Origin of the sequence: Hydrotalea flava, assembly GCF_001623405.1 — a bacterium.
GTDB classification, from domain to species: Bacteria; Bacteroidota; Bacteroidia; order Chitinophagales; family Chitinophagaceae; genus Hydrotalea; species Hydrotalea flava.
Genome location: NZ_LUHG01000045.1, coordinates 115,343 through 168,212 on the forward strand (window position 1 = coordinate 115,343; position 52,870 = coordinate 168,212).

Below are 52,870 nucleotides of genomic sequence, written 5' to 3' on the forward strand. Positions count from 1 at the left end.
ACGTGCAATAATGAGTTGTGGTGCTTTACGCATGGCATTAATAACATGGGCAAAACCACTAAAAAATTGCTCTCCGGCTGCTTCAGTTTGAATGGCTGCCAATTCCTCAAAAGAAGCGCCGGAACAAAAAGTTTTTTCGCCGGCAGAACGCAGTATAATCACTTTTATATCTGCATTAATGCCTTCATTGTGTATGGCTTCTGCTAATTCATGCAAAATTTTTCCGGGTAATGAGTTGCTTTGTGGATGAAAAAATTCAATGGTGCTAATACCATGACTTCTGTGCACTGTTACATATCCATGCTCGTTATTCATATAAAATTATTTTATTATTATTGTTTTTTTACCATCGTTAAAATGGTGGCTATACCTATCAATTCATTCGTATCATCTATCATTTCTACCAGCCATTTTACAATGCCCCTTGCAATATCGGTTGGTTCTTTTTTTTCCTGACTAATTTTTTCTTTACAAGTAAATTGAACATGAATGGACGTATCCGGATATACCGGCTTGGTAAATCGCAACTCATCAATGCCATAATTCAATAATACCGGATTTTTTTCATAACTGTCTACAAACAAACCTGCAGAAAGGCTTAATAACAAATACCCATGTGCTACCTGTTGGGTGAACATGGTGCCTTCAAAATTGGTATTTCTTAAATGAGCATAAAAATGATCGCCCGATAAATCAGCAAAAGCATCAATTAAATCGGGTGTAATAGTTACAGAGGGGGTAATCATCTGCTCACCAATCCGTAGTTCTTCAAAATATTTTTTGAAAGGATGAACGGTTGCAGCTATGCCATTTGCGCCTTGTTGGTATTGTTGTAAAACAGCAGTGAGCATATCTGGCGAACCCTGAATGGCTACGCGTTGCATATAATGTTGCAGGCCTCTTAATCCGCCCATTTCCTCACCTCCTCCTGCACGTCCGGGGCCACCATGTACAAGCAGTGGCAATGGCGAACCATGTCCGGTATTTTCTTTGCCACATTGCTGGTTTAAAATCAATATCCTGCCATGATGAGTACCTGCTCCCAATACATAATTTCGGGCAGTTTCTGCAGATGCGGTAACAATGGTAGATACCAATGATCCCTTTCCTAATTTAGTAATGTGAATTGCTTCCTCTAAATTGTGATAGGGCATTAAAGTTGAAACAGGCCCAAACGCTTCAATAGCATGTACTTCGGGTGAATGCAGTGGGTTACTGTTTCGCAATAGTAACGGACTCATAAAGGCGCCTGCTGTAGCATCTGCATCCATTACCTCAACAGTATCTAAATTGCCATACACCAATTCACTGCTTTGTAATAATAATTGTACGTGTTGAAGCACTTCTGCTTTTTGAGTTTTGCCTGCCAGGCTACCCATTCTTACTTTTTCATGCAATGGATTGCCAATGATTGTTTGCGATAGTGCTTTGCTGATATCATGTTGCACTGCTTCAATTTTATTTTCCGGCACCAAAATGCGGCGCACACCTGTACAACGTTGGCCGCATTTTAAAGTCATTTCCTTTCTCACTTCTTTTATAAATAAATCCCATTCCGGCATACCGGGCTCTACATCATGGCCTAAAACAATGGCATTCAATGAATCAGCTTCCATTGTAAATGAAACATTGTTTTGTACAATGGCCGGTGTGGTTTTTAATTTCAATCCGGTATGTGCACTGCCGGTAAAAGTAATCGTATCTTGTGCATCTACTTCATTCAATAAATTACCGGTACTGCCACATAATAATTGCAGTGCACCATCAGGTAATATATTAGAAGCTACCATGTGCTTTACAACTGCCTGTGTTAAATAACAACCAACGGTGGCAGGCTTTACGATAGCAGGAACACCCGCTAAAATATTCACGGCAATTTTTTCTAACATTCCCCAAACAGGAAAGTTATAAGCATTGATATGAATGGCGACCCCTTCTTTGGGTAAAAGCAAATGATGCCCCATAAATGTATGGGCTTTACCCAGCATGTGTGCTTCGCCTTCAGGCCAGTAAGGTAAATCGGGTAATTTTCTTCTTAAAGAGGCATATGAAAACAAGTTACCAATTCCACCTTCAATATCTACCCAACTATCTGCTTTGGTGGCACCGGTTTTGTAACTGAGGGTATACAATTCGGGCAAGAACTGTTGTAAATGCAGTGCTAAGGCTTTTAATAGTAACCCACGTTCCTGAAAAGTCATTTTCCGTAAAGCGGTATTTCCTTTTGTTCTGGCATACTCCATAATTGTAGCCATATCAAACCCTTCTGTACTGGCCGCTGCAATGTATTCGCCGGTTACTGCATTATATAGCGGTTGACCTTCGCCGCTGCCGGCAATCCATTTTCCTAAGATATAACTTTCTAATACCATTTCTTTTGTTAAGATTATTGCTGCAATAATGCGCTTCAAAAATAAGGAAAGCAGTATTTAAATGCTAATGATTGTTAGTTTAAATTGAGGTTGAATAAATAAAAAACCCGCTTCAAGGTTTGTATACTCAAGCGGGTTAGCAGTTGGTTTTGGTAGTATCTTTCTGCTATTAAGACAAGCGTTTGTTAATTTCGCTGCATAAACTGTTAAAAATTTCTTCAACGGCACCTTCGCCTTTTACATCTACTACCTTATTAAATTTTGCGTAATATGCTTTTACGGTTGCTGTTTTAGCATTGTATTCTTCAATTCTGGCCCTGATAACAGCCTCATTGGTATCATCACTACGACCACTGGTTAAGCCTCTGTTCAATAGGCGTTTCACCAATTCTTCTTCACTTACTTCCAGCGCCAGCACTACATTTATCTGGGTATGTTTTAATTTTAAAAGTGCATCCAATGCTTCACATTGTGTTTTGGTTCTGGGAAAACCATCAAACAAAAATCCTTTGGCATCAGGATGTTGCTCCAACGCAGAACTAATCATACCAACTACTACTTCATCGGGAACCAATTGCCCTTTGTCCATTAGGCTTTTGGCTTCCAAACCCAAAGGAGTTTGCGCTGCAATTTCGCTGCGTAATAAATCGCCGGTACTTAAATGTTTCAGGTGATATTTAGCTACTAATTTTTCACTTTGTGTTCCTTTTCCGCTTCCGGGAGGGCCAAACAGAATAATATTAAACATAGCCACACGCTCTTTAAATGAGGAACAAATATAAGCCTTGCGCTTTACATTTCCTTTAACAAATGAACAAACTACTGCGCTATCTGTTAATTATTTGGCTTTAACATTTGCCTCCAAACCATTTTCTGTCTATTTGCGTAGTTTTATTGTCTGTATATAGTATGCAGAAATTTTTTATAAAGCGCTTTGCAATGCATTCATACAATCATTGTTGGCAAGCAAATGGTTAAAACGAAAGTCATGAAATTAAATTTAATTGCAATAACACTATTTTTGCTAATGAGTAGTTGTTATGGTCAAACCCACACAAAAACAGTAGTTATGGAAAACAATTCGAAAAGCAACCTTTCAACCGTAGGAACAGATACAAGCGGCTCTATTGTAAAATCTGATGCGGAGTGGAAAAAATTGCTTTCACCCGAAGTGTATTATGTGGCAAGAGAAAAAGGCACTGAACGTCCATTTACCAGTAAGTTTGAAACTTTTAAAGAAGTAGGTACCTATTATTGCGCTGTTTGTGGTAATGCATTATTTAAAAGCGATACAAAATTTGACAGTGGATGTGGTTGGCCAAGTTTTTATGAACCCATTAGTAAAAATTCAGTAATTTATTTACCGGATAACAGTTATGGCATGAAAAGAACTGAAGTGGAATGTGGACGCTGTAAATCGCATTTAGGCCATGTGTTTGAAGATGGTCCGCCACCAACAGGGTTGCGTTATTGTATTAATGGCGTGGTTTTAGATTTTAAAAAGGCACAGGAAGCAGAAAAAAAATACTACGAGAATCATTAATCGTACACATATGTATCATTAAAAAGCGGCTTCTTTAAAAGGGGTCGTTTTTTTTATGGCCACTCCGCCCGATTACTGTAATTTTGCTAACAATTGTAAGTTTTAATCAATAAAAATTTGGAAATGGTAAAAGTAAGTAATTTGGCTGAGAGCCTGATTGGTAGTGAAATTGTAAAGTTGGGCAATGCCATTACAGAACGCATTAAGAAAGGAGAAAAAATTTATAATTACACCATTGGTGATTTTGATTCTTCTGTATTTCCTATTCCTACTGAGTTGGAGCAATATATTATAGAAGCCTATCAAAAAAAGTTTACCAATTATCCGCCGGCAGATGGTATTGCTTTGTTACGTAAAGCTGTTTCTGCATTTTTGGCACAAAGAGAAGGGTTGGTTTATGCTGAGAATGAAATACAAATTGCATCAGGTGGCAGGCCGTTAATTTATACCTTGTTTGAAACATTGGTAGATGAAGGCGATAAAGTAATTTATGGGGTACCATCCTGGAATAATAATCACTACGTTCATTTAACACAAGGGCAACATTGCACCATTGAGTGTACTGCGGAAAATAATTTTATGCCTACGGCCGAAGCTATTGCACTTCACATTAAGGGGGCTACGTTACTTTGTTTGTGTACACCGCAAAATCCTACCGGAACTACATTAACCAAAACATCATTAGAGCAGATATGTGATATGGTACTGGAAGAAAATAACAACAGGCCGCCCGATGCAAAAAAATTATATGTGATGTTTGATCAAATGTATTGGACACTTACCTATGGCGATATTCAACATTATAATCCGGTTACCTTAAGGCCGGCAATGCGGGAATACACCATCTTTATTGATGGTATTTCGAAAGCTTTTGCAGCAACTGGTGTACGGGTAGGATGGGCAGTTGGTCCTGCTGCTATCATTGCCAAAATGAAGGCAATTTTAAGCCATCTTGGTGCATGGGCGCCAATGGCAGAACAGCATGCAGTTGCAAAATATTTGGGACAAACAGAAGCAATTGATCGGTATTTGAACAGCTATAAACAAGCACTTGAGTTTAGATTGAACAGTATTTACCAGGGTATTAAAGCATTGCAAAAAAAAGGATATTCTGTTGATGCCATTGCACCGCAGGCTGCTATTTATTTAACTGTTCAAATGAATTTAACCGGTAAAAAAACAAAGGAAGGCCAATTGCTTGAAAACCAGGATGCGGTTACAGGTTATATTCTATCTGAAGCTAAAATAGCCATTGTTCCTTTTTATGCTTTTGGCGCCGGCCACAATAGCAGTTGGTATAGATTGAGTGTAGGTACCTGCCGGGAAGAAGATATTGTTCCTATGCTGAATGGATTGGAAAAAGCTTTGGCTGCATTACAATAACTGAAATAAAACGTATAAAAAAGAGGAAGTCTCAAAAGTAAAATGAAGCGTTTGAGAATGGCTTAAATGAAAACTTTCTCCACCACCTTACCGAATAAAAAGAGGCTGCATCGGACTTTTGAGACAGCCTCTCTTTTTAAAATTATTTTTGAATCAATAGGACGTGAAACAGGTGATGAAGGTGGCAATTAGTTTTTATTGCAGATAAAAACAAAAGGTTTGTATAACCGGTCTTTAATAGCTTGTTGCATTAAATGTTGCGAACGGATTATTTTCGATCGGTTCACATCAATTAATTCATTGGCAATACAAAAATTACGGAAACTTTCTGTTCGGTGCAGTAATAGATTTAATTGCGCAACTTCATTGGCAAAATCATCGGGTCCAATTAACTCGCTTTTAGAAAGTACTAAAAGATCTCTGCTGCTATTTTTCATATGTATTTAATTCATTTGGGGGATAAATGAAATTTTTTATACAGGTTTATAAACAGGGCACATACAATGTTTCTTATAATTAGATTTACTCAAAATTCCGCAGGAAGCTAATCCCATCATTAATAATAACAGAACTATTCGTATTTTGTTGCGCTGATGAAACATGATTATTTTCTTCCGTAAAAATAAAAATACGGTATAAATTGATAAAAAAATCATTAACACCAAATATTTCGGTGAAAATTAAGGGCAAAAATGTATTGGTAGCACCATTAGATTGGGGGTTGGGTCATACAACCCGCTGTATTCCTATAATTAATGCCCTGATTATCAATCATTACCATGTAATTCTGGCTGCATCCGGTAAGTCGGCTGCTTTGCTGCAAAAAGAATTTCCTCATTTAACCATTGTTCCCTTAGCCGGATACCATGTTCAATATGCGCAAAGCAGTACATGGTTGCCAGTTAAATTATTGCTGCAGGTGCCTAAAATTATTCGTGCCATTAAAAATGAACATGCAGTACTGCATGAAATGGTACAGCAATATTCCATTGATTGGGTAATCAGTGATAACCGTTTTGGATTATACCATCCTGCTGTTCATTGCACCTTCATTACCCATCAATTAACCATTATGGCTCCTTATCAATGGTTAAGAAATTTGCTGCAACGTATCAACTACCAATACATTAATCGTTTTGATACTTGTTGGGTGCCTGATATGGGCGGTGATGAGGGATTAGCGGGAATACTGTCTCATCCCAAACAATTACCTGCTATTCCTGTGCAATACATGGGAATGTTATCTAGATTTGAAAGCACTACTACATTCCATCCGGAATATGTTTATGATTATTGCTTTCTGTTATCCGGCCCCGAACCGCAGCGTACCCGTCTTGAAAATATAGTCCTTTCTCAAATAGAGCAGATAGATGCAAGTATTATTGTTTTGCGAGGGTTGCCAGAACAGGCAAATGCCATCAAAAGCAAACACAATATTTTATCACATTTACCGGGTAAAGCATTGCAACAGGTGATTGAGCAGAGCAAATTTGTAATTGCAAGAAGTGGTTATACTACGGTAATGGAATTACTATCGTTGCAAAAAAAATGTTTTTTTATACCTACGCCCGGACAAACGGAACAGGAGTATCTGGCAGAACGTTTAGCCGACTTACAATTGTGTTTTATGGTGAAACAAGAGCATTTGAATATAGCAGAACAGTTAACAGCACTTGAACAGTTTCCTTTTAAAACTCTACAGCCCAAAATTTTTACCGCACAACAATTAAAGTTGCTCATACAAAATCTTTAAAACCAAGTAAGCGTGCTGCTATATTTGCAATATGTTCAGTAATACCAAGTGGAATGCACATGCAGCCGTATTAATCACCAATCTGCTTTTTGGCGTAAATTATGCAGCCGTAAAATATATTACCCCTCCATTTATTTTACCTTTTGGATTAAACTTTGCGAGGGTAGTAACAGCACTGATATTATTTTGGACATTGTTTTTATTAAAGCCTGGAAACAGCGCCGGCATTGAACGCAAACATATTCCCTTATTTGTGCGCTGTGGTATTACCGGTGTTACTATTAATCAGTTATTTTTTATTAAAGGCCTGTCACTTACTTCTTCTATACATGCATCGCTGCTTGCTTTGGCAACACCCATATTCATTACATTCATTGCTGCATGGTTGTTAAAAGAACGGTTATCTGTTGTAAAAATATTGGGATTATTAATGGGCGTATCCGGCGCTGTTATTTTAATTGCCATGAAACAAAATAGTGGCAACAGGCAAGACAGTCTTATTGGCGATTTGTATATTTTGGTGAACGCCATCTCTTATGCTTTTTATATGGTTTGGGTTCGCCCTTTAATGCAGGTATATAGCGCATTGCATGTAATGCGCTGGATTTTTACTTTTGGAGCTTTGTTTTTAATTCCCTTTTGCTGGAACGATTTTTTTGTAACCCAATGGCATGCTTTTGGCATATTTGAATGGTTGGTATTGGCTTTGATTTGTGTAGGGGCTACATTTGTTGCCTATCTCTTTAATGTGTATGGTATCTCGGTTATCGGTGCATCTGCAACAGGAAGTTATATTTATACACAACCGGTATTTGCAGCTATTATTGCAGTATGGCTTTTGGGCGAACATTTTACACTCACTAAATTACTGGCAGGCTTATGTATTTTTGCCGGCGTGTTTTTGGTGAATAGTAAAAAAAATGTATTTAAATTTTTTTGGGGGAATAGAAAAACAGAAAATGCTTAGGCGCTGCGCTGAAATCTTTCCAGGAAGCTGCATCTACAGCAATGCCAACTACCCCGCAGGTAGGCATGGGCACTACTTCTTGTTTAAAAGAGGAACATTTGTAGGCAAACTCTGTAATGCCCGGATTGTGTGAAAACAAGGCGGCCGACTGAATGGCATCATCTAATTTTTCAGTAACATGAAAAAAAGTATCTAATTCGGCGGCGTATAATTCGGGTGCTTCAATAATTAGATTGTACAACAATTTTCCCTTTTGTTGAAAGGCTTCTAAAAAATAAGAGGCAGTGCTCATGGCTCTTAAAGCCGGGCTTGAAATAAAAGCATCTACAGTAATATTTTCTGCAATGAGTTTTTGGGCCATTTCAGCAGCCTCCATTTGTCCTCTATTGTTTAAAGGCCGGTCAAAATCAGTAAATGCATCCAAACTACTTTTGGCATGCCGAATAATTAATAATTGCTTCATGATGCATTTAGCGTTTAATTAATAGCCTCTTACATTTTTCCCTTCCATATAATTCATAAAAGCTTTATTGCAAACCTTGTTGCCACCAGGGGTGGGATAGTTGCCAGTAAAATACCAGTCGCCGGTATTGGTAGGGCATGATTCATGCAAATCTTCAATGGTTTGAAAAATCACTTCTACATCTAAATTTAATTCAGAAGGCGTAATTAATTGGGCAATTTCAGCCGATATTTCTTCTGTACTAAAGGGTTTATACACCTGCCGAACCATATTTTCGGTATGTAACTGATTGTTGCGTTCCATTTCTTTGCAGGTTTGGAACAACTGCTCCAGATCGGCTTCCATATCCCGTTTTTTGTGCAATGAAAGGGCTGCTTTAAAAGCAATGAAATCGCCCATTTTGCTCATGTCAATTCCGTAGCAATCTGGGTAACGTATTTGCGGGGCTGAAGAAACTACAATAATTTTTTTAGGCTCTAAACGGGCCAACATTCTTATGATGCTTTCTTTTAAAGTAGTACCTCTTACAATACTATCGTCAATAACCACTAAAGTGTCTTCCTGTTTTTTTACGGTACCGTAAGTAATATCATAGACGTGCTGCACCATTTCATTTCGGCTATTGTCTTCTGTAATAAAAGTGCGCAGCTTCACATCTTTAATCGCTATTTTTTCCTGTCTTATTTTACGGTTAATCATTTCCTGCAGTTTATCTTCCGTAAAATCATTGCCCCAACTTAAAATGCGTTGAATTTTAATTTGGTTCAGGTATTCTTCCATTCCCTTTACTAAGCCATAAAATGCTACTTCTGCGGTATTGGGTATGTATGAAAAAATGGTTTGTTTTAAATTATAATCAATGCTTTCTAATACTGTTTTGCTTAGATGGTGTCCTAAGGCAATTCTTTCGCGGTAAATTTTTTCATCGCTGCCACGTGAAAAATAAATGCGCTCGAAAGAGCAGGCTCTTCTTTCCTTTGGGAGTAAAATTTGTTCAATGGCATATTTCCCATCATCATTTACAATTAAAGCACAACCGGGCATTAATTCTTTTACTTCATTTTCGCCCACATTAAAAGTAGTGCGTATGGCGGCCCTTTCACTGGCTGCCACAATAAATTCATCATGCACAAAATAATAGGCAGGTCTTATGCCATGTGCATCACGCATCACAAAGCTGTAACCGTTACCTGTTAATCCGCCAAAAGTATATCCACCATCAAACAATGGGGTGGCTTTTTTTAGCACTTGTGTTATGGAGGCCTGGTTGGGGTTTGCTTCATCTTCTTTTACCAAAAAATGATGCACCACTTCCATCATGGCAGCCAAATCGCTTTGTTTTTGAAATTCGCCGGGTTCAATATTCAGTAATTGATACAGTTCTTCCGTATTCACCAAATTAAAATTGCCGGCTAAGGCTAAATTCCTTCCCGGTAATAAATCTCTTTTTATAAAAGGGTGGCAAAATTCTGCATTGTTTTTTCCCTGGGTACCATACCGCAAATGGCCTAACATTAGTTCGCCCAGCATGGGTAAATGACCTTTTAATAATTCGGGCTGTTGTGTAATGTCTTTCTGGTATTTTTCCAGTTCCTGTACTTCTAAACCAATTCTATAAAAAATTTCTGCAATAGATTGTGGAACAGCGCTGCGCATTCTGTTTAAAAATGCATAGCCATTGGGTACATTTAATTTTACGGAAGCAATACCGGAGCCATCCTGCCCACGGTTGTGTTGCTTTTCCATTAAAAGGTACAATTTGTTTAAACCGTAAAGGGCCGTTCCGTACTTTTCCAGATAGAATGATAAGGGTTTGCGTAACCGGATGAATGCCAAACCGCATTCGTGTTTTATTTCGTCGCTCATGTATAGTTTATAAAAAGAAGTGGCGAAGTTACAACTCCGCCACTTTATTGAAAGGTTAATTATAGGAAGTTACCGGTTCGGGATGCAAACTTTCTGCAAGCCATAAAAATTCTTTCATGAAATTGTCAATGTTTTTTTGAAAGCTGCTATCCAACAACTTACCCTCGGGGCTAAATTTTTGATCCACAAATGGTGTTACGAGTAAATAGGGTGATGCAATGCCAAATAAGGCCGGTACCAGTAATAATAATTGTTGTGCACTTCGCATGCCACCCAATGCACCGGTTGATGCGGTAACAATGCCAAACGTTTTATGCGGTTGTTTGGGAAAGTGATCCAATAAATTTTGCAAAGCTGCAGAATAGCTGCCATTGTATTCGGGGGTTACCAAAATAAAGGCATCGGCAGCAAAAATTCTCCTGGCCAATGGTTGTAGATGTTCGGGAGCATGCTCTTCTGAAGTATATACCTGCTGTAAAAGCCCTATTTCCCAATCTTTTACATCAATCATTTGTACAGTATGTGCTGAATTTTCTGCCAAATAATTCTTTAAATAAATGGATAGTCTTTGGGTAACACTATCTTTTCTGGGACTGCCTGAAATAATTTCAATATTCATAATCAATATTTGTTGCCTAATTCAACAGCAAATGTGTTGGAAAGTTGCTTTTATGGTTTTTATTTCCGGAAAAAAGCAGGATGAATAGCAAATGTTCATCCTGCCAATATTTTGAAATGGGTATTGTGCATACTATCAGGCTTGTTTCACCAGCTCAAAATTCATGTGTAACTTCACTTCATCACTTACTACTATACCGCCGGTTTCGGTAGTGGCGCTCCAGGTAAGGCCAAAATCTTTACGATTAATTTTTCCTTCTACTTCAAAACCCAATTTGGTTTGTCCCCAAGGGTCCACAATCTGACCGCCGTATGTAACATCTAAAGTCACGGTTTTGGTAATATCTCTGATGGTTAGGTTGCCGGTTAAGCTGTATTTTTCATCATTTACTTTCTTCACATCGGTTGATTGGAAAAGAAGCTTTGGAAATTTGTCGGCTGCAAAAAAATCATCACTTTTTAAATGCCCGTCTCTTTGTTCATTGCCGGTAGTAATGCTGTTTACATCGGCTTCAAAGTTGATTTTTGCATCGGTAAAATCATCTTTCTCAGCTTGTAAACTCCCGTCGAATTGCTGAAATTTTCCGGTTACACTTGAAATCATCAGGTGTTTTACTTTAAATGTTACTTCACTGTGTGCTGCATCAATTTTGTAGGTTGCCATTTTTTTTGTTTTTAAAGTTTAATGAATAAATATGTGTTTGTATTTAAGATGTTGCTTCAATTAAAACCCCCATTTTGCCCATTTGGTAATCTTTAAACGATTGTAAAATTTCTGTTTGTGTATTCATTACAAAAGGGCCGTGTGCCGCAATGGGCTCGTTCAAAGGTTCGCCACTGCCAATAAATAAATTACTGTCTTCGATAGCTTCAATGGTAAATGTTGTTCCATTTTGCTGCAACAATGCTAACCGGCGGGCAGCAATGCTTGTGTTGGAATTGAATGATATGGCCCCACTTAATACATACACCAACGATTGGTGTGTAGCCGGAATATGAAAAGTATACACACCGCCTTTTTTCATTTGCACCATCCATGTATTGACTGGTGTAAAAGTTGGAATGATACCTTTAATGCCATCCAGTTCTCCGGAGGGGATTAAGATGTTGGTTAAACCATCTGGTGTTTGAATGGAGGGTGTTTCCGCTTGCGTTGCGGGATAATAATGCGGCTGATCCATTTTATGGGCTGCAGGTGTATTAATCCAAACCTGTAACAATTCCTGTACACCGCCGTGTTCAAAAATATCGGCAGGTACGCGTTCGCTGTGAATAATACCCATTCCTGCATGTATCCATTGGGTACCGCCTGCATATACTACATGATTATTGCCCCGGCTATCCTGGTGGTGCACACCTCCTTTATAAATAAAGCTAATAGCCGAAAAGCCACGATGTGGGTGTGGCCCAACACCCTGCAAACGGATGGGAATGGCAGGGTCTGCTTTGGCTATGCCATGATGGAATACTAAAAAAGGATCAAAAAAATTGCCGCTGTTAGGCAGTAATTCCAGCACATCAATACTACCAACTTGGGTAGGGTTGCCGGAAATAATTCGCTGAATATTTTTTGTTGACATGTTTTTTTGTATGCTTTATATTTATTGCAACATGGGCACTTCCATTAATAAAATATGTGAGCCTGCCTGAACAGACAATGGAAAGTTATCGGTTGCTGTAACCCCCAGCGCATCTCTTACGTTTAATGTTATTTTGTTAACATTTGCGGCACCCTCTATCATAAAAATGTAAACGCCATGGTTCTTGTTCTGCAAACGATACTCGATCGAAGTATCTTTTGAAAATTTGGCCATACTGAACCATGCATCCTGATTGATCCATAATGCATTTTCATCATTGGGTGCAACAATGGTTTTTAAACGGTTCAATAAATCTTCCTGCTGTAATGTGATTTGCTGATACCTGGGCGCAATATTTAAATTTTTAGGCATTACCCATATTTGTAAAAACTGTACCTGTTTGTCTTTGTTGGCATTGGTTTCGCTGTGCACAATGCCACTGCCTGCGCTCATTATCTGTACATCATTTTCTTTAATAATGGTATCACGGCCAGTATTGTCTTTATGATGTAAATCGCCATGCAGGGGTATTGATATGATTTCCATATTTTGGTGTGGATGTGCTCCAAAGCCCATTCCCGGAGCAACAGTATCATCGTTTAAAACCCTTAATGCACCGAAATGCATACGTTCAGGATTATAATAATCTGCAAAACTGAAGGTATGCCAGCTGTTTAACCAGCCATGTTGTGCATGACCTCTTGAAGCTGCTGTATGTAAAATGGTTTTCATGTTTTAATGCTTTAAATTTTGAATGTCCTTGTTTTGTTAATTATATGTATGTACATCTATCTACTTAAAAAATTTTTATACTTCTTTCGATCGGATTTTTTCGAGTAATGCATTGAGTTGCATTGCTTCTTCATTATTTATTGCAAATTCAGTGGCTCGGTGTGTATCTATCGCCTCACTGCATTTTTCTAAAAGATTTACACCTAATGGTGTTAAATGAATCACCGTTTCACGTTTGTCAATTTGTGATTGCTTACGTTCTACCAATTTTTTTAGTTCCAGTCTGTCTATAATTCTGGGCACATTTGAGTTTTTTTCAATCATTCTTCCTGCAATGTCTCTTACGCACATGTCATCCGGATGTTTCCCTTTTAAAATACGCAGTACATTAAACTGTTCATGTGTAATGCCAAATTGCTTTAAAATAATGGCCGATTGGGTTTTTAACCACCAGGCAGTATATAAAATGTTCAATGCCGATTTATGCACCTCGTCTTTAAATTTATTACTTTGTATGGCTTGTTCTAATTTCACAACACAAATATATGTACATACATGCAATTTTTCAAATTTTTCTTATTTTCAATCAAAAAGGGAATTTTAGAAGCATTAGTCAATCATTTTTTTTTAAATTTTTATCATTGTTGTCCAACTAAAATTGTAAAATAATGGTTCAAACCCTTTACAGAACCATATTTCAGCCGATTTCAAAAGATGGGGTACTCCCTCCAATTTTGAAACAATCATTTTTTAGCCTGTAAATCTTTACAGCAAAGGATTACAGCGATTTTTAAGTTAAGTTTTGCCAGACAATCATGAATTTTTATAAAAACTAACCAACGGGAGCCTACTTTTGAAATGCAGAAAATTTAATTTGCTGTTTATACTATTTTGTACAAACAGTAAAAAGCTATTAACTTTGCGGTTGTTACCGAATTGCTCTTCACGATAAAAAAAGGTAGAATGAAAGAAGAAATGGATGTTTTGGAACAAACCATTGGTTCTGAGTACAAGTATGGGTTTGTTACAGACATTGAAACAGAAACTGTTCCTAAAGGAATCAATGAATCAATTGTGCGGCTCATTTCAAAGAAAAAAAATGAGCCTGAATGGATGTTGAACTGGCGGTTAAAAGCTTTTGCCCACTGGATAAAAATGGAAGAGCCCCAATGGCCCAATGTAACATATCCACCTATTAATTTTCAGGATATTATTTATTATGCTGCTCCCAAAAAGAAAAAGGCATTAAACGGATTGGATGAAGTAGATCCCGAATTACTGAAAACCTTTGAGAAATTGGGGATATCGATTAATGAGCAAAAACGATTAACCGGTGTGGCTGTGGATGTGGTAATGGACAGTGTGTCTGTAGCTACTTCCTTTAAAAAACAATTAGCCGAGGTAGGCATTATTTTTTGCTCAATGAGCGAAGCCATACAAAACCATCCCGAACTGGTCCAAAAATATATAGGCTCGGTAGTACCCATGACCGACAATTATTTTGCTGCACTCAATAGTGCTGTTTTTACGGATGGTTCGTTTTGTTATATTCCCAAAGGCGTTCGTTGCCCCATGGAGTTATCTACCTATTTCCGTATTAATACTGAAAATTCTGGCCAATTTGAAAGAACACTGATTGTGGCAGAAGAAGAATCTTATGTAAGTTATCTGGAAGGTTGTACTGCCCCTAAACGGGATGAAAATCAATTACATGCTGCTGTTGTTGAACTGGTAGCCCATCGCAAAGCAGAAATCAAATATTCAACTGTGCAAAACTGGTATCCCGGCGATGCCAATGGCGCCGGAGGAATTTACAATTTTGTAACCAAAAGGGGTATTTGCATGGGTGAGTATGCCAAAATATCATGGTCGCAGGTAGAAACAGGTTCTGCTATTACCTGGAAATATCCCAGTGTAATTTTGAAAGGCGATCATTCTGTTGGAGAGTTTTATTCGGTAGCACTCACCAATCATTTACAGCAAGCCGATACTGGTACCAAAATGATTCATATTGGCAAAAATACCCGCAGCCGTATAGTATCGAAAGGTATTTCGGCAGGAAGAAGCCAGAATAGTTATCGCGGATTGGTTCGGGTGGGTAAAAATGCCATCAATGCCCGTAATTTTTCTCAGTGCGATTCTTTGCTTTTGGGCGATCAGTGTGGTGCACATACTTTCCCTTACATAGAAGCTGCGCATCCATCAGCTGTTATTGAACATGAGGCCACCACTTCTAAAATTGGTGAAGACCAGCTTTTTTACTGCCGTCAACGCGGTATTGATACCGAAGCTGCCGTAGCACTCATTGTTACGGGCTTTGCAAAAGAAGTGATGAACCAATTGCCTATGGAATTTGCTGTAGAAGCACAAAAATTGCTGGCTATCAGTCTGGAAGGAAGTGTTGGTTAAAACTAATTTTTTCATTAATTACATTTTAATAATATGTTGTCTATTCAAAACATTCATGCCGCTATTGAAGGAAAAGAAATTTTAAAAGGAATCAATCTTGATATTCAACCCGGCGAAGTACACGCCATCATGGGGCCGAATGGTTCCGGTAAAAGTACGCTGGCATCTGTACTGGCAGGAAGGGAAGAGTATGAAGTAACCGAGGGCTCAATTGAGTTTCTTGGGAAAAATATGTTGGAACTTTCGCCTGAAGAAAGAGCCAGAGAAGGGTTGTTTCTTGCCTTCCAATATCCGGTTGAAATTCCGGGTGTAAGCACTACCAATTTTATTAAAAGTGCTTTAAATGAAAAAAGGAAATACCATGGCTTAGAACCCTTAGATGCCGTTGCTTTTTTGAAATTAATGAAAGAAAAAATGCAGTTGGTTGAAATTGATAAAGCCCTGCTGACACGCTCAGTGAATGAAGGCTTTTCAGGCGGTGAAAAAAAGAAGAATGAAATTTTTCAGATGGCGATGCTTGAACCGAAGCTCACTATCTTGGATGAAACAGATTCAGGATTGGATATTGATGCCTTACGAATTGTAGCCAGTGGTGTAAATAAACTGCGTAGTAAAGACAACGCTATTATTGTTATTACCCATTATCAACGTTTATTGGATTATTTACAACCCGATTTTGTACATGTTTTGTATAAGGGACGTATTGTAAAATCAGGAACCAAGGAGTTAGCACTAACCCTGGAAGACCAAGGCTACGACTATATTAAAGAAGAGTTTGGGGCTACAACTATTTAAAATCAATTCTAAAAATATTCCAGTAATATGGCAATTTTACAAACGGCGTATATAGAAGAAAAGTTTGACACATTGCAATCATCGCATCCAAATGTGTTGTTGAATGAGGTTAGACAAAAAGGTTTTCAAACCTATCAAAATGTAGGTATTCCATCTTATAAAAATGAAGAGTGGCGGTATACTCCGGTCAGTAATTTATTTAAACAGTCATACAGTTTTTCTGAAAAAGTTTCAACCATCAATCAGGCATCTGTTGATGCATTTCGCTTGCCGGATAGTGCAACAGCCAATGAACTGGTATTTGTAAATGGTTTGTACAATCCGTTGCTTTCTAATATTCGTTCTGCAGCCAATGAAATGGTGATTATATCAATGGAAGAAGCAGCGAATGATATACGTTTTTCTGATATTTTGAAAGAGCACTTAGGTAAAAGCAGTTTGTATTTGCAGGATGGTATTCATGCACTAAATACCTCTTTCATTAACGGTGGTGTATTTGTGTATGTTCCCAAAAAAGTACAGGTAGCACTGCCATTGTATATTTATCATATTGCCGATACTGTTCAAAATCCGGTTCTGGCTCAGCCCCGCAGTTTGATATATCTGGCAGAATCAGCTGAATTGAAGTTGGTTGAAACATATAAAACTGCAGGTAGTTCAGATAGTTTTACAAATGAAGTAATGGAAGTGGTGGTTGCAGGCAATGCGGTGTTTGAATATTATAAACTACAAAATGATATTGCAGTAGCTAATCAGGTAAACACAACCCATATTCGCCAAATTGGCAAAAGTTATGTGCATACCGTAGTGGTTACTTTAGATGGTGGCATGGTTCGTAATAACACCAATATTATTATGGAAACACCAGGCAATGAGGCACATATGTATGGCTTGTATTTGTTGAAAGGGAATACACATGCTGATAATCATACATTGGTTGATAACAGAGAACCCCATTGCTTTAGTAATGAGTTGTATAAAGGTGTAATGGATGATGCAACTACAGGCGTTTTTAGCGGAAAAATTTATGTGCGGCCACAGGCTCAAAAAATCAATGCATACCAGAGTAACAAAAATATTTTGTTGAGTGAAAAGGCCAGTGTAAATACCAAACCTCAGTTAGAGATTTTTGCTGATGATGTTAAATGTTCTCATGGATGTACTATAGGAAGGTTAGATGAGGAAGCTTTGTTTTATCTGCGTTCACGTGGTATTGATGCTGCACAGGCTAAAGCTATGTTGTTGCAGGCATTTGCAAACGATGTTATTGAAAAAATTAAAATTGAATCATTACGCGAACACATTGAAACACTGATTGTAAACAGGCTCTCCGTTCAAATCAGCTGATATCATCATGGAAACATCAACTCATATATTGAATACATTGCAGGTGGAAGATATTCGGAATCAATTCCCAATATTGAAGCGCACTATTCATAACAAGCCTATCGTATATCTCGATAATGCTGCAACTACACAAAAGCCAATGGTTGTTATTGATGCATTGAGCCATTATTATATGCACTCAAATGCCAATATTCACAGAGGTATTCATACACTTGCAGAAGAAGCAACGGCCGCTTATGAAGCAACACGCACAGCAGTGCAGGTTTTTATCAATGCATCTTGTACCGAAGAAATAATTTTTACACGAGGTACCACTGAGTCAATCAATTTGGTTGCTAATACATGGGGAAGAAAAAATATTCAGGAAGGTGATGAAATCATCATTTCTGAAATGGAACATCACTCCAATATTGTGCCTTGGCAAATACTTTGTGAAGAAAAAAAAGCAGTATTAAAGGTTATTCCCATTAGCGATGAAGGTGAGTTGTTGTTAGATGTTTATCGGCAACTGCTAACGCCTAAAACGAAATTGGTTGCCATTACTTATGTATCGAATAGTTTAGGCACCATCAATCCCATATCTGAAATCATACAAATGGCACACAACGCTGGTGCACTTGTGTTAGTGGATGGCGCTCAGGCTACTGTACATTTAGATATTGATGTACAAAAAATGGATTGTGACTTCTATGCTTTTTCAGGACATAAAATTTATGCTCCAACAGGCGTTGGTGTTTTGTATGGTAAAAAGGCTTTGTTAGAAGCAATGCCCGTATTTATGGGCGGTGGTGAAATGATAAAAGAAGTAAGTTTTGCCAAAACTACTTATGCTGAATTGCCGTATAAATACGAAGCAGGCACCCCAAACATTGCTGATACCATTGCATTAAAGGCAGCGATTGATTTTATGCGTGAAACCGATGTTGCAATGATACACCAACATGAAAAAGAATTATTGGAATATGCTACGAAACAAATGCTCCAAATTCCCAACTTGCGCATTTATGGAACGGCCGAAAATAAAACCGGAGTTATTTCTTTTCTGGTAAACAATATTCATCCGCAAGATATGGGTGTTTTATTAGATAATCAGGGCATTGCCGTTAGAACCGGGCATCATTGTACACAACCCTTAATGCACCGTTTGGGTATTCCCGGAACGGTTCGTGCTTCTTTTGCCGTATATAATACAATGGAAGAAGTAGACCGGCTAATTAACGGCATTCAAAAATCAATTAAAATGCTTTTATAATATGGGTGAATCAAGCACTATTGCAGCAAGAGAGGCAGAAATAATTGAAGCATTTGCTTTATTGGATAGCTGGGAAGAAAAATATGAATACATCATTGAACTGGGTAAAAAACTTCCACCGCTGGATGAGCGATATAAGTTAGCAGAAAATATCATCAAAGGCTGCCAGTCAACTGTTTGGTTAGTAGCCAATTATTCAGATGGGAAAGTATTTTTTAAAGCAGATAGTGATGCGGTAATTGTAAAAGGATTGGTGAGTTTGCTGATTAAAGTTTTATCCGGCGTTACGCCTCAGGAAATTTTACAAGCACAATTAGATTTTTTACAAGAAATAGGCATGATGACACATTTGGCACAAACCCGTTCCAATGGTTTGCGTGCCATGATTCAGCAAATGAAACATTATGCATTGGCGTTTCAATCTATTAACTCCTGAAAAAGGAAAACTATGGAACCAGAAGTATTAAAAGAAAAAGTGATTGAAGCTTTACATGAAATATACGATCCGGAAATTCCGGTAGATATTTACGAGCTGGGTCTGATTTATGAAGTTGAAATTCTGCCTATTAACAATGTGCAGATTGTAATGACTTTAACTGCACCCAGTTGCCCGGCTGCTCAGGAATTGCCCATTGAGGTTGACCAAAAAGTGCGTGCAATTGAAGGTGTAAACGATGTGCATGTTTCAGTAGTTTGGGATCCGCCATGGGATAGAAGCATGATGAGTGAGGCTGCTCAACTTACTTTAGGATTTATGTAACGCTGGCATTCAAATTTAGTACTAAAAAATAATAAATAATTTTTTAATATATTTAAATCTGTACGCTTACCTTAAAAAATTGCAACATGAAAATAACTTCACAGGAAGAATATGGTTTTCGTATTTTACTCCGCATTGCAAGGTGTAAGGAGAATGAAAGCATGAGCATACAAGCACTGAGTGTTGCCGAGGGTTTAACAATGGCTTATGTGGCTAAACTAACCCGTTTGCTGAGAAAAGCGGGTTACATCAATAGTACGCCCGGAAATATTGGCGGCTATGTTTTAGCCCGCCCAGCATCTGAAATTAATGTTAATCAGGTTTTGAAATCTTTGGGGGGTGCCTTATTTTCAAAAGAATTTTGTGGTACCTATTCAGGTGCTATGCGCTTTTGTAATAATTCAGTTGATTGTTCTGTACGTTCATTGTGGCAAATGGTACAATTTTCTATTGACCAATTATTAGATAAAGTGAGTTTACAGGATTTGATTGGTACTGAAAAAAAATCTGAAAATTTATTAAGTAACCTGTTTCAGGCGCATCTGCAATTGTTAAAAGATGCAGAAGCTGTTGCACTATAATGATCTGAATGTGCGATGAAATAACGGGATATGTTTTATGTAAACATTTATTTGAGTTGCAGTATGCAGCTTTTTTGTTGAAGAACACAATGGCGCATTTTCTATGCAATAAAAAAACATTACCGAGCCTTTTGCATAAATGGTTTTGAAATATATTTGAATGGAGTGGAAGGTAGTGTTGTCTTAATTTTTAGCAGCGTATTTCCACCACTCATCCAACGATTTGCAACCTTTAAATTCTTTATCGATAGTAATGTAGAAATTAGGTAAATGATCGTTAAACCATTGTTCTAATTTCGATTGTTTTTTATCTTCCAGCGCCTGTTGGGCAATTTTATTATAATCTTCTTTCAGGTTTTCACGATGTGGCTCTGTTCTGGTTTTCAGATAAACCAATCGTACCATTTTTCTGCCCCGGTCGTCGGTATAAACTTGTGGTTGCGATATTTGTCCGGGCTTCAGTGTTTTTAATAATGGAATTAAGTCTTTATCGGGTAACTGATCAATGGTAATGTATGAACTGCCATCTCTTCCCTGAATTTGACCGCCGGTAAATTTGCTGTTATCATCGTCACTAAAGCGGTTAACAGCTTCACCGAAAGTCATTTGTTTGGTTTCAATTAAATTACGAACCGAGTCTAATTTTTGAACGGATAAATCAATTTCTGTTTGTGTTACCGGTGGAATTTTAAGAATGTGGCGTACTACCGCATCATCGCCGGAACGGCTTACCAATTGAATGATGTGTAAACCAAATTTTGATTTAATAACCGGAGAAATTTGACCTTCCTTCAATTTAAATACAGTGGCCAAAAATGTAGGATCCCAGAATTTATCGTTTCTGTTCAGGTGTAATAAACCACCTTGTTTTTCTGTTTCCACATCATCAGAATATAGCTTTGCTAACTGATCAAATCTTTTCTGGCCTGATTCAACTTGTTTTTTATAGCTGTATAAATCTTTTGATACATAATCTTCTACTTCTTTATTCGCTTTTGGCTGTGCCAAAATTTGGCTCACTTCAATTTCGCTTTCAAAAAATGGGAGGCTGTCTTTTGGAATTTTATCGAAATATGCTTTTACTTCATTGGGAGTAACTTTTACGTTCTCCAGAATTTTATTGCGCATCTGGTCGGCTAATTTTCTGTCTCTGAATGCCGGCCTGAAATCTTCTTTAATTTGATAAATGGTTTTACCTGCAATTTCCTCCAGTACTTCTTTCGAACCATATTCTCTGATAAAACCTCTGATTTGATTGTCTAAAGCTGCATCCAAATCTTCATCAGAAACAACGAGTGAATCTTTTTCAGCTTGTAAAACCAATGCTTTTTGAATGAGTTGTGCTTCTAAAAAGGCACATTCAGGATGTGGAGGTAATGATGCTTCCTGACCCTGACGTTTGGCATCTGAAATAGCATTCATTACATCTGATCGTAAAATAATTTTATCGCCAACCTGGGCAACAATTTTATCGGCTACTACTTTTTGTACCTGCGCTTTTATAGTGGCAGATACGGAAAAGAAAAGAATGCTTACTAATAAAAACTGCTTCATAATTTTTTTACTATGTATCACCTGAAAGTCTATTTCATTTATTTAAAAATGTTTATTCCTGCATGCTATTCAGGATAAAATATTTAGGTATTGTGTGTTTCAAAAGTACTTCTAAACTGTGTGAAACTGCTCACTGCTAAAGCTTTTAACAAAAAAATTTGCTTCAGGCAGGCTTATCCGCTACATCCTGAAGCAAATGATAGGAAAGTATGGTTATAATGTACGTTTTATTTCTACTTCTTCATAAGCTACAATGGTATCACCTACAGCTAAATCAGTATAATTTTTAATGGTTAAGCCGCACTCCATATTAGAGGGCACTTCTTTTACATCATCTTTATATCTTTTTAAACTGCCTAATTCAGCAAATGCACCTTCCTGACGTGGATAAATTAAGATGCCATCTCTAAACAATCTGATTTTTGCATCTCTTTTTATACGGCCTTCTAAAACAAAGCAACCTGCAACGGTAGCTTTATCAAATTTATATACTTCGCGTACTTCAACGGTGGCCACTTCTTTTTCCTGAATTTTGGGTTCCAACATACCCTCCATAGCGCTCTTCACTTCTTCAATAGCATTGTAAATAATGGAGTACATTTTAATTTCTACGCCCTCGTTTTGTGCCAAACGGGCAGCTTGTGCCGATGGGCGAACATTGAAGCCAATTAAAATGGCGTCAGAAGCGGTAGCCAGTAATACATCACTTTCAGAAATTTGACCCACTGCTTTGTGTACAACATTCACTGCAATTTCTGCGGTAGAAAGTTTTTGCAAAGAATCGCTCAATGCTTCTATTGAACCATCCACATCACCTTTGATGATAATATTTAATTCTTTAAAGTTACCCAAAGCTAATCTACGTCCAATTTCATCCAGGGTAATATGTTTACGTGCTCTGAGTCCCTGTTCACGCATTAATTGTGCCCGTTTATTGGCAGATTCTTTGGCTTCAGATTCATCTTTATATACTTTAAATTTTTCACCGGCCTGTGGTGCACCATTTAAGCCTAAAATAACTGCGGGTGTTGATGGAGGTGCTTCTGTAATTTTCTGGTTCCGTTCATTAAACATGGCTTTAACACGACCATAGTATTGTGCACTCACAATAATATCACCTTGTTTAAGGGTACCATTTTGAACCAGGATAGTAGCTACATAGCCGCGACCTTTATCTAAAGTGGCTTCTATAATAGAGCCGGATGCTTCTTTATTGGGGTTGGCTTTCAGATCTAACAATTCTGCTTCCAGCAATATTTTTTCTAAAAGTAAATCAACATTTAAACCTTGTTTGGCACTCAGTTCCTGACTTTGGTATTTTCCACCCCACTCTTCCACCAAAATATTCATATTGGAAAGTTGTTCATATATTTTTTGTGGATTGGCGCCTTCTTTATCAATTTTATTGATGGCAAAAATCATGGGTACATTGGCAGCTTGTGCGTGGCTAATGGCCTCTTTGGTTTGTGGCATTACGGCATCATCTGCTGCAATAACAATAACTGCAATGTCTGTAACTTTTGCACCTCTGGCACGCATAGCGGTAAAGGCTTCGTGTCCGGGTGTATCTAAAAATGTAATGTGTTTGCCACTTTCGGGTAAGGTAACTTCGTAAGCGCCAATGTGCTGGGTAATACCTCCTGCTTCACCTGCTACTACATTCGCATTTCTAATATAATCGAGTAATGAGGTTTTACCATGGTCAACGTGGCCCATAATGGTTACTATTGGTGGGCGGCTTACTAAGTTTTGGGTATCTTCCTCTTCTTCTTCCTCATTTAATTCATCCACGTCATCCACGCCAATAAATTCTACTTCATAGCCAAATTCACTAGCCACTAATTCAATTACTTCTGCATCAAGGCGTTGGTTAATCGATACCATGATGCCAAGATTCATACATTTACCAATTACATCTGCAAAACTTACGTCCATTAAATTGGCCAGTTCGCTTACGCTGATAAATTCTGTTACCTGTAGTTTATTATCTTCCGATAATTCGCCCATTGATTCGGCAGCTTCATCACGTTTTGCACGGCGATATTTTGCTTTCAGGCTTTTACCTCTGCCACCTGCACCGGCTAATTTAGCCTGCGTTTCTTTTATTTTTTCCTGAATATCTTTTGCGTCAATTTCTTTTTCTTCTTTTCTATGATCACGTCCGGCACCTCGTTGGTGTGGGGTATGTCGGTTATTGTTGTTCCGGTTGCCACCTGTTCCGCCACCACCTTGCGGCTGATTATTGCGGTTATTAGCGGGTTGTATGGGCCGGTTGGGTCCTGTAACCGGTGTACCGCCTGCATTAACAGTAGCACCTGCAGCTACATTACTCTGACGTGGGCCGCCACCTGCTTTGGGTTCGCGGTTAAATTGTCCGCCGGGTTGGTTACCACCTACTTTGTTTAGCGGAATGCGTTTGCGTTGCTTACGGCTTTCTTCACGTGAAGAAGGTTTGGGCCGGGTGTCACTGTCAATTGGCAATTGTATTTTCCCTAATATTTTGGGGCCGGTTAATTTTTCCACTTCAATATTTTCAATAACCGGTGCACCATCCTGTTGTGGAATGTTGGATTCTATATTGGTTACAGGTAATGTTGTTTCCGGCATTGCAGGTGTTGCTGTGGGTTGTTCTTCTTTAGCAACAACCGTAATTTCTTCGGGTTGAACACGTGGAGTAACCGGGGTAGTACTTTCAACTATCGGTTCCTTTTTATCGGATGTATCTTCTTTCTTTCTGGAAGATTTTTTAGGTCTGGTAGAAGTATCTATTGCATCTAAATCAATCTTTGCAATAATTTTAGGCCCTTCTATTTCGGGCACCTCTAACTTAATAAAGTCATCTTCTGCAGATTTTTCGGGTACAATTACTTCCGGTTCGGGATGCTTTTCCTGGATGATGGGCGCTTCTGTAAGAATAGGTTCAGATGGTAATTCAACGGTAGGAACTTCGGCTGGTGTAGTTTTTTTTTGAACAGATTCCGATTCTGTTTCTTTCACTGTTTCCTTAGGTTCTTCTTTGGGGAGTGATTTTTTTTCCTCTTTTTTAAAACTTACTTCTTCTTCATCCTTTCGTTTTCTTGGTTCTGCCGGAGCAATTTTAGGTATTTCTACCTGATCAGCTTTATTCTTAGCTTGTTTATCGCTTTGGAATTCGGCCTGCAGGGCAAGATACATTTCTACCGAAAGTTTGGCTGTTGGTTTCAGTTCATCTTTATTAAAACCTTTCTTCCCCAAAAATTCAATAATGGTGTCCTGACCAACATTAAACTCTTTGGCTGCTGCTAATAATCGTGGTAATTTCAATTCTGACATTCCGTTTTATTTAATCCATCCGCGCCTTTTTGTTAAAGGCAACGTTCAAATGTATATATAAGACCGTTTATGGCCTAATATGTTGCTTTAAAATACGCAAGTTTTTGCATAAACTTTTTTTTAATGTATTAAAAATGAAAGGTTTTATGCTTCATCGTTATCAAATTCGGCCTGTAAAATTCTTCTTACTTCGGCAATGGTTTCTTTTTCCAGATCGGTTCTTCTTTCCAATTCATCTTCGTTCAAATTTAAAACACTGCGGGCAGTATCGCATCCTACTTTTTTGAATGCTTCAATTACCCAGGGTTCAATTTCATCGCTAAATTCTTCCAGGTCAATATCAAATTCATCTGTTTTTTCTTCATCTTCCCTAAACACATCTAAAGTATATCCGGTTAGTTCAGAAGCTAATTTAATATTTACGCCTCTTCGGCCAATGGCAAGCGATACCTGATCAGCTTTCAAATACACATCAGCCTGCTTCTTCTCTGTATCAATATTCATGAAGCTGATTTTAGCAGGTGTTAAAGAGCGTTGAATGAGTAGCTGGATATTATTGGTGTAATTAATAACATCAATATTTTCGTTTTTCAATTCACGTACAATTCCATGAATACGACTTCCTTTCATGCCTACACAGGCACCAACGGGGTCAATTCTGTCGTCATAAGATTCTACTGCTACTTTTGCTCTTTCGCCCGGTTCACGAACAATTTTCTTGATTGATATTAGTCCGTCAAAAATTTCCGGTACTTCTATTTCCAAAAGTTTGGCTAAGAATAAAGGGCTGGTTCGTGAAAGTATGATGACAGGGGAATTGTTTTTTAAATCAACTCTTGCAACAACTGCACGTATGGTTTCGCCTTTGCGGAAAAAGTCTTGTGGTATTTGTTCAGATTTTGGCAAAATTAATTCATTCTCTTCTTCATCCATTAATAAAACTTCTTTTTTCCAAACCTGATGCACATCGGCAGAAATAATTTCACCAATGCGATCGCTGTATTTTTTTACCAGTACATTCTTTTTTAAATCGTTGATACGGCTGGCCAAAGTTTGTTTGGCAGCTAAAATAGCACGGCGGCCAAAGTCGAGCATATCAACTTCTTCGTACAATTCTTCTCCAACTTCAAAATCGGGCTCTATTTTAACGGCTTCTGAATAGCTGATTTCGGCAAGTGGGTCTTGCACTTCTCCATCTTCTACAATCATCCGGCGGCGGATGATTTCCAAATCGCCTTTTTCGGCATTTACAATTACGTCAAAATTTTCGTCGCTACCATATTTTTTGCGTAATAAGGTTTTAAAAACATCTTCTACTACTTTCATTAAAGTAGGTCTGTCCAGATTTTCGGTGTCTTTAAATTCCTGAAATGCGTCAATAAGATTAATACTTGCCATAATTCAATTTTTTAGCGGTAGTTCAGGCTTTGTTGATACAAACGTGCCTGATGAATATTAAAATTTAATTTGAACGGTTGTTGTTTTTATATTAGTAAATGGTATTAAAATTTGCTGTGTAATTGCTTTTTTGCCTTTGCCTGTGGTTTGTTCCAATAATATATCCTGCTCAGTTACGGCTAACAAAACCCCTCCTTTCATGGTATCATCGGTAAATACTACTTCAACATTTCTGCCAATATTTTTAACATATTGCCTGTGTAGTTTTAGCGGCTCACCAACGCCGGGTGAAGAAACTTCCAAACTAAATTCCCCCTCCGGAAAAATACCTGCTTCTGTGGTTAATTGATACAGTTTTCTATTAAAGTACACGCATTTTTCAATGGGCAATCCTTCATCACCATCTAAAAATATCTTAATATTTTGTGTGGGTTTTATTTTAACCGCTACGCAAAAAAATGAAGGCTCGGTTTCCAGCATGCTATTTACAATGCTGGTAATTTGTTCTATGTGTGTTTGTGTTGACATACCTATAAAGCAGAAGGGAACGCTTCCGTTCCCTTCTATCGTTCTTTTTTCCGTTGCAAATGTAATGGATAAAATGATTACGCTCCAAATTAGAAATAGGAATTGATTACAAATGGTTAAAAAATGGCCGAAGGGTTGTAATTAAAACCTGTTATTGTATTTTTGCCACTATGTTAAAAATTATTATTTGGAGTTGTGTATTGTATCTGATTTACAAGTTTGTATTTGATTTGGTGGTGCCAATTGGCAAAGCTACTTCTGAAATGAAACAGAAGATTAATGCCATGCAACAAGCGCAACAGCAGGCCGCTGAATCGCAAAATAATTTTAATGCCACATCTAAAGCTGCATCTTCTAAAACAAAACCGGCTGATGAAGAGTATATTGATTTTGAAGAAATGAAATAAAGCCGGATATATTAAAGGAATGCGCTTCTGCTTTCTGATACATTGTGTTATTTAAATACTTCATCCTTTCATCAAACTATTTATGAAACAAAGTACACTTGCAATTTTTTTATTATGTATCACTGTTTGTGCTGAAAATATTAATGCACAATCTGAACCACCAAAAGCAGATGCCAATCAAAAATGGTGGAAAGAAGCCATTGTGTATCAAATTTATCCCAGAAGTTTTAAAGACAGCAACGGCGATGGCGTTGGCGATTTAAAAGGAATTATCTCTGAATTAGATTATATTAAAAGTTTGGGGGTTGATGTGGTTTGGTTAAACCCCATTTACCAATCGCCCAATTTTGATAATGGCTATGATGTAAGCGATTACCGCAAAATTTTGCCGGAATTTGGGACGATGGCCGATTTTGATTCTTTGTTAAATGGAATGCACCGCAGAGGTATTAAATTGGTAATGGATTTGGTGGTGAACCACAGTAGCAGCGAACACGAATGGTTTCAGCAAAGCCGGAGCTCAAGAAATAACCCCTATCGCAACTATTATCATTGGTGGAATGCTGAAAATGGAAAACCACCTTATCGTTATAGTTTGTTCGATATTAATCATGATGCCTGGAAGTTTGATACACTCACCAATGCCTATTACCTGCATTATTTTTCAGATAAACAACCCGATTTAAATTGGGAAAATCCTAAAGTTAGAAATGAAGTGTACAGTATTATGCGCTTTTGGGCTGATAAAGGCATTGACGGATTTAGGTTAGATGCTTTTCAATTTGTGGCAAAAGATACCACCTTCCCCATGTTCCCGAAAGGGTTTGAAAAAGATTTTACACGTTATTATGCCATGCAGGGTAATATACACGGCTATTTACAACAAATGAACCAGCAAATTTTTAGTAAATACGATGTAATGAGTGTAGCAGAAGGTGCCGGTAATACGTTTGAAGATGCACATAATTTGGTAGATAGTAATCGGCATGAACTGAATATTGCTTATGCTTTTAATGGGGTAGACCTTGCGAAGCCTAACGGATACAGCTTGTTGCAATTTAAATCGGTTTTTTCGCAATGGGATAGTGCTTTTGAACACAGTGGGTGGCTGGCTGTTTTTTTGGCCAATCATGATCAGGCCAGAATGGTAAGCAGATTTGGAAATGATTTGCCACAGTTTAGAACCCATTCTTCACAAATGCTCTCTACTTTTTTACTTACCATGCGGGGCACACCTTTTTATTATAATGGAGATGAGTTGGGCATGACGAATCCGAAATTCACTTCGATACATGATTATCGCGATGAAGTGATATTAGATGCATACAAACATATACAACAAACGGGGGGCGATATAAATGCATTTATGAAAAATCTTGCATTTGGCGCAAGAGATAATGGCCGTTCACCTTTTCAATGGAATAGCAGCTACAATGCAGGTTTTACAACCGGAACGTCCTGGATTGGAATCAATGCGAATTATAAAACAGTGAACGTTGCTGTTGAAGAAAATGACCCCAATAGTTGCCTGCATTATTTTAGAAAATTAGTACAACTGCGTAAAAGCAACCCCACCTTGGTTTATGGCAAATACACGTTGCTGGATAAAGCCAATCCACAGGTATATGCATATTTAAGAGAAGATGCTGCCGACAAATTTTTGATATTATTGAATTTTTCAGCTAAAGATGCGGTATTTAGTAGTCCTACATTATCTGCTAAAGCAAAAGTGGTATTGGCCAATTATGTAAAAACGCCTACAACTATCACATTAAAAAATAAAATGCCCTTACGCCCTTATGAAGCCATGGTGATTCGATTATAGAACAGTTATAACGGTAAATCTAACACCGTTAGTGGTGCATTCAGGTGTATGGTTTGTAATCCTAACGAATGGGCTGTTCGTATGTTAGGTAACGTATCATCAATAAATAAAGTTTCTTCCGGGGCTAAATTTTGTTCCTGTAAAATAAGTTGAAATCCATCTGCATCCGGCTTGCGCATTTTTATTTCATGAGAATAATAGGCTTTTTTAAAATAGCGGTTAAAATTGTCTTTACCTGTATCACGCTTAAATATTTCCATAAAGCAATCATAATGAATTTGATTGGTGTTGGAGTATAAAAAAACATCGTATTTATTTTGTATCGAATCGAGCCATTCAATTCTTTCGGGTGGAAAGTTAATTAACATAGCATTCCAGGCATGGGCAATGGCTTTGTTTGTTGCCAGGATACCTGTTTGTTTTCTGAAAGCATCATAAAAATCATGCGTTGCAATGGTGCCGGTTTCTAAAGCTGCAAAAAGGCTATTGGAGTGGGTTTGTGAAAAAAAACTGTAGAATTGTGTGGCACCTAGTTGTTGAAATGCCTCATTTGTTTTTTGAAAATCGAGGTTGATGAAAACACCACCTAAATCGAAAATAATATTTTTAACTAACTTCATACTACAATATTAAATCAAATTATGTTGATACAATACAGTAGTCAATAGCTGAAGTAATGGTTTAAAAATATTGATTAAGCTGCTTTTTCAATAGCCATAAAATTTACCAACCTGCCTGATTGGTTGAATATGGGGAATCCTTCAATATGGCAGGTATAAGTACTGCCGTTTTTACGATAATTTACTAATGCGGTTTGGAAAGGTTGCAAGGCATCAATAGCCATTTTAATGGCTTTACGTGTATCAAGAGAAGTGGCCGGCCCCTGAAATAGCGTTGGGCGTTGACCTATTACTTCATGGGGCCAATAACCATTCATGGTATGTAAGTTTTCAGTGGCGTGAATGATGTTTAATTGGCTATCGGTAACTATAATGGTTTTATCTTCCCAAATTAAGGCTTCCTGAAAAGCAGCACGCACTTCTTTCCATTCGTTCCGGTACATAATATTTTGTAGTGCTTCCAAATCTTTTTTTAATTGTTTGCGCCGCTCTATTCCTTCTAATACAATATCCCAGCAAAGCAAAGGATGTGGCGTTGGGTTGTTCTCCATGAATTTATTTTTCTGATGTTTAGTAAAATTCATTGTTATTCTTCGCCTAAGTATATTCTGTTATCCTTTCAGTCTAAAAAAGCCTTTAATCATTGAACAAACTTAAATATTTTAATTGATATAAAAAAATAATTATATTTTTTATAACGGTTTTTAAAAAGTATCCATTTGCTGATTTTATGAGCCGCAACTAATACATCCTTCCTGCATGGTGCAAACAGCGCCTTCTGTTATGGTAGCGGTTACATCGTTTTCAGAGGCCGATTCAGCCACAGGAATAACCGGTTGTGCTGTAATTTCTGCTTGTTTTTCAACGGTAAACTGAACAGCTTGTGTTGCTGCCTGTGAACGCAAGTAATACATACCTGTTTTAAGGCCTTTTTTCCAGGCATAAAAATGCATAGAAGTAAGTTTGGATGAGTTGGGAGCATCTACAAACAAATTCAATGATTGCGACTGGCAGATAAATGCGCCTCTGTCGGCAGCCATATCTATAATATTTCTTTGTTTAATTTCCCATACGGTTTTATAAAGTTCTTTAATATCGGCGGGTATTTCGGCTATATTTTGAATAGAGCCGTTGGCAGCAATAATTTTGGTTTTCATGGTGTTGTTCCATAAGCCCAGTTGAATTAAATCTTTCAGTAAATGTTTGTTTACGATGATGTATTCACCGCTTAATACCCTTCTGGTATAAATATTAGAAGTGTAGGGTTCAAAACATTCATTATTGCCGAGTATTTGCGAGGTAGAGGCTGTGGGCATGGGTGCAACCAGTAATGAATTGCGAACGCCATATTGTTTTACTTCCTGCCTCAGTGCTTCCCAGTTCCAACGGTTAGAAGGGGTTGCATCCCACATATCGAACTGGAAAATACCTTTTGATAAGGGTGAGCCGGCAAATGTTTCATAAGCACCTTCCTGAATGGCCAGGTCTTTACTGGCTGTCATGGCAGCAAAATAAATAGTTTCAAAAATTTCTTTATTTAACATTTTAGCTAAATCACTTTCAAAAGGCAGGCGTAATAAAATAAACACATCTGCCAACCCCTGTACACCTAAACCAATGGGGCGGTGTTTGAGGTTTGAATTTCTGGCTTCTTCTACCGGATAATAATTATGATCAATGATGCGGTTTAAATTAATGGTAGCGGTATAAGTAACCTCATATAATTTTTCGTGATTAAAACTGCCGTTTTCTACAAAGCGTGGCAATGCCAGCGAAGCTAGATTACATACCGCCACTTCTTCAGGCGATGTGTACTCCATAATTTCAGTACATAGGTTACTGCTTTTAATGGTGCCTAAGTTTTGCTGATTGCTTTTGCGGTTGGCAGCATCTTTATACAACATATAAGGTGTGCCGGTTTCTATTTGCGATTCCATTATTTTAAACCAAAGCTCTTGTGCTTTAATGGTTTTGCGGGCCCTGCCTTCTGCTTCATACTGTGTGTACAATTGTTCAAAAGCTTCGCCCCAGCAGTCGCTTAAGCCGGGTGCTTCATTGGGGCAAAATAAACTCCATTCTTCATTGGCTTCTACCCGTTTCATGAATAAATCCGGAATCCAGAGGGCATAGAATAAATCTCTTGCCCGTAATTCTTCTTTGCCGTGATTTTTTTTCAGGTCTAAAAACTCAAACACATCAGCATGCCAAGGTTCTAAATATACTGCAAAAGCACCTTTTCTTTTACCACCTCCCTGATCAACATATCGTGCTGTATCATTAAACACTCGCAACATAGGTACAATGCCATTGCTGGTACCGTTGGTGCCGCCAATATAACTGCCTGTAGCACGTATATTATGAATGGCTAATCCAATACCACCGGCACTTTGCGATATTTTTGCGGTTTGTTTTAGGGTATCATAAATGCCATCAATACTATCTTCTTTCATGGTTAACAAAAAGCAGGAACTCATTTGTGGTTTGGGTGTGCCTGCATTAAATAGTGTTGGTGTAGCATGGGTAAACCAGCGTTCACTCATTAAATGGTAGGTTTTAATAGCACGCTCCACATCTTTTTTATGAATACCAATGGCTACACGCATGTACATGTGTTGCGGACGTTCAACAATTTTACCATTTAGCTTAAGCAGGTAAGATTTTTCTAATGTTTTAAATCCGAAATAATCAAAAGCAAAATCGCGGTCGTAAATAATAGTGCTGTCTAATAATTCTGCATTGGCTTCAATTACTTCCATTACATCATCTGCTATTAATGGCATTTTTTTTCCGGAATGTGTATCAGTGTAATTGTATAAAAGCCGCATGGTTGCAGAAAAACTTTTGATGGTGTTTTTGTGTAGATTGCTTACTGCAATGCGTGAAGCCAGAATAGCATAGTCGGGGTGCGTAATGGTGAGCGATGCGGCGGTTTCGGCAGCTAAATTATCCAATTCTGCTGTGTGTACACCATCGTAAATACCCTCTATGGTTTTTTTGGCTACATCAATCACATTCACCATTGGGCTAAGGCTGTAGGATAATTTTTGAATACGTGCGGTTACTTTATCGAACTTTACGGTTTCTTTTCTTCCATCTCTTTTAATTACGTGCATAGTCAAACTATTTTAAATGGTATTTTTTGTTGGGGTATTGAAATAGGTTAAAAATCCTCATCCAATGAAAAAGATTGTGATACTGTACTGGTTCCCATTACACCGGCTTTTTGATAATCGCCTACTCTTTTTTCAAAAAAATTGGTTTTGCCCTGTAAGGAAATCATTTCCATAAAATCGAATGGATTGGTGGCATTGTACACCTTTGGGTAGCCCAGTTCAACCAACCAGCGGTCGGCCACAAATTCAATGTATTGTTGCATTAATTTGGCATTCATACCAATTAAATCTACCGGCAGTGCTTCCGTAATAAATTCTTTTTCAATGGTCACTGCATCAGTAATAATGCTTTTTACCTGTGCTTCCGATAATTTGTTTTGCAGCATTTTATACAACAGGCATGCAAATTCGCAGTGCAAACCTTCATCACGTGAAATCAATTCGTTACTGAAAGTTAATCCGGGCATCAAACCTCGTTTCTTGAGCCAGAAAATAGAGCAGAAGCTGCCACTGAAAAAAATGCCTTCTACGGCTGCAAACGCAACCAGTCTTTCTGCAAAATTGCCATTGGTAATCCAGCGTAAAGCCCATTCTGCTTTTTTCTTTACGGCAGGTACGGTATCTATGGCATGAAATAATCTGTTCTTTTCTTCGGGATTTTTGATATAAGTATCGATTAATAATGCATAGGTTTCAGAGTGGATGTTTTCCATCATAATCTGAAAACCATAAAAACAACGCGCTTCCGGTAACTGTACTTCGCTCATGAAGTTTACTGCTAAATTTTCATTTACAATGCCATCGCTGGCAGCAAAAAATGCCAGAATATGCGAAATGAAATGACGTTCGCCATTATTCAGGTTCTCCCAATCTTTTAAATCGGCGCCCAGATCAATTTCTTCTGCGGTCCAGAAACTGGCTTCATGTTGCTTGTATTTTTCCCAAATGACCGGATAGTTAATGGGCAGAATTACAAATCGGTCTTTGTTTTCTTTCAATAAAATTTCATCACTACTGCTCATAATAGTATTATAATTTTTTTGTTTTATGAATATTCGGTGCTGAAGTGGTCGTTATATAAACCGGAATAAGTGGTTGCCGGCCTATACTGAACGAACCTGCTTTTCGCCCGAAAGCATTGCTATATGTTGGGTTTAAGGCAGGTCTTCTGACTTCCGATGATTTGGCTACCTTCCCATTTCTTTTGAAACAGTGGTGTGTTTTGCCAAAACATTTGAAAATGGGTAACAGCTACGGGGATAGTTCAGGACTTACACCTGATTCCCTATTCATTCCATGTGTAGGAAACCCTAAACCGAGCAGCAAAATAGTTAAGCTTGGGTTTAAATGGCAAAATTGTTATTAACCCAATGTTGAAAACATATTTTTCTTCAAACAAAAAAACTGCACTAATCTTTTTTGTTCAATCCACCTCATACAAAGGAATGATTTTTTTAACGAACACAGTTTGTGGAAGAAATGTGCATACGATAGACTCAAAATATTTTGGTAATGTGCAATATTCATATATATTACTAATGAAACGAAACAGTTAGGAAGGGATAGTAAATTGAAGAGTGGCTGCAGCCTGTTTCAGTTCAGTTGCATTGCGGGTAGTGGTTGCTAAGTTTATTAACAGCCTGAAGTTTACCAGAAAAGTTAACTCGTACTTTTTGTTGCTTTTTTGATAAGTTTCCATCGCTTTTTGCCCCATAAAATCAATTGATTTGGTGTAACCGTCTTCCGATTCGGATTGGATATTCATTTTTGTAAGATAATTCTGCGAATAAATACCTGCTACGGCATCTCCTGCACAATCAAATAGGGTTAGTTTTATTTTTTTGCTGCCGTCATCATTTTTATAAGTTGCATCAGCAGTTGAAAAGCCCATCATGTTGCTGGCTTCAAAATTGCTGCGTTTTAAATTAAATAGTTGTTCGGGTAATAAAGCTTCGAGCTGATTGGTAGTTAGTGGAGTTGTTTTTTTTTAATTCATTTACTTTTTGCCCCATTACTTTATCATCTTCATCAGAAAGCCCACTCAAGTCAACATTTGCTTTTGTTTTACCATCATCGCTGGTGATAGTTGTTTTAGGGTGATGGTTGCATGCAGTGAGGAATAATAAACAGGTGCATGTCCATAACAATATTCTTTTCATAAAAAAGTTGATGTTACATGCATTAAAATTACTGCATTGTATAGCCTATTCATCCAAGCTGTAATAAATTACAACTTTTGGGCTACTAATCGTAATACATCGGCACTGCCTGAATGAAATTCTCCTTCTGAAAGCATTACTTCTTTTTGCCCACAACTGATAATATGTAATAATTGGAAATCAGAACAGAGTGTGGGTGCATCGTATAATAAATTAGGATCGGTTGGTCCTCCACTTTTATGATGTATTTGTTCTTTGCTGAAAGATTCTACCACTAAGTAACCACCGGGTTTTATGGAGGCTACTACATTGGCGTGAAACTTTTTTCGGAGGGGTTCGGGTAAATGCACATAAATGAGTGCTACCGCATCATATTGTTTTTCCGGAACATAATCATTGATATCTTTTACTTCATAATGAATAGTGACACCCAATGATGCTGCACGTTGCAGTGCTTTTTCTTTTGCTACTGCACTGTAATCAAATGTATCAACGGTCCACCCTTGCTGTGCAGCATAAATGGCATTGCGCCCTTCGCCTTCGGCGGGTAATAATATTGTGCCCGGTTTGTTGTTATCAATAAATGTTTTGAAAAACTGGTTTGGTTCTAATCCATACACTGAGTCATTTTCTGCATACCGTTGGTCCCAAAAATTTGTCATCATTTTATTCTTTTTTCAATATCATCCATTAACAATATAAATAGCGGGCACAATTATTACAATATAACCCGGGTTCTCACTTTTCTTTATTTTTCTTCACTTGCAATAGGCAGTAATTCTTCTTCAATTACCTGTTTAAATACTTTTTTGGGTAAAGCACCAGGCTGCATCATGGGTTGACCTTCTGCCGGTATGAATAAAAAAGTAGGTATGCTTTGAATGCCAAATACGCCAGCCAGTTCCTGTTCTTTTTCGGTATCTACTTTATAAACAATTAGTTTCCCTTCATATTCATTCGATAATTCCTCTAAAACAGGAGCTACCATTTTGCAAGGCCCGCACCAGTCTGCATAAAAATCAATAATAGCAGGCAAATTGCCTTTGTATTTCCATTCCTGTTCTTTGGTATAATCAAAAACAAGGTCTTTGAATTCCTGGGTGGTTAAATGTTTCGTTGCCATTGTAAAATTTTTAGCGAAGTTACAACATCAGTTTTTGTTGTTTGGTGATGTTTATCACATAATGGGTTGTATAACCGGGCAAATGAAAAGAGGAACCATTACTTGCTGTTTGTTTAAAAAAAGGAATTTTTTTTGGGTGATATATGTCACAGTACAGGCTGTTTGCTGATGATAGTTTTGCATCAAATTTTTAACACGATGCTAAGAATGAAAAGAAAGTATGCAGTCAGTGCCTTCATTGGCGTATGTTTAATGTTGTTCAATCATCTGGTATCAGCGCAGGATAGTACGCAGATTTTAACCTTGGCTGATGCTATTACAAGGGCATCTTCCAATAACAAATCAGTACAACTGGCAGGGATTGACGAACAAATTGCTCAAAGCAATTATAAACAAACCGATGCCATATTTTTACCACAGGTTGGAGTTTCTTATACAGCTATGAGTACCAATAATCCCTTGAATGCATTTGGATTTAAACTGCAGCAAAAATCCATTACACAGGCTGATTTCAATCCTGATTTATTGAATCATCCTTCTGGTACACCCGATTTTTCCACCCAATTATCTGTACAGCAACCGCTATTAAATTTGGATATGTTGTATATGCGGAAAGGTGCAGCTAAACAATCTGAATTGTATCAGTTTAAAACAAAGCGTACAAAAGAATATGTTACCTATGAAGTACAGAAAGCTTATCTGCAACTTCAGTTGGCTTATGATGCAGTGAAAGTGTTGCAGGAAGCTGCACAAACTGCACATGCCATGTACCAGCTCACCAATAATTATTTTAATCAGGGTCTGGTTCAGAAATCTGATGTACTGAATGCACAGGTGCATGAAAGTATGGTAACCACTAATTTGGCCAATGCAAAAAGTAATATTAGAAATGCAAGTGACTATTTAAGTTTTTTGATGGGCGTACCTGCAGGATTGGTATATATGATTGCCGATAAAAATATTGATGATATTATCGTTGCAGATACAGCTATAAAAGTTCCGGATGCACGTGCCGATTTTATGGCCATGAAAACCGCAATAGAAGCCAGTAATCTGATGATTAAAAGCAGCAAAATGAGTTATTTGCCTAAGCTGAATGCTTTTGGAAATTATCAACTGAACGATAGCCGCATGTTTGGCTTTGGTGCCAATGCTTATTTGGCCGGCATACAACTTTCCTGGAATATTTTTAATGGTAACAGAACCAAAAATACCATTGTTACCAAAACATTGGAGCGCAATAAGCTGGAACAACAATTGGCACAACAAAAAGACCAAAGTCAATTAGAACTCAATAAAACTAATCGCGATTTACAGGATGCCCGGTTTCAAATTGAGCAGCAGCACGCTGCCATTCAACAGGCTACAGAGGCTTTGCGCATTCTGCAAAACAGATACGAGCAGGGCTTAGTAAAAACTACTGATGTGCTGATGGCCGAAACACAACTGGCACAACAAAAATTAGGGCTGGCACAGGCACAGTTTAATTACCAGTCAACCAAAGCTTATATACAATTTTTAACTGCAACCACTCATTAATAAAAATTTCAAAAAATAGCTATGAATAAAAATGTAAAAACCACTACCGTTATGTTGGCAATGACAGGCCTGTTTTTTTCTGCCTGCTCATCTAATGAAAAAAAGCAGGAAAATACAACTGCGATTCCTCCGGTTGAAGTAAAAATGGCCTTACCCAATGCTGCAACCCAAAATGCATTGAGTTTAGGCGGACAAATAGAAGCGGTGCAAAGTGCCAATATCAGCACACGTGTAATGGGTTATATTACATCAATGAAAGTAAAAGTAGGTGATCACGTAACACAAGGTCAGTTATTGGCTACCATCAGCAATCAGGATATGTTGGCCAAAAGAGCACAGGCCGATGCCATGATTGCAGAAGCAGAAGCTGCATTAAAAAATGCACAAAAAGATTACGATCGCTTTACTGCATTGTACCAACAACAAAGTGCTTCTGCCAAAGAGTTGGATAATGTTACTTTACAATACAATGCTGCCAAATCAAGAGTAGATGCTGCCAGGCAAATGCGTAATGAGGTAAATGCCATGTTAGCTTATACCAGTCTAACATCTCCATTTAGTGGTGTTGTAACACAAAAAATGGCCGATGCAGGTAGTATGGCCAATCCCGGAATGCCATTGTTAACCATTGAAAAATCAGGCAGTTTTCAGGTAAGTATTGCAGTGCCGGAATCGCAAATTAACAATATGCACATGGGTAACGTAGTGCCATTATACATTCAGGCCATTAATAAAACCATAAAAGGAAGCATTACACAAATAAGCCAGAGTGCACAGTACACCGGCGGTCAGTATATTGTTAAAGTAGCCATTCCCGAAAATGAAAAAACTGGTTTATATGCAGGCATGTATGTAACCGCACAATTGCCTGTTAAACAAATTACAAATGTATTGAATACAAGCAACGATGCTGTAATGGTTCCAGTATCTGCTATTTTTTATAAAGATGAACTAACCGGTTTGTATACAGTTTCTGCCAATCATACTGCTTTATTACGTTGGGTTCGCTTAGGTAAACAAATGGGTAATGATGTAGAAGTGTTATCCGGATTAAGTAAAGATGAGCCATTTATATTGAGCGCAAACGGAAAATTAGCGGATGGAGTTCCTGTGAAAGAAATAAAATAACACCAGGTTGCTGAATAACATTGAAAGTTGCACCAATTAAGCGGTTAATAAAATAATTGCTGACATTATAAACTATTAGAAAATTTATTATGGAAAAAGGATTTGCGGGAAATATTGCCAAAGCATTCATACAGAGTAAACTCACCATTCTGTTAATGATTGCTTTTTTACTGATAGGTGCATACAGTACCTATTTAATTCCGCGGGAAGAAGAACCACAAATTGAAGTGCCAATGGCCGATGTGTTGGTAGGGTTTCCCGGGGCAGAACCACAAGAAGTAGAATCGAAAGTTACTGCACCATTAGAAAAAATTATTTCTAATGTAAAAGGTGTTGAATATGTATACTCAACTACCATGCAGGGAAGAGCCATGTTAATTGTGCAGTTTTATGTAGGGGAAGATGTAGAACGTTCATTGGTAAAATTGTACAATGAACTGATGAAGAATATGGATAAGCTGCCACAGGGCGTTACACTGCCATTGGTGAAAACACGTGCCATTGATGATGTTCCTGTATTAGGGCTTACCTTATGGAGTAATCATTACGATGATTATGCTTTACGCCAAATGGGCGAAGTGCTTACCAACGAAATTAAAAAAGTACCTGATGTATCGGCTGTAAATATTATTGGCGGACGAAGCCGTGTGGTAAAAGTAATTTTGAACAAAGATAAAATGGCCGAGTACCATGTTGATTTTTTGAGTATCGCCAAACAAATGCAGGGCAATAATGCACAATTAGCATCAGGTACTATGTTAAAAAGTGATACAGCTTTTGCGGTTGAAACAGGAAACTTTTTAACCAATGCAGATGATGTGGCTAATTTAATTATCGGCACCAATCAACAACAACCGGTATTTCTGCGCCAGGTGGCAAAAGTGGTAGATGGCCCTGAAACACCCAGCCAATATGTATATTTTGGTTATGGAAAAGCAGATACGTCAAAAGACTACCGTTATGTAGCATCTTACCCAGCTGTAACCTTATCTATAGCCAAAAAGAAAGGGGCAGATGCTATGCAGATTTCTGAGGAAATTCTTTCTAAAATCAACCATATTAAAAGCCAGTTAATTCCGGCCGATGTGCATGTAACTACCACACGTAATTATGGAGAAACCGCTTCTGAAAAAGTATCTGAATTGCTGTTTCACTTATTTATTGCCATTGTTGTAGTTACTTTGTTTGTAATGCTGGCAATGGGTTGGCGTGGTGGTTTGGTGGTGTTTTTATCAGTGCCTGTTACGTTTGCCCTAACCTTATTTGCATATTATTTTCTACATTACACATTAAACCGTATTACACTTTTTGCTTTGGTATTTATTACAGGTATTGTGGTAGATGATTCAATTATTATTGCCGAGAATATGCACCGGCATTTTAAAATGAAACGGCTTCCGCCATTGCAGGCTGCAATCTATGCCATTAATGAAGTAGGTAATCCTACTATTCTTGCTACATTTACGGTTATTGCAGCGGTATTGCCTATGGCATTTGTATCGGGATTGATGGGACCATACATGAGCCCCATGCCCATAGGCGCCTCTATTGCTATGATGTTGTCTTTAATTGTAGCGCTTACATTAACACCTTATCTGGGTTATTTATTTCTGCGAGAAAGAGAACATCATGGCAAAGAGAAACCGCCGGTCGTACTTGAAAAAACAGGTATTTACAAGATTTACAAATCATTTATCAATCCCATGCTGCAAACCAGATGGAAACGTTGGGTATTCATGATTAGCATTGTTGTAATTCTGTTTGCATCGATGATGATGTTTTACACAAAGGCGGTGGCCGTTAAAATGCTACCATTCGATAATAAGAATGAATTTCAGGTGGTGATTGATATGCCTGAAGGAAGTACTTTAGAAAAAACTGCCGTTGTTACCAAAGAAATTGCTGAATTTGTTTCCCATCAACCTATGGTGGAGAATTATCAGGAATATATTGGCACTGCAGGGCCTATTAGTTTTAACGGGTTGGTTCGCCACTACGATTTTAGAAGAGGCGATAATATGGCCGATATACAAATTAATTTGGTGAAGAAAGAAGACCGGAAAGAGCAAAGCCATGCTATTGCCAAAAGCATGCGGCCGGGTATACAGGAAATTGCTAAGCAATACAATGCCAATGTTAAAATAGTAGAAGTACCACCAGGCCCGCCGGTATTATCTACTTTAGTTGCAGAAGTGTATGGGCCCGATTACAGGCAACAAATTGCCATTGCCAAACAAATTAAGCAGTTGTTTGCTACAACGCCAGATGTGGTGGATGTTGACTGGCGGGTAGAGCATGACCAGACTGAATATAAGTTTGATGTAGATAAAGAAAAGGCGATGCGCTATGGTATTGCACCGGCGCAGGTAGTAGCTACCATGCATGCCGCTTTATCGAACAGCAATGTGGGTACGTTGCATCTACCTTCCAGTTATGATCCGGTGAATATTTCATTACAATTAAGTGATGCCGATAAATCGGATATTAATGCACTGAAAAATTTAAAAGTCATTAATCAACAAGGTAATGCAATTCCTGTTGGCGATTTGGTAACCATTACAAGAGGTATTAAAGAAAAAAGCATTTATCGCAAAAATCAAAAACGTGTAGTGTATGTAACTGCCGATATGGCCGGTAAATTAGAAAGCCCGTCTTATGCCATGAGCGATATATCTGATAAGCTCAATAGTATACAATTGCCGGCTGGTTATACTTTAAAAGAAGAATATACCCATGCACCTAAATTAGAAGATCATTTTTCATTGAAATGGGATGGCGAATGGCAAATTACCTATGAAGTATTTCGCGATTTAGGTATTGCATTTGTAGTAGTGATTTTAATTATTTATATGTTGATAGTAGGATGGTTCCAAAACTTTACCGTTCCTATTATTATGCTGGCAGCCATACCATTATCATTAATTGGTATTATTATTGGCCACTGGATGATGGGTGCTTTCTTTACCGCTACTTCTATGATTGGTTTTATTGCGCTGGCAGGTGTAATGGTGCGCAACTCGGTATTGTTAATTGATTTCATCAATATCCGATTACGGGAAGGTATACCATTAAAGCAGGCCATTATTGAAGCAGGAGCTGTTAGAACAACGCCTATTTTATTAACCGCTGGTGCTGTAGCTTTAGGTGCTATTGTTATTTTGTTCGATCCTATTTTTCAGGGTTTGGCCATATCTTTAATGGGTGGTACCATTACTTCTACATTCCTCACATTATTGGTAGTGCCTTTATTGTATTACAAAATGATGCGCAAAAAGTATCCGGAAAATACAAATCCCGAAAACAATCCTAACAATGAAATCACCCATTAATCACCCCAAAACTATGGTATATGAAAATGTTAGTTATTACAAGTATTAAAGAGGATTTGCTGGCCGTAACCCATATTCTCGAAAAAGCCAAAGTGCCGGTATTTAGTGTTACCGATACCATTGGCCATAAGGCAGAGCATAATAATTATATGCTCAACAACTGGTTTGCCAGTGGCGATGCACAAACCAGCGCTTTATTCTTTTTCAGTTTTACGGAGGATGATAAAGCGAAACATGCTGTTGAACAGGTAAAGAAGTTTAATAATGAAACGCCCAGTGCATTTCCTATCAGGGCTTTTATTGTACCTGTTGAGGCAAGCAGTTATTAATTATAATATATAAAAAAAGAAAAAAATGAGAGAACGTATTGTACGTGCCGTTGCCGGCAGTTTGGTATTAGTAAGTGTAGTATTAATTTATTTTGTTTCGGTTAACTGGATATGGTTAAGTGTATTTGTAGGTGTTAATTTACTGCAATCCTCCTTTACCCGGTTTTGTCCGTTAGAAAAAATATTAGATGGGTTGGGTATACCCTCTAATAACGGAAAATGTTGTTGAGTTAGAGAGAACAGTGGCGTAAGGTTAGGCTAACAGTGTGGTTGCTGTTAGCCTTTTTGTATTACTAAAACCGTTTGCCAATTGAAAAACCTATCCAGGGTACAAAGCCAAATTTGTTAATTCCCGGCGTGCAACTAATACGCCACATCATATTTTTTGTGGTATGTCTTCTATAGCCAAAACTGGGAATAAAATTTACAAAGTGGTCATCGGCAGGTGTGGTTTTTTCCCAAAATAGTTTAGCATTTTCTCGGGTAAAACTAACGCCCAATCCGGCGTCTAAAAATCCTTTAGGGTTTTTAGTAGCAAAAAGGTAGTTAATACCAATGGGTATGGTTAAATAATAAGCATTTTCTGAATACATGCCTACGCCAATGCGTACACCCAAACCCGGCTCTTTGGTTAATTGCCGTTCATAGTTGGCAGAAATAAACAGGCCATTACCGCCTGCTTCTAAATAAATGTCGTTTCTTTTAAAAGAAGATTGGCCAACGCAATGCTGGGCCAATAATAACAAGGGGAGGATATAAATATATATTTTCATTTTGTTGATTTAGAAATGATAAGATAATGCAGGTGTTAACGTAACCGCTTCAAATGTTCCGGTTGAAATTAGGAAATATATCCTTGAACGAATGCCTAAAGAAAAATGGCGATCAATGGTTTTAAAATAACCTAATCCGGCAAAAACGCCGCCTTCTTCCAAACCGTTGTTTTTATAATTGCGTTCTGCCAGATTAATTAAATTATTAAAATTTTCTAATGATATTTCTTGCTGGTTAGAACGTAAGTAAAATAGCCCTGCTTGGTATTTCCAATTGTTCTTTCGTTTATTACATGTTCCTTCATAGGCAAATTGGTAGAAATGATTGATATGCCTGATGGTAAAATTTTCAATTTGTAAATAAATGGAATTAAAAGGGCCATCAAAATTAATTTTTTTACCATTTACAGATTGTGCATATGCAATGCTGAGGGTAGAACTACTATCCATTTGAAATTTAAGTTCCACCCCTGCAATAGAACCTACAAAATTCTTTTTATAGAAATAGGTTTTAGGGCTTGGGCCGCCCAGTTCATCATAACTTCTTACAAAAAAATTGCCATTCAATCCATAATTGGCCTCCAATGAAAATTTACTTTTTTGGGCAAGTAAAATGCAATTTAACACAGCCGTACCAATAATAAATAATATCGTTTTTTTCATGTGATTTTTTTAAAAGCCTAACCAATTTTTTGGGGTAGGGATTGTTTATTATTTGATGATTATCTAAAGTTCATCATACGCAGCTTAGTGTAAACCCCAAAAAAAATGTGGAAGCTACCGGCTACATATAATGATTATTTTTACATTACAATAATAAGTAAACATTTTTATATATACATAATTATTTTAAGTAAATTTTAAAAATACCGTGTTTTTACGATATTTAATACCAAAAAAGGTAAAATTTAATGTAAATGAGTAGTGTATGAATACTTAAAAATAATTATATTATGGTGATTGTTTTCTATCCTTAAAAAAATAGATGGCATCATTCGTCTGAAACCTGTTCGCCCAACCAACTTGTGTCTTTATAAACTTTATTATAAGCGTATACGACATAAAAATAAAAAGGCTGCCGTTGAAAGGCAACCCTTGTATGTTGTAATGTAATGGGTAATCAAATAATTATAACTGAGCTGCTTTGGCTAAATAGGCAGCCAATTGTTGAATGGCGGCTGCATCAACAGCAATTTGTTCCTGCGCTTCCTGCCAGTTGCGTTGCTCTATTGCTTCACGAATACCGGGCATGGTTTTAACACCATAACCTGTATAGAAGCCGGGTGCATATAAAGTGTGTTTGTACCATGGGCGGCGGGGTAATCCGTTGGTAGATAACAATTGTTGTTCTGCACGGTATAAAGCCTGGTTGAGAGGTGCTTGTATTGTGCTGTTGTGTAAGGCTTTTTCCCAGGTAATGGCCAAACTATCACTACTGTTTTTTAAAGCAACAATGGCATTTTGTAAAGGCGAGAAATCTAAGTAGGGTACTGCGGGTTTCTCAGTAGGGAATACCATTTTTTTAGTGGGGTCGGCCGCTAATTCAAACTGATGGGTGGCAATCATTTTATTTTCTACCAGTGTACTCATGCGCATTTGGTTGGTTATGTTCATTAAGTCGGTAATATAACCATCCACGGTTGTATGTAGGCTTCTGAAATCAAAAGGCAGTACATCGGCTTCTACCATGCGTAAGGCAGCTCTGCCGGCAGTCTTCGCCAAGGCCACACCGTATTCAAATGTAGGGTCTTTAAATCGGCGGTACATATCCCATGAATCATAAATGGAATGGTATTCGCCGCCTGCATCTTCACCTCCAAAACCTAAATCTAAACAAGGCACGCCTAAGTGCTGAATAAAAGAAGAATAATCAGAGCCTGAGCCCATGGCGCCTAATTCTAATGTGTGTTCTTTCATTAAAGCCTGTTTTTTTTCATCAGTAGCAGCGTGTACTATCTGCTCGGCTAATCTTCTTTTAAAAATACTGACATCGATTTCAGGATCTTTTACTGTTTCACTAATTTGGTACATAAAATTATTCAGTGCATGTGAGCCTTCTGCATTCAGAAAGCCCCTGCCGTTACCATCAGAGTTAATGTATACTACTGCTTTTTGTTGCAATTCTTTTCCATGATCTTCGGCCCATTCGGTGCTGCCCAATAAACCTGGTTCTTCTCCATCCCATGCGCAGTATACTAAAGTACGTTTGGGTTGCCAGCCTTTTTTCACCAATTCGCCAATGGCTTTGGCTTCTTCTAATAATGCAGATTGCCCGCTGATAGGGTCATTGGCTCCATTTACCCATGCATCGTGGTGGTTGCCTCTAATTACCCATTCATCGGGGTAAGTGCTGCCTTTTATTTTGGCAATTACATCATAGGCCGGACGAATCTTCCAGTCGAATGTTAATTTTAAATGTACAATGGCTTTACCGGGACCTACATGATACGTAATGGGTAATCCGCCTGTCCAGTCAGCAGGTGCTACCGGCCCGTCTAAAGCGGCTAATAAAGGTTGCGCATCATGATAGCTGATGGGTAATACTGGAATTTTTAATATGGTGGTAGCATCTTTACGGTCTAAACGTTGTGCATTTTCAGTAGCGCCAACGCCAGGTGTTAAGGGGTCGCCGGGGTACAATACCATATCCATTACACTGCCACGTTGTACACCATATTCGTTTTTAAATGGTCCCTTTGGGTAAACATCGCCACGGCTGTAACCATCATCTTTAGGGTCGGAATAAATAATACAACCAATGGCGCCATGCTCATAAGCTACTTTTGGTTTAATGCCTCGCCAGCTTCTGCCATATTTGGCAATTACAATTTTACCTTTTACATCAACACCCAATTTGGCAAGGGTTTCATAATCGCTGGGTAATCCGTAATTAACAAATACTAATTGCCCGGTTACATCACCATCGGCACTCCAGGCATTGTAAGTAGGTAGTTGTCCCTCCTGCCCACTGGTGGCATCTTCTTTTAAAGCCGGTTCTTTTAAAATAGCAGTGTATTTGGTGGGCGAGGTCATTTCCAATACCCTGGTAACAGGTGTGGGAAATAAAACCTGATAGGTTTCAATATGTGCATCCCAGCCCCATGATTTGTATTTTGCTAAAATAGCTTCTGCAACTGCTTTGCTGCCAGGCGATCCGATTTCGTGTGGTTTGGCCGACAATTCCTGAATGGTGTTACCTACATTTTGTGCACTTAACAAAGCATCAAATTGTTGTTCTAATGCCATTTGTTTGGCACTGTTTTTTTCGGTAAAGCCACTGATTGCAGCAGTTTGCGACCATGCGCTTTGCTGTAAACTTAACAAGCCTATGCCCATTAGCAGTAATGTTTTTCTCATGTTGGTTGTTTTGTATGATGGGGAAATAAATACCTGTAGCAATATAACTTTTTTTAGGCAATAATTGAAGATGTGGTTAATGCCATCCATCATTTTTAATGGCATTTTTAATGCGCATGCAGATTTAAATAGTGGATGCGATGAATATGATAATTATGATTTGCAGCGAAATGCTCCTTCAGCAAATGCTAAATACCCAATAAAATACAGAACTTTGCTGTATAAAAACAATTGCATTGTATCAGAAACTACAGGCCGATTTTTTATTTACAGGGAAAGAATTATTGCATAACGGTGAGGTATTGATTGCATTGTCTGATGGAACCATTGAAGCCATTGTTGCAGAAGCCGATGCGGGTACAGATATACAAAAGATGGATGGTGTGCTTTGTCCCGGATTTGTAAATACCCATTGCCACTTAGAGTTGAGCCATTTAAAGGGCACTATCCCTATGCATACCGGCCTGATAAATTTTGTTTTGGAAATTATTACCAAACGATTTGTTGAACCCGAAGCTATTGAACAGGCAATTATTGCAGCCGAAGCAGAAATGTTACGGAATGGCATTGTTGCAGTAGGTGATATTTGTAATACTGACCATACCCTTGCGCAAAAACAACAATCTGCTTTACATTACTATAACTTTATTGAAACCAGTGGATGGTTACCTGCTATTGCTGCAAAACGTTTTGAACTGGCCAAAAGTTTATGGCAACAATTTTCAACGCCTAAAAGTATAGTGCCACATGCTCCTTACTCTGTTTCCGCTATATTATGGCAAAAAATAGCACCCCAATTTTCAGGGAATGTTATTACCATGCACAATCAGGAAACACCTGCTGAAGATGCTTTATTTAGGAATGGTACCGGCGATTTTTTGCGTATGTATCGGCAAATGCAAATAGATAACAGCTTTTTTATTCCTTCGGGAAAAAGTAGTTTGCAAACCGTAGCGCCTTATTTCAACAATGCCGCTGCTGTTGTTTTAGTACACAATACATTTTCGACGAAGGATGATTTAATGTGGATACAACAATGGGCACAGCAATATAACACGCAACTTTTTGCTGCCATTTGTATCAATGCCAATTTATACATTGAACAGCAAGTGCCCACCGTTAGTGATATGATTGATGCTGGTATAGCTATCACCATTGGTACCGATAGTCTGGCCAGTAATCATTCACTCAGTGTGTTGGATGAAATAACAACTATTAACCAGTATTTTCCAAAAGTTCCAATATCTAATTTACTGCAATGGGCAACGCACAATGGCGCCAGGGCATTGGGTATGGAAAATAATTTGGGCACTTTTACGCCACATACTCAACCGGGTATTTTGCAATTGAAAGGCCTAGATGTTCAATGCAATAGCATTAAAAATGCACAGGTAAAAAGGCTTATGTAAAATTGTAATGGATTAAGCAGATAGTATTTCCTGTAAAATATCTAAACTTTTCAGCTTCCCGAATCCGGGAATATGTAAGGATAGGTAAAGCTGCAATGCTTGTAAAATGGCTCTTCTGGTACTTTGGTTTAACACAACTTCGCCAATGGTTTCAATTTGTTTGGGCATAATTTGCAATAAAGCAGCGGTGGCTTTTGCTGTTTCTTTTTCCATAAAATACACATGGTTGGGTTGTGTACTTACATAAAAGCCTTCCTGTAAATCGAGCCAGGGTGTTGCAACATTATATAGCCCTTGAATTTGGAAACCCAGAATGGCTGCCGCCTGCAGGGTAAAATAAATGGGAAGATTGGCCACCAATACATCATTGCCGGTATCAGTTAATTGCAGGGCTTCTTGTGTTAAATAAAACAATTCAACATGTGCTTCGGGTTGTTGTAAGCTGTGTTGCAGCAATTCTACAATATACAAGGTAACGGTATGCCTTTTTACATCGTTTAAAACATTTTGGTAAATATAACTCCAGCTAAATTCTTTAATAAACTGCAGTTGTTTTTGCTGGTGGTGGTACACTTCTAACGCCAGTATAGCCCCGGGTTGAAAATAAACAGCCTGTACTGGTTTGCGGCGTGTTGATTGATGTACGCCTTTTACAATATAACTCTGTATGCCAAATAACTCAGTATATATTTGGGTAATAATACTGGTTTCGCCATAACGGGTAGTTCTTAATACAATACCATTGGTTGTAAATACCATGATGTGGAAGCTAATGGTTGTAAATAGGCTATAGATATGAAAGCAGCCGCCACAATTTAGGTTGCTTTTGTATTATAAAGCAGCAGTAAATTGTTGTAAAAACCGCACATCGTTTTGTGAATACAATCGTAAATCATTCACACGGTATTTTAACTGGCAAATGCGTTCTATACCCATGCCAAAAGCAAAACCGGTGTATTTGTTGGAGTCAATATTAAAATTCTCCAATACTTTGGGGTGCACCATGCCACTTCCTAAAATTTCTACCCAGCCGGTATGCTTACAAACGGTGCAGCCTTTGCCGCCACATATCAGGCAACTGATATCCATTTCTGCACTGGGTTCGGTAAATGGAAAATAAGAGGGCCTGAAACGTACTTTCGTATCTTTTCCAAACATTTCCTGTACAAAAAAATAGAGGGTTTGTTTTAAATCGGCAAAGCTTACATTTTCATCTACATACAAACCTTCTACCTGATGAAAAAAGCAATGTGCTCTGGCGCTAATGGTTTCATTTCGGTAAACGCGGCCCGGACAAATTACCCTTATAGGTGGCTTTTGTTGTTCCATTACCCTGGCCTGTACACTGCTGGTATGGGTTCTTAACAGCCATGCGGGGTTTTGGTTAATGTAAAAGGTATCTTGCATGTCGCGTGCCGGATGATCTTCAGGCAAATTCATGGCGCCAAAGTTGTGCCAATCGTCTTCAATTTCAGGGCCTTCTGCTACCGCAAAGCCTAATCTCTGAAAAATAGTAACAATTTGCTGTCGCACAATACTTAATGGGTGCAATGTACCTACGGGAATGGGATCACCTGGTAAGCTCCAGTCGGTATCAACCGTTGCAGTTGTTGATGTATGATTGAGTGCAGCAAAAGATTGAAATCTTTCTTCTATCAGCAGTTTAAACTCGTTCAATAGTTGGCCCACAGCCCGCTTTTGTTCGGCGGGTACCCGTTTCATTTCGGCCATTAAACTTTTTACCAAACCTTTGGTACCCAGATATTTTATTCGAAAACTTTCTACCTCATCTGCATTTTGCGGGGTAAAAGCCAGTACTTCTTTTTTGTAATTTTCTAACTGTGTTGCTAACTGTTCCATTTGGCGAAGATAAAGAATTGAATGCATCTGCTGCAAGGGCATTATATTGAATTTTAATGCCAAAATAAGGCTATATTTCCAAAAAATAGCAATCAACTGCTTAAATACCTACATTTGCCTTTGATGAATGTAGATAACATGGAATATAACACCGCAAGAAGCTTATTAAGTATGCGGGAATATGGCAGGCATATTCACAAAATGGTAGAGTATGTAATGACCATAGAAGACCGCCAAAAAAGAAATGAACAGGCTAAGGCTGTAATAGAATTGATGGGTTTTTTAAACCCGCATTTGCGGAATGTAGAAGATTTCAGGCACATGCTTTGGGATCATTTATTCTTTATCAGCGATTTTAAATTGGATGTTGACAGTCCATACCCCATTCCGCAGAAAGAAACTTACAAAGCCAAATCTGATCCGTTACCTTATCCTAAACACAAACCCAAATATTCACATTTAGGCAGAAATCTGGAAGTGGTGATTGATAAAGCATTGAAAGAAGAAAATCCGGAGAAGAAAGCAGGCTTTGCCAATGCCATTGCTTACTATATGAAGCTGGCTTATAGTAACTGGCACAAAGAGCTGGTGCACGATGATGCCATTAGAAGCGAGTTGGATAGCATTACCGGCGGAGCGTTAGAGTTTAGCAATACACCCTATATTAAACACCGCAATCAAAATTTTGAACGGGATGATTATGCCCGCTCCGGTAATAACGGCCGCAGGCAACAAAATTTTGGCAGTCGTAATAACAATGGTCAGCGTAACAATAACAATAGTAACCGCAATGGCGGTGCAACAGGTAACCGAAACAATAATAACATCCAACGCGATAACCGCAATGCAGGACAAAGGGATACCAGAACCAACAATTTTAAAAAAAGGTATTGATACAACACCGTTCAATGCCTGTAAAAATATTTCAATAAAAGAGAGCTGTCCCCGATGGCTCTCTTTATTTTTGAGCAATCATTTTTAAAACACTTTTTATTTATGCATTCATTTGAAGTGATAGGAGGCAAAAAACTGCACGGCGAAATTATTCCACAAGGCGCTAAAAATGAGGCGCTTCAAATTTTGGCGGCGGTTTTGCTAACATCTGAAACAGTTACCATTCATAATATTCCCGATATTATTGATGTGAATATTTTAATTGAGTTATTGGCCGATATGGGCGTTCAGGTTGAACGTTTAAGCAGGCACAGTTGTAAGTTTACAGCGGCCAGTGTAAATACCGATTATCTCTCTTCCGAAGCGTTTAGAAGCAAAGGTGGAAAACTTCGCGGCAGTGTTATGCTGGCGGGCGCTATGCTGGGGCGTTACAAAAAGGCATTCCTGCCAAAACCGGGCGGCGATAAAATTGGCCGCAGAAGATTAGACACCCATGTAATTGGTTTTGAAAAATTAGGTGCCAATTACGTATATCAGGAGAAATTAGGCTGTTTTGAATTGTCGGCACCCCAATTAAAAGGCACTTTTATGTTGTTAGATGAGCCTTCTGTTACCGGAACAGCCAATATTATTATGGCGGCTGTATTGGCAGAAGGTAATACTTCTATATACAATGCAGCCTGCGAACCATATATTCAACAACTGTGTAAAATGTTGAATCGAATGGGAGCCAGAATTACGGGTATAGGTAGTAATTTATTGCAGATTGAAGGTGTAGATGCTTTATGCGGAACGGAACATACCCTTTTGCCCGATATGATTGAAGTAGGTAGCTTTATTGGTCTGGCGGCAATGACACAAAGTGCGCTTACCATTAAAGGGGCAGGTGTGCAACACCTCGGTGTAATTCCTGAAAAATTTCAACAATTAGGTATTCATTTGCAAATAAAAGGAGATGATATTATAATACCCGAGCAGGATGTGTATGAAATTCAAACTTATTTAGATGGGGGTATTCTTACTATTTACGATCATCCCTGGCCCGGCTTTACTCCCGACCTGCTCAGTATTGTGCTGGTAGTTGCCATACAGGCAAGAGGCAGTGTTTTGGTACACCAGAAAATGTTTGAAAGCAGATTGTTTTTTGTAGATAAACTAATTGATATGGGTGCGCAAATTATTTTATGCGATCCGCATCGGGCAACCGTAATTGGCCTGGCACGCAAAAATAAATTAAGAGGTATTACCATGAGTAGTCCCGATATCAGAGCAGGACAGGCATTGTTGATTGCTGCTTTGAGTGCAGAAGGCACCAGCGTTATTCAAAATATTGAGCAGATTGACAGAGGCTATCAGTATATTGATGAACGCTTACGCAATATTGGTGCACAAATTAAAAGAATAAACTAATACAGTTTTATTAGAATATAAAAATTGATATGTACAACAGCATGCACACAGGAAGGCCTGCTCATAGTGCAGGATTTTTGCTTATATGAGCAGTGCCGGTGTATGCAAGAATAGTATTTCCCTTAACAATGCTTTCCCTTATTTGATAAGGCATTGTTAACTTTAATTTATTTTTTCATCTATTCTTATTTTGCTCACTAAATTTTTATACCTTACAACACATCTTTGTGTTGCGTAATGATAATGACATTATTTCTTGAGTTTGACACCTGCTTTTTCAAAATCTTCTATAACTCAATAGGGTCTTTGGGTGCTGATGGATTTCAAAAAAAATGTAGTGAGCCAACATTTATCCACATTGCATACGGGCTTTTGAGTTGCT

General features: G+C 38.1%; 49 protein-coding genes and 1 riboswitch (1 of these 50 only partly in view). Of the genes, 21 read left to right on the plus strand and 28 right to left on the minus strand.

Translation table 11 applies throughout. The features are described 5' to 3' along the window. From A0F92_RS04970 to A0F92_RS04980, 3 genes are all read right to left on the minus strand, one after another. On the minus strand, window positions 1-315 hold the 5' portion of the coding sequence (locus A0F92_RS04970) for an enoyl-CoA hydratase/isomerase family protein (RefSeq protein WP_068242301.1). 456 nt of this gene lie to the left of the window's left edge; only the first 315 of its 771 coding nucleotides appear in the window; the start codon lies at window positions 313-315; the stop codon falls past the left edge of the window. 17 nt (window positions 316-332) lie between these two features. Further along, window positions 333-2,411, minus strand: coding sequence for a phenylacetic acid degradation bifunctional protein PaaZ (gene paaZ, locus A0F92_RS04975; protein WP_253810178.1), 2,079 nt, complete (start codon window positions 2,409-2,411; stop codon window positions 333-335). A gap of 130 nt (window positions 2,412-2,541) precedes the next feature. Next, complete coding sequence (locus A0F92_RS04980) at window positions 2,542-3,120, minus strand: adenylate kinase (RefSeq protein WP_068242305.1); 579 nt, start codon at window positions 3,118-3,120, stop codon at window positions 2,542-2,544. Window positions 3,121-3,441: 321 nt separating this feature from the next. Between A0F92_RS04980 and msrB the strand changes: the two genes are divergently transcribed. Both msrB and A0F92_RS04990 read left to right on the plus strand, forming a co-directional pair. After that, window positions 3,442-3,915: a peptide-methionine (R)-S-oxide reductase MsrB gene (msrB, locus tag A0F92_RS04985; RefSeq protein ID WP_253810180.1), complete on the plus strand. Its 474-nt coding sequence runs from the start codon at window positions 3,442-3,444 to the stop codon at window positions 3,913-3,915. Between the two features lie 123 nt (window positions 3,916-4,038). Beyond that, the gene (locus A0F92_RS04990; RefSeq protein WP_068242309.1) at window positions 4,039-5,298 is read left to right on the plus strand and encodes a pyridoxal phosphate-dependent aminotransferase; all 1,260 of its coding nucleotides are present in this window, start codon (window positions 4,039-4,041) and stop codon (window positions 5,296-5,298) included. A 188-nt stretch (window positions 5,299-5,486) separates the two neighbouring features. Here the strand turns inward: A0F92_RS04990 and A0F92_RS04995 are convergent, their stop codons facing one another. Next, the gene (locus tag A0F92_RS04995) at window positions 5,487-5,735 is read right to left on the minus strand and encodes a hypothetical protein (RefSeq protein ID WP_068242312.1); all 249 of its coding nucleotides are present in this window, start codon (window positions 5,733-5,735) and stop codon (window positions 5,487-5,489) included. A gap of 203 nt (window positions 5,736-5,938) precedes the next feature. On the opposite strand from A0F92_RS04995, the gene A0F92_RS05000 reads away from it, so the two are divergent. Continuing rightward, a complete protein-coding gene (locus tag A0F92_RS05000) occupies window positions 5,939-7,051 on the plus strand; it encodes a glycosyltransferase (protein ID WP_068242314.1) in 1,113 nt (370 codons plus the stop codon). 31 nt (window positions 7,052-7,082) lie between these two features. Next, on the plus strand, window positions 7,083-8,018 hold the full coding sequence (locus A0F92_RS05005; protein WP_068242317.1) for a DMT family transporter: 936 nt from the start codon (window positions 7,083-7,085) through the stop codon (window positions 8,016-8,018). Here the strand turns inward: A0F92_RS05005 and A0F92_RS05010 are convergent. From A0F92_RS05010 to A0F92_RS05040, 7 genes are all read right to left on the minus strand, one after another. Then, window positions 7,978-8,481, minus strand: coding sequence for a SixA phosphatase family protein (locus A0F92_RS05010; RefSeq protein WP_068242319.1), 504 nt, complete (start codon window positions 8,479-8,481; stop codon window positions 7,978-7,980). The genes A0F92_RS05005 and A0F92_RS05010 overlap by 41 nt on opposite strands. 18 nt (window positions 8,482-8,499) lie before the next feature. Beyond that, entirely contained in the window at window positions 8,500-10,347 is a 1,848-nt protein-coding gene (locus A0F92_RS05015) for an amidophosphoribosyltransferase (RefSeq protein WP_068242321.1), read from the minus strand. A 55-nt stretch (window positions 10,348-10,402) separates the two neighbouring features. Further along, window positions 10,403-10,966, minus strand: a complete 564-nt coding sequence (locus A0F92_RS05020; RefSeq protein WP_068242323.1) for an NADPH-dependent FMN reductase — start codon at window positions 10,964-10,966, stop codon at window positions 10,403-10,405. A gap of 135 nt (window positions 10,967-11,101) precedes the next feature. After that, a complete protein-coding gene (locus A0F92_RS05025; RefSeq protein WP_068242325.1) occupies window positions 11,102-11,629 on the minus strand; it encodes a YceI family protein in 528 nt (175 codons plus the stop codon). A 43-nt stretch (window positions 11,630-11,672) separates the two neighbouring features. Beyond that, the gene (locus A0F92_RS05030) at window positions 11,673-12,545 is read right to left on the minus strand and encodes a pirin family protein (protein ID WP_068242328.1); all 873 of its coding nucleotides are present in this window, start codon (window positions 12,543-12,545) and stop codon (window positions 11,673-11,675) included. Window positions 12,546-12,566: 21 nt separating this feature from the next. Further along, window positions 12,567-13,277 (minus strand): pirin family protein, encoded by a 711-nt coding sequence (locus tag A0F92_RS05035; protein WP_068242329.1) that lies wholly within the window; start codon window positions 13,275-13,277, stop codon window positions 12,567-12,569. Between the two features lie 75 nt (window positions 13,278-13,352). Then, the gene (locus tag A0F92_RS05040; protein WP_068242332.1) at window positions 13,353-13,811 is read right to left on the minus strand and encodes a MarR family winged helix-turn-helix transcriptional regulator; all 459 of its coding nucleotides are present in this window, start codon (window positions 13,809-13,811) and stop codon (window positions 13,353-13,355) included. A gap of 429 nt (window positions 13,812-14,240) precedes the next feature. Between A0F92_RS05040 and sufB the strand changes: the two genes are divergently transcribed. From sufB to A0F92_RS05075, 7 genes are all read left to right on the plus strand, one after another. Next, window positions 14,241-15,686 carry a Fe-S cluster assembly protein SufB gene (gene sufB, locus A0F92_RS05045; protein ID WP_068242333.1) on the plus strand — a complete coding sequence of 482 codons (1,446 nt, stop codon included), beginning with the start codon at window positions 14,241-14,243 and terminating at the stop codon, window positions 15,684-15,686. A gap of 33 nt (window positions 15,687-15,719) precedes the next feature. Beyond that, complete coding sequence (gene sufC / locus A0F92_RS05050; protein ID WP_068242335.1) at window positions 15,720-16,481, plus strand: Fe-S cluster assembly ATPase SufC; 762 nt, start codon at window positions 15,720-15,722, stop codon at window positions 16,479-16,481. 27 nt (window positions 16,482-16,508) lie between these two features. After that, the gene (gene sufD / locus A0F92_RS05055; RefSeq protein ID WP_068242337.1) at window positions 16,509-17,828 is read left to right on the plus strand and encodes a Fe-S cluster assembly protein SufD; all 1,320 of its coding nucleotides are present in this window, start codon (window positions 16,509-16,511) and stop codon (window positions 17,826-17,828) included. Between the two features lie 7 nt (window positions 17,829-17,835). Continuing rightward, entirely contained in the window at window positions 17,836-19,080 is a 1,245-nt protein-coding gene (locus tag A0F92_RS05060) for a cysteine desulfurase (protein WP_167516821.1), read from the plus strand. Window position 19,081: 1 nt separating this feature from the next. Continuing rightward, window positions 19,082-19,516: a SufE family protein gene (locus tag A0F92_RS05065; protein ID WP_068242339.1), complete on the plus strand. Its 435-nt coding sequence runs from the start codon at window positions 19,082-19,084 to the stop codon at window positions 19,514-19,516. 12 nt (window positions 19,517-19,528) lie between these two features. Next, entirely contained in the window at window positions 19,529-19,840 is a 312-nt protein-coding gene (locus A0F92_RS05070; RefSeq protein WP_068242340.1) for an SUF system Fe-S cluster assembly protein, read from the plus strand. An 86-nt stretch (window positions 19,841-19,926) separates the two neighbouring features. Further along, entirely contained in the window at window positions 19,927-20,421 is a 495-nt protein-coding gene (locus A0F92_RS05075; protein WP_068242342.1) for an RrF2 family transcriptional regulator, read from the plus strand. A 183-nt stretch (window positions 20,422-20,604) separates the two neighbouring features. Here A0F92_RS05075 and A0F92_RS05080 read toward each other — a convergent pair whose 3' ends face one another. From A0F92_RS05080 to A0F92_RS05095, 4 genes are all read right to left on the minus strand, one after another. After that, window positions 20,605-21,975 (minus strand): peptidylprolyl isomerase, encoded by a 1,371-nt coding sequence (locus tag A0F92_RS05080; RefSeq protein WP_068242344.1) that lies wholly within the window; start codon window positions 21,973-21,975, stop codon window positions 20,605-20,607. 213 nt (window positions 21,976-22,188) lie between these two features. Then, window positions 22,189-25,287 carry a translation initiation factor IF-2 gene (infB, locus tag A0F92_RS05085; RefSeq protein WP_068242346.1) on the minus strand — a complete coding sequence of 1,033 codons (3,099 nt, stop codon included), beginning with the start codon at window positions 25,285-25,287 and terminating at the stop codon, window positions 22,189-22,191. 144 nt (window positions 25,288-25,431) lie between these two features. After that, entirely contained in the window at window positions 25,432-26,685 is a 1,254-nt protein-coding gene (gene nusA, locus A0F92_RS05090; protein ID WP_068242347.1) for a transcription termination factor NusA, read from the minus strand. A gap of 57 nt (window positions 26,686-26,742) precedes the next feature. Continuing rightward, window positions 26,743-27,213 carry an LSm family protein gene (locus tag A0F92_RS05095; RefSeq protein ID WP_068242350.1) on the minus strand — a complete coding sequence of 157 codons (471 nt, stop codon included), beginning with the start codon at window positions 27,211-27,213 and terminating at the stop codon, window positions 26,743-26,745. Between the two features lie 170 nt (window positions 27,214-27,383). On the opposite strand from A0F92_RS05095, the gene A0F92_RS05100 reads away from it, so the two are divergent. Beyond that, window positions 27,384-27,620: a hypothetical protein gene (locus A0F92_RS05100; protein WP_068242352.1), complete on the plus strand. Its 237-nt coding sequence runs from the start codon at window positions 27,384-27,386 to the stop codon at window positions 27,618-27,620. Window positions 27,621-27,702: 82 nt separating this feature from the next. Beyond that, on the plus strand, window positions 27,703-29,445 hold the full coding sequence (locus A0F92_RS05105) for a glycoside hydrolase family 13 protein (protein WP_167516822.1): 1,743 nt from the start codon (window positions 27,703-27,705) through the stop codon (window positions 29,443-29,445). A 5-nt stretch (window positions 29,446-29,450) separates the two neighbouring features. On the opposite strand, the gene A0F92_RS05110 is transcribed toward A0F92_RS05105, so the two are convergent. From A0F92_RS05110 to trxA, 8 genes are all read right to left on the minus strand, one after another. Continuing rightward, on the minus strand, window positions 29,451-30,065 hold the full coding sequence (locus A0F92_RS05110; protein ID WP_068242355.1) for an HAD family hydrolase: 615 nt from the start codon (window positions 30,063-30,065) through the stop codon (window positions 29,451-29,453). A 74-nt stretch (window positions 30,066-30,139) separates the two neighbouring features. Further along, a complete protein-coding gene (locus A0F92_RS05115) occupies window positions 30,140-30,616 on the minus strand; it encodes a PAS domain-containing protein (protein ID WP_068242356.1) in 477 nt (158 codons plus the stop codon). Between the two features lie 177 nt (window positions 30,617-30,793). Continuing rightward, a complete protein-coding gene (locus tag A0F92_RS05120; protein ID WP_068242418.1) occupies window positions 30,794-33,178 on the minus strand; it encodes a ribonucleoside-diphosphate reductase subunit alpha in 2,385 nt (794 codons plus the stop codon). Window positions 33,179-33,225: 47 nt separating this feature from the next. Continuing rightward, complete coding sequence (locus A0F92_RS05125) at window positions 33,226-34,200, minus strand: ribonucleoside-diphosphate reductase small subunit (RefSeq protein WP_068242358.1); 975 nt, start codon at window positions 34,198-34,200, stop codon at window positions 33,226-33,228. 119 nt (window positions 34,201-34,319) lie between these two features. Then, window positions 34,320-34,506, minus strand: a riboswitch (cobalamin riboswitch). A 224-nt stretch (window positions 34,507-34,730) separates the two neighbouring features. Then, complete coding sequence (locus A0F92_RS05130; protein ID WP_068242360.1) at window positions 34,731-35,072, minus strand: hypothetical protein; 342 nt, start codon at window positions 35,070-35,072, stop codon at window positions 34,731-34,733. Window positions 35,073-35,103: 31 nt separating this feature from the next. Next, window positions 35,104-35,337, minus strand: a complete 234-nt coding sequence (locus A0F92_RS05135; protein WP_068242362.1) for a hypothetical protein — start codon at window positions 35,335-35,337, stop codon at window positions 35,104-35,106. A gap of 68 nt (window positions 35,338-35,405) precedes the next feature. Continuing rightward, a complete protein-coding gene (locus A0F92_RS05140) occupies window positions 35,406-36,002 on the minus strand; it encodes a class I SAM-dependent methyltransferase (protein WP_167516823.1) in 597 nt (198 codons plus the stop codon). 83 nt (window positions 36,003-36,085) lie between these two features. Then, window positions 36,086-36,460 carry a thioredoxin gene (trxA, locus tag A0F92_RS05145; RefSeq protein WP_068242365.1) on the minus strand — a complete coding sequence of 125 codons (375 nt, stop codon included), beginning with the start codon at window positions 36,458-36,460 and terminating at the stop codon, window positions 36,086-36,088. 207 nt (window positions 36,461-36,667) lie between these two features. On the opposite strand from trxA, the gene A0F92_RS05150 reads away from it, so the two are divergent. From A0F92_RS05150 to A0F92_RS05170, 5 genes are all read left to right on the plus strand, one after another. After that, on the plus strand, window positions 36,668-37,999 hold the full coding sequence (locus tag A0F92_RS05150; protein ID WP_068242368.1) for a TolC family protein: 1,332 nt from the start codon (window positions 36,668-36,670) through the stop codon (window positions 37,997-37,999). A 21-nt stretch (window positions 38,000-38,020) separates the two neighbouring features. Then, a complete protein-coding gene (locus tag A0F92_RS05155; RefSeq protein ID WP_068242370.1) occupies window positions 38,021-39,127 on the plus strand; it encodes an efflux RND transporter periplasmic adaptor subunit in 1,107 nt (368 codons plus the stop codon). Window positions 39,128-39,216: 89 nt separating this feature from the next. Next, window positions 39,217-42,456, plus strand: a complete 3,240-nt coding sequence (locus tag A0F92_RS05160) for an efflux RND transporter permease subunit (protein WP_068242372.1) — start codon at window positions 39,217-39,219, stop codon at window positions 42,454-42,456. A 20-nt stretch (window positions 42,457-42,476) separates the two neighbouring features. After that, complete coding sequence (locus tag A0F92_RS05165) at window positions 42,477-42,785, plus strand: hypothetical protein (RefSeq protein ID WP_068242375.1); 309 nt, start codon at window positions 42,477-42,479, stop codon at window positions 42,783-42,785. Window positions 42,786-42,810: 25 nt separating this feature from the next. Then, window positions 42,811-43,014 (plus strand): YgaP family membrane protein, encoded by a 204-nt coding sequence (locus A0F92_RS05170; RefSeq protein WP_068242376.1) that lies wholly within the window; start codon window positions 42,811-42,813, stop codon window positions 43,012-43,014. Between the two features lie 64 nt (window positions 43,015-43,078). Here the strand turns inward: A0F92_RS05170 and A0F92_RS05175 are convergent, their stop codons facing one another. The 3 genes from A0F92_RS05175 to A0F92_RS05185 form a co-directional block, all read right to left on the minus strand. Then, window positions 43,079-43,558, minus strand: a complete 480-nt coding sequence (locus A0F92_RS05175) for a hypothetical protein (protein ID WP_068242379.1) — start codon at window positions 43,556-43,558, stop codon at window positions 43,079-43,081. 9 nt (window positions 43,559-43,567) lie between these two features. Then, entirely contained in the window at window positions 43,568-44,221 is a 654-nt protein-coding gene (locus A0F92_RS05180) for a hypothetical protein (protein WP_068242381.1), read from the minus strand. A 465-nt stretch (window positions 44,222-44,686) separates the two neighbouring features. After that, window positions 44,687-46,915: a transferrin receptor-like dimerization domain-containing protein gene (locus A0F92_RS05185; protein ID WP_068242421.1), complete on the minus strand. Its 2,229-nt coding sequence runs from the start codon at window positions 46,913-46,915 to the stop codon at window positions 44,687-44,689. Between the two features lie 236 nt (window positions 46,916-47,151). On the opposite strand from A0F92_RS05185, the gene A0F92_RS05195 reads away from it, so the two are divergent. Next, a complete protein-coding gene (locus A0F92_RS05195) occupies window positions 47,152-48,324 on the plus strand; it encodes an amidohydrolase family protein (protein ID WP_068242385.1) in 1,173 nt (390 codons plus the stop codon). Window positions 48,325-48,336: 12 nt separating this feature from the next. Here A0F92_RS05195 and recO read toward each other — a convergent pair whose 3' ends face one another. Then, window positions 48,337-49,083, minus strand: coding sequence for a DNA repair protein RecO (recO, locus tag A0F92_RS05200; protein WP_068242388.1), 747 nt, complete (start codon window positions 49,081-49,083; stop codon window positions 48,337-48,339). A 72-nt stretch (window positions 49,084-49,155) separates the two neighbouring features. Then, complete coding sequence (gene pheS / locus A0F92_RS05205) at window positions 49,156-50,184, minus strand: phenylalanine--tRNA ligase subunit alpha (RefSeq protein WP_068242390.1); 1,029 nt, start codon at window positions 50,182-50,184, stop codon at window positions 49,156-49,158. Between the two features lie 138 nt (window positions 50,185-50,322). Between pheS and A0F92_RS05210 the strand changes: the two genes are divergently transcribed. Then, window positions 50,323-51,078 (plus strand): DUF4290 domain-containing protein, encoded by a 756-nt coding sequence (locus A0F92_RS05210; protein ID WP_068242423.1) that lies wholly within the window; start codon window positions 50,323-50,325, stop codon window positions 51,076-51,078. Window positions 51,079-51,180: 102 nt separating this feature from the next. Next, window positions 51,181-52,488, plus strand: coding sequence for a UDP-N-acetylglucosamine 1-carboxyvinyltransferase (gene murA, locus A0F92_RS05215; RefSeq protein ID WP_068242425.1), 1,308 nt, complete (start codon window positions 51,181-51,183; stop codon window positions 52,486-52,488). Window positions 52,489-52,870 lie beyond the last annotated feature (382 nt).

Coding starts and splice junctions, on each gene's coding strand:
- A0F92_RS04980 (WP_068242305.1), bottom strand. CDS start 3,120: ATGTTTAATATTATTCTGTTTGGCCCTCCCGGAAGCGGAAAAGGAACA.
- msrB (WP_253810180.1), top strand. CDS start 3,442: ATGGAAAACAATTCGAAAAGCAACCTTTCAACCGTAGGAACAGATACA.
- A0F92_RS04990 (WP_068242309.1), top strand. CDS start 4,039: ATGGTAAAAGTAAGTAATTTGGCTGAGAGCCTGATTGGTAGTGAAATT.
- A0F92_RS04995 (WP_068242312.1), bottom strand. CDS start 5,735: ATGAAAAATAGCAGCAGAGATCTTTTAGTACTTTCTAAAAGCGAGTTA.
- A0F92_RS05005 (WP_068242317.1), top strand. CDS start 7,083: ATGTTCAGTAATACCAAGTGGAATGCACATGCAGCCGTATTAATCACC.
- A0F92_RS05010 (WP_068242319.1), bottom strand. CDS start 8,481: ATGAAGCAATTATTAATTATTCGGCATGCCAAAAGTAGTTTGGATGCA.
- A0F92_RS05015 (WP_068242321.1), bottom strand. CDS start 10,347: ATGAGCGACGAAATAAAACACGAATGCGGTTTGGCATTCATCCGGTTA.
- A0F92_RS05020 (WP_068242323.1), bottom strand. CDS start 10,966: ATGAATATTGAAATTATTTCAGGCAGTCCCAGAAAAGATAGTGTTACC.
- A0F92_RS05025 (WP_068242325.1), bottom strand. CDS start 11,629: ATGGCAACCTACAAAATTGATGCAGCACACAGTGAAGTAACATTTAAA.
- A0F92_RS05030 (WP_068242328.1), bottom strand. CDS start 12,545: ATGTCAACAAAAAATATTCAGCGAATTATTTCCGGCAACCCTACCCAA.
- A0F92_RS05035 (WP_068242329.1), bottom strand. CDS start 13,277: ATGAAAACCATTTTACATACAGCAGCTTCAAGAGGTCATGCACAACAT.
- sufB (WP_068242333.1), top strand. CDS start 14,241: ATGAAAGAAGAAATGGATGTTTTGGAACAAACCATTGGTTCTGAGTAC.
- sufC (WP_068242335.1), top strand. CDS start 15,720: ATGTTGTCTATTCAAAACATTCATGCCGCTATTGAAGGAAAAGAAATT.
- sufD (WP_068242337.1), top strand. CDS start 16,509: ATGGCAATTTTACAAACGGCGTATATAGAAGAAAAGTTTGACACATTG.
- A0F92_RS05060 (WP_167516821.1), top strand. CDS start 17,836: ATGGAAACATCAACTCATATATTGAATACATTGCAGGTGGAAGATATT.
- A0F92_RS05065 (WP_068242339.1), top strand. CDS start 19,082: ATGGGTGAATCAAGCACTATTGCAGCAAGAGAGGCAGAAATAATTGAA.
- A0F92_RS05070 (WP_068242340.1), top strand. CDS start 19,529: ATGGAACCAGAAGTATTAAAAGAAAAAGTGATTGAAGCTTTACATGAA.
- A0F92_RS05075 (WP_068242342.1), top strand. CDS start 19,927: ATGAAAATAACTTCACAGGAAGAATATGGTTTTCGTATTTTACTCCGC.
- A0F92_RS05080 (WP_068242344.1), bottom strand. CDS start 21,975: ATGAAGCAGTTTTTATTAGTAAGCATTCTTTTCTTTTCCGTATCTGCC.
- infB (WP_068242346.1), bottom strand. CDS start 25,287: ATGTCAGAATTGAAATTACCACGATTATTAGCAGCAGCCAAAGAGTTT.
- nusA (WP_068242347.1), bottom strand. CDS start 26,685: ATGGCAAGTATTAATCTTATTGACGCATTTCAGGAATTTAAAGACACC.
- A0F92_RS05095 (WP_068242350.1), bottom strand. CDS start 27,213: ATGTCAACACAAACACACATAGAACAAATTACCAGCATTGTAAATAGC.
- A0F92_RS05100 (WP_068242352.1), top strand. CDS start 27,384: ATGTTAAAAATTATTATTTGGAGTTGTGTATTGTATCTGATTTACAAG.
- A0F92_RS05105 (WP_167516822.1), top strand. CDS start 27,703: ATGAAACAAAGTACACTTGCAATTTTTTTATTATGTATCACTGTTTGT.
- A0F92_RS05110 (WP_068242355.1), bottom strand. CDS start 30,065: ATGAAGTTAGTTAAAAATATTATTTTCGATTTAGGTGGTGTTTTCATC.
- A0F92_RS05115 (WP_068242356.1), bottom strand. CDS start 30,616: ATGGAGAACAACCCAACGCCACATCCTTTGCTTTGCTGGGATATTGTA.
- A0F92_RS05120 (WP_068242418.1), bottom strand. CDS start 33,178: ATGCACGTAATTAAAAGAGATGGAAGAAAAGAAACCGTAAAGTTCGAT.
- A0F92_RS05125 (WP_068242358.1), bottom strand. CDS start 34,200: ATGAGCAGTAGTGATGAAATTTTATTGAAAGAAAACAAAGACCGATTT.
- A0F92_RS05130 (WP_068242360.1), bottom strand. CDS start 35,072: ATGATGGGCTTTTCAACTGCTGATGCAACTTATAAAAATGATGACGGC.
- A0F92_RS05135 (WP_068242362.1), bottom strand. CDS start 35,337: ATGAAAAGAATATTGTTATGGACATGCACCTGTTTATTATTCCTCACT.
- A0F92_RS05140 (WP_167516823.1), bottom strand. CDS start 36,002: ATGATGACAAATTTTTGGGACCAACGGTATGCAGAAAATGACTCAGTG.
- trxA (WP_068242365.1), bottom strand. CDS start 36,460: ATGGCAACGAAACATTTAACCACCCAGGAATTCAAAGACCTTGTTTTT.
- A0F92_RS05150 (WP_068242368.1), top strand. CDS start 36,668: ATGAAAAGAAAGTATGCAGTCAGTGCCTTCATTGGCGTATGTTTAATG.
- A0F92_RS05155 (WP_068242370.1), top strand. CDS start 38,021: ATGAATAAAAATGTAAAAACCACTACCGTTATGTTGGCAATGACAGGC.
- A0F92_RS05160 (WP_068242372.1), top strand. CDS start 39,217: ATGGAAAAAGGATTTGCGGGAAATATTGCCAAAGCATTCATACAGAGT.
- A0F92_RS05165 (WP_068242375.1), top strand. CDS start 42,477: ATGAAAATGTTAGTTATTACAAGTATTAAAGAGGATTTGCTGGCCGTA.
- A0F92_RS05170 (WP_068242376.1), top strand. CDS start 42,811: ATGAGAGAACGTATTGTACGTGCCGTTGCCGGCAGTTTGGTATTAGTA.
- A0F92_RS05175 (WP_068242379.1), bottom strand. CDS start 43,558: ATGAAAATATATATTTATATCCTCCCCTTGTTATTATTGGCCCAGCAT.
- A0F92_RS05180 (WP_068242381.1), bottom strand. CDS start 44,221: ATGAAAAAAACGATATTATTTATTATTGGTACGGCTGTGTTAAATTGC.
- A0F92_RS05185 (WP_068242421.1), bottom strand. CDS start 46,915: ATGAGAAAAACATTACTGCTAATGGGCATAGGCTTGTTAAGTTTACAG.
- recO (WP_068242388.1), bottom strand. CDS start 49,083: ATGGTATTTACAACCAATGGTATTGTATTAAGAACTACCCGTTATGGC.
- pheS (WP_068242390.1), bottom strand. CDS start 50,184: ATGGAACAGTTAGCAACACAGTTAGAAAATTACAAAAAAGAAGTACTG.
- A0F92_RS05210 (WP_068242423.1), top strand. CDS start 50,323: ATGGAATATAACACCGCAAGAAGCTTATTAAGTATGCGGGAATATGGC.
- murA (WP_068242425.1), top strand. CDS start 51,181: ATGCATTCATTTGAAGTGATAGGAGGCAAAAAACTGCACGGCGAAATT.